Annotated in this window: 57 protein-coding genes and 1 riboswitch (1 of these 58 running past the window's edge); of the genes, 34 read left to right on the forward strand and 23 right to left on the reverse strand. The window is 63.1% G+C overall.

From position 1 onward, the window contains the following. The 6 genes from ABWI03_RS29565 to hisG all read left to right on the forward strand — a co-directional run. Window positions 1-758 (forward strand): vitamin B12 dependent-methionine synthase activation domain-containing protein (locus ABWI03_RS29565; RefSeq protein WP_353799017.1); only part of this gene is annotated, 758 nt, incomplete at its 5' end. Beyond that, window positions 751-1449 (forward strand): HAD family hydrolase, encoded by a 699-nt coding sequence (locus ABWI03_RS29570; RefSeq protein ID WP_298781980.1) that lies wholly within the window; start codon window positions 751-753, stop codon window positions 1447-1449. The genes ABWI03_RS29565 and ABWI03_RS29570, both read left to right, overlap by 8 nt. 12 nt (window positions 1450-1461) lie before the next feature. Then, window positions 1462-2322 carry an oxygen-dependent tRNA uridine(34) hydroxylase TrhO gene (gene trhO / locus ABWI03_RS29575; RefSeq protein WP_298781977.1) on the forward strand — a complete coding sequence of 287 codons (861 nt, stop codon included), beginning with the start codon at window positions 1462-1464 and terminating at the stop codon, window positions 2320-2322. A 3-nt stretch (window positions 2323-2325) separates the two neighbouring features. Further along, a complete protein-coding gene (locus ABWI03_RS29580) occupies window positions 2326-3240 on the forward strand; it encodes a pseudouridine synthase (protein ID WP_298781974.1) in 915 nt (304 codons plus the stop codon). A gap of 59 nt (window positions 3241-3299) precedes the next feature. Then, entirely contained in the window at window positions 3300-3563 is a 264-nt protein-coding gene (locus ABWI03_RS29585; protein WP_003944933.1) for a phosphoribosyl-ATP diphosphatase, read from the forward strand. A 97-nt stretch (window positions 3564-3660) separates the two neighbouring features. Next, the gene (gene hisG / locus ABWI03_RS29590; RefSeq protein ID WP_095970083.1) at window positions 3661-4512 is read left to right on the forward strand and encodes an ATP phosphoribosyltransferase; all 852 of its coding nucleotides are present in this window, start codon (window positions 3661-3663) and stop codon (window positions 4510-4512) included. A gap of 46 nt (window positions 4513-4558) precedes the next feature. Here the strand turns inward: hisG and ABWI03_RS29595 are convergent, their stop codons facing one another. Beyond that, window positions 4559-5368, reverse strand: coding sequence for a thioesterase family protein (locus tag ABWI03_RS29595; protein WP_095970084.1), 810 nt, complete (start codon window positions 5366-5368; stop codon window positions 4559-4561). Between the two features lies 1 nt (window position 5369). Then, window positions 5370-6260 (reverse strand): RecB family exonuclease, encoded by an 891-nt coding sequence (locus tag ABWI03_RS29600; RefSeq protein ID WP_298781969.1) that lies wholly within the window; start codon window positions 6258-6260, stop codon window positions 5370-5372. Between the two features lie 138 nt (window positions 6261-6398). Between ABWI03_RS29600 and ABWI03_RS29605 the strand changes: the two genes are divergently transcribed. Further along, the gene (locus ABWI03_RS29605; protein WP_095970258.1) at window positions 6399-7322 is read left to right on the forward strand and encodes a tRNA (adenine-N1)-methyltransferase; all 924 of its coding nucleotides are present in this window, start codon (window positions 6399-6401) and stop codon (window positions 7320-7322) included. 64 nt (window positions 7323-7386) lie between these two features. Here the strand turns inward: ABWI03_RS29605 and ABWI03_RS29610 are convergent, their stop codons facing one another. Continuing rightward, a complete protein-coding gene (locus tag ABWI03_RS29610) occupies window positions 7387-7911 on the reverse strand; it encodes a WKL family lipoprotein (RefSeq protein ID WP_003944789.1) in 525 nt (174 codons plus the stop codon). A 195-nt stretch (window positions 7912-8106) separates the two neighbouring features. On the opposite strand from ABWI03_RS29610, the gene arc reads away from it, so the two are divergent. Further along, the gene (arc, locus tag ABWI03_RS29615; RefSeq protein ID WP_003944870.1) at window positions 8107-9882 is read left to right on the forward strand and encodes a proteasome ATPase; all 1776 of its coding nucleotides are present in this window, start codon (window positions 8107-8109) and stop codon (window positions 9880-9882) included. Between the two features lie 118 nt (window positions 9883-10000). Continuing rightward, the gene (locus ABWI03_RS29620; protein WP_290283974.1) at window positions 10001-10678 is read left to right on the forward strand and encodes a TIGR00266 family protein; all 678 of its coding nucleotides are present in this window, start codon (window positions 10001-10003) and stop codon (window positions 10676-10678) included. A gap of 52 nt (window positions 10679-10730) precedes the next feature. On the opposite strand, the gene ABWI03_RS29625 is transcribed toward ABWI03_RS29620, so the two are convergent. Continuing rightward, entirely contained in the window at window positions 10731-11288 is a 558-nt protein-coding gene (locus ABWI03_RS29625) for an NUDIX hydrolase (RefSeq protein WP_166810150.1), read from the reverse strand. A 58-nt stretch (window positions 11289-11346) separates the two neighbouring features. Between ABWI03_RS29625 and dop the strand changes: the two genes are divergently transcribed. From dop to prcA, 4 genes are all read left to right on the forward strand, one after another. Next, complete coding sequence (dop, locus tag ABWI03_RS29630; protein ID WP_095970087.1) at window positions 11347-12846, forward strand: depupylase/deamidase Dop; 1500 nt, start codon at window positions 11347-11349, stop codon at window positions 12844-12846. 148 nt (window positions 12847-12994) lie between these two features. Continuing rightward, window positions 12995-13189, forward strand: a complete 195-nt coding sequence (locus ABWI03_RS29635; RefSeq protein ID WP_003944925.1) for a ubiquitin-like protein Pup — start codon at window positions 12995-12997, stop codon at window positions 13187-13189. Next, window positions 13186-14064, forward strand: coding sequence for a proteasome subunit beta (prcB, locus tag ABWI03_RS29640; RefSeq protein WP_095970088.1), 879 nt, complete (start codon window positions 13186-13188; stop codon window positions 14062-14064). Before ABWI03_RS29635 ends, prcB begins: the two co-directional genes overlap by 4 nt. Continuing rightward, entirely contained in the window at window positions 14061-14828 is a 768-nt protein-coding gene (prcA, locus tag ABWI03_RS29645) for a proteasome subunit alpha (RefSeq protein WP_095970089.1), read from the forward strand. Before prcB ends, prcA begins: the two co-directional genes overlap by 4 nt. Window positions 14829-14866: 38 nt before the next feature. Here the strand turns inward: prcA and ABWI03_RS29650 are convergent, their stop codons facing one another. Continuing rightward, entirely contained in the window at window positions 14867-16285 is a 1419-nt protein-coding gene (locus tag ABWI03_RS29650; protein ID WP_298782036.1) for a bifunctional phosphatase PAP2/diacylglycerol kinase family protein, read from the reverse strand. Window positions 16286-16429: 144 nt separating this feature from the next. Between ABWI03_RS29650 and pafA the strand changes: the two genes are divergently transcribed. The 7 genes from pafA (at window position 16430) to ABWI03_RS29685 (ending at window position 25044) form a co-directional block, all read left to right on the forward strand. Then, a complete protein-coding gene (gene pafA, locus ABWI03_RS29655) occupies window positions 16430-17788 on the forward strand; it encodes a Pup--protein ligase (RefSeq protein ID WP_185564761.1) in 1359 nt (452 codons plus the stop codon). Window positions 17789-17898: 110 nt separating this feature from the next. Continuing rightward, window positions 17899-18909 (forward strand): helix-turn-helix transcriptional regulator, encoded by a 1011-nt coding sequence (locus tag ABWI03_RS29660; RefSeq protein WP_200314060.1) that lies wholly within the window; start codon window positions 17899-17901, stop codon window positions 18907-18909. Beyond that, a complete protein-coding gene (locus ABWI03_RS29665; protein ID WP_200314058.1) occupies window positions 18909-19886 on the forward strand; it encodes a helix-turn-helix transcriptional regulator in 978 nt (325 codons plus the stop codon). Before ABWI03_RS29660 ends, ABWI03_RS29665 begins: the two co-directional genes overlap by 1 nt. 134 nt (window positions 19887-20020) lie before the next feature. Then, entirely contained in the window at window positions 20021-20296 is a 276-nt protein-coding gene (tatA, locus tag ABWI03_RS29670) for a Sec-independent protein translocase subunit TatA (RefSeq protein ID WP_003944836.1), read from the forward strand. Between the two features lie 73 nt (window positions 20297-20369). Continuing rightward, window positions 20370-21398, forward strand: coding sequence for a twin-arginine translocase subunit TatC (gene tatC, locus ABWI03_RS29675; protein ID WP_353799018.1), 1029 nt, complete (start codon window positions 20370-20372; stop codon window positions 21396-21398). Between the two features lie 48 nt (window positions 21399-21446). Then, window positions 21447-24158, forward strand: a complete 2712-nt coding sequence (locus tag ABWI03_RS29680; protein ID WP_298781941.1) for a DEAD/DEAH box helicase — start codon at window positions 21447-21449, stop codon at window positions 24156-24158. Between the two features lie 52 nt (window positions 24159-24210). Continuing rightward, window positions 24211-25044: a DUF4333 domain-containing protein gene (locus ABWI03_RS29685; protein ID WP_298781939.1), complete on the forward strand. Its 834-nt coding sequence runs from the start codon at window positions 24211-24213 to the stop codon at window positions 25042-25044. A 4-nt stretch (window positions 25045-25048) separates the two neighbouring features. On the opposite strand, the gene ABWI03_RS29690 is transcribed toward ABWI03_RS29685, so the two are convergent. Next, complete coding sequence (locus ABWI03_RS29690) at window positions 25049-26014, reverse strand: 5'-3' exonuclease (protein ID WP_095970259.1); 966 nt, start codon at window positions 26012-26014, stop codon at window positions 25049-25051. Window positions 26015-26051: 37 nt separating this feature from the next. Here ABWI03_RS29690 and ABWI03_RS29695 point away from each other — a divergent pair, with 37 nt between their 5' ends. Beyond that, a complete protein-coding gene (locus tag ABWI03_RS29695) occupies window positions 26052-27188 on the forward strand; it encodes a M24 family metallopeptidase (RefSeq protein WP_166810156.1) in 1137 nt (378 codons plus the stop codon). Here ABWI03_RS29695 and ABWI03_RS29700 read toward each other — a convergent pair whose 3' ends face one another. Continuing rightward, window positions 27189-27614 carry a PPOX class F420-dependent oxidoreductase gene (locus ABWI03_RS29700; RefSeq protein WP_298781933.1) on the reverse strand — a complete coding sequence of 142 codons (426 nt, stop codon included), beginning with the start codon at window positions 27612-27614 and terminating at the stop codon, window positions 27189-27191. It lies immediately after the preceding gene. 3 nt (window positions 27615-27617) lie between these two features. On the opposite strand from ABWI03_RS29700, the gene dprE2 reads away from it, so the two are divergent. The 8 genes from dprE2 to ABWI03_RS29740 all read left to right on the forward strand — a co-directional run bounded on the left by dprE2 (window position 27618) and on the right by ABWI03_RS29740 (window position 33954). After that, window positions 27618-28406: a decaprenylphospho-beta-D-erythro-pentofuranosid-2-ulose 2-reductase gene (gene dprE2, locus ABWI03_RS29705; protein ID WP_435054168.1), complete on the forward strand. Its 789-nt coding sequence runs from the start codon at window positions 27618-27620 to the stop codon at window positions 28404-28406. Further along, the gene (cbiE, locus tag ABWI03_RS29710; RefSeq protein WP_298781930.1) at window positions 28403-29686 is read left to right on the forward strand and encodes a precorrin-6y C5,15-methyltransferase (decarboxylating) subunit CbiE; all 1284 of its coding nucleotides are present in this window, start codon (window positions 28403-28405) and stop codon (window positions 29684-29686) included. The genes dprE2 and cbiE overlap by 4 nt, the downstream gene beginning before the upstream one ends. Beyond that, a complete protein-coding gene (cobM, locus tag ABWI03_RS29715; protein ID WP_095970100.1) occupies window positions 29683-30432 on the forward strand; it encodes a precorrin-4 C(11)-methyltransferase in 750 nt (249 codons plus the stop codon). The genes cbiE and cobM overlap by 4 nt, the downstream gene beginning before the upstream one ends. Next, entirely contained in the window at window positions 30429-31202 is a 774-nt protein-coding gene (locus ABWI03_RS29720) for a cobalt-precorrin-6A reductase (RefSeq protein ID WP_298782030.1), read from the forward strand. The genes cobM and ABWI03_RS29720 overlap by 4 nt, the downstream gene beginning before the upstream one ends. A 166-nt stretch (window positions 31203-31368) precedes the next feature. After that, window positions 31369-32268 (forward strand): HAMP domain-containing protein, encoded by a 900-nt coding sequence (locus tag ABWI03_RS29725; protein ID WP_234036699.1) that lies wholly within the window; start codon window positions 31369-31371, stop codon window positions 32266-32268. 159 nt (window positions 32269-32427) lie between these two features. Then, on the forward strand, window positions 32428-33069 hold the full coding sequence (locus ABWI03_RS29730) for a ScbR family autoregulator-binding transcription factor (RefSeq protein ID WP_095970103.1): 642 nt from the start codon (window positions 32428-32430) through the stop codon (window positions 33067-33069). Window positions 33070-33079: 10 nt separating this feature from the next. Beyond that, window positions 33080-33439, forward strand: coding sequence for a VOC family protein (locus ABWI03_RS29735; protein ID WP_124568559.1), 360 nt, complete (start codon window positions 33080-33082; stop codon window positions 33437-33439). Beyond that, complete coding sequence (locus tag ABWI03_RS29740) at window positions 33439-33954, forward strand: DUF1990 domain-containing protein (protein ID WP_235169433.1); 516 nt, start codon at window positions 33439-33441, stop codon at window positions 33952-33954. The genes ABWI03_RS29735 and ABWI03_RS29740 overlap by 1 nt, the downstream gene beginning before the upstream one ends. A gap of 13 nt (window positions 33955-33967) precedes the next feature. Here ABWI03_RS29740 and ccsB read toward each other — a convergent pair whose 3' ends face one another. Then, window positions 33968-34927, reverse strand: coding sequence for a c-type cytochrome biogenesis protein CcsB (ccsB, locus tag ABWI03_RS29745; protein ID WP_298781916.1), 960 nt, complete (start codon window positions 34925-34927; stop codon window positions 33968-33970). A 274-nt stretch (window positions 34928-35201) separates the two neighbouring features. On the opposite strand from ccsB, the gene ABWI03_RS29750 reads away from it, so the two are divergent. Continuing rightward, window positions 35202-35984 (forward strand): alpha/beta hydrolase family protein, encoded by a 783-nt coding sequence (locus ABWI03_RS29750; protein WP_298781913.1) that lies wholly within the window; start codon window positions 35202-35204, stop codon window positions 35982-35984. Window positions 35985-36406: 422 nt separating this feature from the next. Beyond that, a complete protein-coding gene (locus ABWI03_RS29755; RefSeq protein ID WP_298781910.1) occupies window positions 36407-37102 on the forward strand; it encodes a hypothetical protein in 696 nt (231 codons plus the stop codon). Window positions 37103-37336: 234 nt separating this feature from the next. Here the strand turns inward: ABWI03_RS29755 and ABWI03_RS29760 are convergent, their stop codons facing one another. The 10 genes from ABWI03_RS29760 to cobG form a co-directional block, all read right to left on the reverse strand. Further along, window positions 37337-40138, reverse strand: a complete 2802-nt coding sequence (locus ABWI03_RS29760; protein WP_298773676.1) for a P-loop NTPase family protein — start codon at window positions 40136-40138, stop codon at window positions 37337-37339. An 827-nt stretch (window positions 40139-40965) separates the two neighbouring features. Further along, window positions 40966-41535, reverse strand: a complete 570-nt coding sequence (locus ABWI03_RS29765) for a dihydrofolate reductase family protein (protein ID WP_351648571.1) — start codon at window positions 41533-41535, stop codon at window positions 40966-40968. A gap of 77 nt (window positions 41536-41612) precedes the next feature. After that, the gene (locus ABWI03_RS29770; protein ID WP_020907792.1) at window positions 41613-41852 is read right to left on the reverse strand and encodes a PLDc N-terminal domain-containing protein; all 240 of its coding nucleotides are present in this window, start codon (window positions 41850-41852) and stop codon (window positions 41613-41615) included. A 98-nt stretch (window positions 41853-41950) separates the two neighbouring features. Beyond that, window positions 41951-42283 (reverse strand): type II toxin-antitoxin system HicB family antitoxin, encoded by a 333-nt coding sequence (locus ABWI03_RS29775; RefSeq protein WP_298773680.1) that lies wholly within the window; start codon window positions 42281-42283, stop codon window positions 41951-41953. Next, window positions 42280-42531, reverse strand: coding sequence for a hypothetical protein (locus ABWI03_RS29780; RefSeq protein WP_298773682.1), 252 nt, complete (start codon window positions 42529-42531; stop codon window positions 42280-42282). Before ABWI03_RS29780 ends, ABWI03_RS29775 begins: the two co-directional genes overlap by 4 nt. A 105-nt stretch (window positions 42532-42636) precedes the next feature. Beyond that, the gene (locus tag ABWI03_RS29785) at window positions 42637-43041 is read right to left on the reverse strand and encodes a nuclear transport factor 2 family protein (protein ID WP_298773684.1); all 405 of its coding nucleotides are present in this window, start codon (window positions 43039-43041) and stop codon (window positions 42637-42639) included. Next, complete coding sequence (locus ABWI03_RS29790; RefSeq protein WP_095970111.1) at window positions 43038-43397, reverse strand: HNH endonuclease; 360 nt, start codon at window positions 43395-43397, stop codon at window positions 43038-43040. Before ABWI03_RS29790 ends, ABWI03_RS29785 begins: the two co-directional genes overlap by 4 nt. A 26-nt stretch (window positions 43398-43423) precedes the next feature. After that, window positions 43424-44911 (reverse strand): precorrin-3B C(17)-methyltransferase, encoded by a 1488-nt coding sequence (cobJ, locus tag ABWI03_RS29795; RefSeq protein WP_298773686.1) that lies wholly within the window; start codon window positions 44909-44911, stop codon window positions 43424-43426. Next, entirely contained in the window at window positions 44908-45534 is a 627-nt protein-coding gene (locus ABWI03_RS29800) for a precorrin-8X methylmutase (RefSeq protein WP_007729839.1), read from the reverse strand. The genes cobJ and ABWI03_RS29800 overlap by 4 nt, the downstream gene beginning before the upstream one ends. A 19-nt stretch (window positions 45535-45553) precedes the next feature. Next, window positions 45554-46696 carry a precorrin-3B synthase gene (gene cobG, locus ABWI03_RS29805; protein ID WP_298773689.1) on the reverse strand — a complete coding sequence of 381 codons (1143 nt, stop codon included), beginning with the start codon at window positions 46694-46696 and terminating at the stop codon, window positions 45554-45556. A 51-nt stretch (window positions 46697-46747) separates the two neighbouring features. Further along, window positions 46748-46880, forward strand: a riboswitch (cobalamin riboswitch). A 39-nt stretch (window positions 46881-46919) separates the two neighbouring features. Between cobG and cobN the strand changes: the two genes are divergently transcribed. Then, window positions 46920-50540, forward strand: coding sequence for a cobaltochelatase subunit CobN (gene cobN / locus ABWI03_RS29810; RefSeq protein ID WP_298773691.1), 3621 nt, complete (start codon window positions 46920-46922; stop codon window positions 50538-50540). A gap of 39 nt (window positions 50541-50579) precedes the next feature. On the opposite strand, the gene ABWI03_RS29815 is transcribed toward cobN, so the two are convergent. Further along, on the reverse strand, window positions 50580-52220 hold the full coding sequence (locus tag ABWI03_RS29815; protein WP_298773693.1) for a GMC oxidoreductase: 1641 nt from the start codon (window positions 52218-52220) through the stop codon (window positions 50580-50582). Between the two features lie 203 nt (window positions 52221-52423). Between ABWI03_RS29815 and ABWI03_RS29820 the strand changes: the two genes are divergently transcribed. Then, on the forward strand, window positions 52424-52804 hold the full coding sequence (locus tag ABWI03_RS29820; protein WP_054188250.1) for a PPOX class F420-dependent oxidoreductase: 381 nt from the start codon (window positions 52424-52426) through the stop codon (window positions 52802-52804). 7 nt (window positions 52805-52811) lie between these two features. Here the strand turns inward: ABWI03_RS29820 and ABWI03_RS29825 are convergent, their stop codons facing one another. Genes ABWI03_RS29825 through ABWI03_RS29840 form a run of 4 tightly spaced genes read right to left on the reverse strand, consistent with a single transcriptional unit; the run spans window position 52812 to window position 57393 of the window. Continuing rightward, a complete protein-coding gene (locus ABWI03_RS29825; RefSeq protein ID WP_200314034.1) occupies window positions 52812-53717 on the reverse strand; it encodes a TIGR01777 family oxidoreductase in 906 nt (301 codons plus the stop codon). Further along, window positions 53717-55078: a metallopeptidase TldD-related protein gene (locus ABWI03_RS29830; protein ID WP_298773699.1), complete on the reverse strand. Its 1362-nt coding sequence runs from the start codon at window positions 55076-55078 to the stop codon at window positions 53717-53719. Before ABWI03_RS29830 ends, ABWI03_RS29825 begins: the two co-directional genes overlap by 1 nt. Further along, window positions 55075-56595: a TldD/PmbA family protein gene (locus ABWI03_RS29835; RefSeq protein WP_298773703.1), complete on the reverse strand. Its 1521-nt coding sequence runs from the start codon at window positions 56593-56595 to the stop codon at window positions 55075-55077. Before ABWI03_RS29835 ends, ABWI03_RS29830 begins: the two co-directional genes overlap by 4 nt. 30 nt (window positions 56596-56625) lie before the next feature. Then, window positions 56626-57393 carry a TSUP family transporter gene (locus ABWI03_RS29840; protein WP_298773705.1) on the reverse strand — a complete coding sequence of 256 codons (768 nt, stop codon included), beginning with the start codon at window positions 57391-57393 and terminating at the stop codon, window positions 56626-56628. A 38-nt stretch (window positions 57394-57431) separates the two neighbouring features. On the opposite strand from ABWI03_RS29840, the gene ABWI03_RS29845 reads away from it, so the two are divergent. Further along, a protein-coding gene (locus tag ABWI03_RS29845; RefSeq protein ID WP_235169418.1) for a sensor histidine kinase crosses the window boundary here: on the forward strand, window positions 57432-57671 show its start. 924 nt of this gene lie beyond the right edge of the window; only the first 240 of its 1164 coding nucleotides appear in the window; the start codon lies at window positions 57432-57434; its stop codon lies off the right edge, out of view.

Raw genomic sequence — 57671 nt, forward strand, 5'->3', positions numbered from 1 at the left:
AGCGCGCTCTTTTCCTCGGCCAGTGGGGCCTTCGCGGTCAGCGCAAGGGCGACGGTCCGACGTACGAGGAACTGGTCGAGTCGGAAGGCCGTCCGAGGCTTCGGTACTGGCTCGATCGGTTGACGTCCGAGGGCATCCTCGCGCACGCCGCCGTTGTGTACGGGTACTTCCCGGCGATCTCGGAGGGCGACGACGTCATCGTGCTCACCGAGCCGAAACCGGATGCACCCGAACGATTCCGCTTCACCTACCCGCGTCAGCACCGCGACCGCTTCCTGTGCATCGCGGACTTCGTCCGCTCGCGCAAGGACGCCGAGGCAACCGGTCAGGTCGACGTTCTCCCGTTCCAGTTGGTGACGATGGGTCAGCCGATCGCGGACTTCGCCAATGAATTGTTCGCGTCGAACTCGTACCGTGACTACCTCGAGGTTCACGGAATCGGCGTCCAGCTCACGGAATCTCTGGCCGAGTACTGGCATCGGCGCGTTCGTGAAGAGCTTGTGCTTCCCGAGGGTCACACCGTCGCGGAGCAGGATCCCACCGAGGTCGCCGGTTACTTCGACCTCGAGTACCGCGGCGCTCGTTACTCGTTCGGATACGGCGCGTGCCCGGATCTCGAGGATCGTGCCAAGTTGGTTGCGTTGCTCGAACCCGAGCGAATCGGCGTCGAACTGTCCGAGGAACTGCAGCTGCATCCCGAGCAGTCCACGGACGCCTTTGTCCTGCACCACCCGGAAGCAAAGTATTTCAATGTCTGAGTTGTTGACCGAAGTATCCGAATCGACCCTCGGTGGTGTGCTGTGGGACATGGACGGCACCCTGCTCGATTCGGAGAAGCTGTGGGACATCGCGCTTCGTGAGCTGTCCCTACGCCTGGGCGGACCGATGACGGAAGCGACACGCGTCGCCGTCATCGGCGCGTCGAGCCCCTTCGCCTTGGCGACGGTGTTCGACGCGCTCGGCTTGGAGAAGCATCCCGATGCCATCGCCGAGGCGAAGGACTGGATGTACACCCGCGTCGGCGATCTGTTCGAGGACGGCGTGACCTGGCGGCCGGGTGCTCGCGATGCACTGTCGACCGTGCGTGACGGTGGTTTGCGTTCCGCACTGGTCACCAACACCGAGCGAGTACTGGTCGATCGGGCACTCGGGATGCTCGGCCGTGAGTTCTTCGACCACTCGGTGTGCGGCGACGAGGTCCCCAACGGGAAACCGGCGGCGGATCCGTACCTGCGCGGCGCGCACCTACTCGGGCTCGAGCCGTCGCAGTGCCTCGCGATCGAGGACTCGCCGACCGGCACGGCGTCGGCCGACGCTGCGGGTTGCGCGGTGCTCGTCGTTCCGTGTGAGGTCGATGTCCCGGCCGGCCCTGGACGCGTGTTTCGAGAGTCTCTGGTGGACTTGTCCATTCACGATCTTCACGACGTTCACTCGAGCGCGGCACGTTAGGCTGGATTTGCTGTGGCTATTCCGAAAATTGTTCTCTTCTACCAGTTCACGCCGTTGGCGGACCCGGAAGCGATCAAGCTGTGGCAGCACAGCCTGGCCGAGTCCAACAACCTCACCGGCCGAATCATCGTCTCGCCTCACGGGATCAATGCGACGGTCGGTGGAGACATCGAAGACGTCAAGCGATATGTCCGCGGTACGCGTGGCTACGAGCCCTTCCGTACCGCGGACATCAAGTGGTCGGACGGACTCGGGAACGACTTCCCCCGTCTCAGCGTCAAGGCCCGCTCGGAGATAGTGACGTTCGGAGCCCCCGACGAGCTGCAAGTCGACGAGAACGGTGTTGTCGGCGGCGGAGTTCACCTGGCACCCAAGGAACTACACGAACTCGTCGACAGCCGCGGTGACGACGTCGTGTTCTTCGACGGGCGCAATGCCTTCGAAGCCGAGATCGGTCGTTTCCGAGATGCGATAGTTCCGGACGTCGCCACCACTCGCGATTTCGTCGACGAACTCGACAGCGGCAAATACGACCATCTCAAGGGCAAAGCCGTAGTCACGTACTGCACCGGCGGCGTGCGATGCGAGGTGTTGTCTTCGCTGATGCGCTCACGTGGCTTCGACGAGGTCTACCAGTTGGACGGCGGAATCGTCCGTTACGGCGAAACTTTCGGCGACCGCGGTCTCTGGGACGGTTCCCTGTACGTGTTCGACAAGCGGATGAACATCGAGTTCTCATCCGAAGCCAAGACACTCGGCGTGTGCGTCGATTGTGGTACTCCGACACCGCGGTACCGCAATCGGATCGACGGCGACGGCCGAACGCTCGAATTGCTCTGCGAGAGTTGTTCACCAGACCTCGAGCAGGACTGAGCAGTGTCCAAGGCTCCGTTGCCGATCCGAAACGGTCTCGGACCTGACCGGCTACGGATGCCGGCGGAGTCGTCGGCGCGTACCGTCCTCGAACACCTGATCGGCGAGCACCCGGGGGAGCGGGACCTGTGGACGGGCCTCGTCGACGCCGGGGACGTCGTCGACGAGCACGGGCGGAAGATCACGAGCCGAACGCCCTATCAGCCGACCCGTTTCGTGTACTTCTACCGCGAGCCGGCGCCCGAGATTCCGGTACCGCACGAGATCGAGATCTTGTACCGCGACGACTCGATTCTCGTGATCGACAAGCCGCACTTCCTGGCGACCATTCCGCGGGGAGCGCACATCGTCGAAAGCGCCGTCGTGCGACTGCGTCGTGACTTGGATCTTCCTGATCTTGCGCCCGTTCACCGCCTCGACCGAATGACGGCGGGTGTCATCGTCTTCACGGTGACACCGGACCTACGACGGCCGTACCAGGAACTTTTTGCCGAGCAGCGGATCGTCAAGGAATACGAGGCGATCGCAGGCTTCGATCCGGAACTGACTTTCCCACGCACGGTGCTTAGCCGCATCAATAAAGTTCACGGCGAGATGACGGCTACCGAGATCGACGGCGAGCCGAACAGTGAGACCTCGATCGACCTGATCGAGGTGATCACCGACTCGGCCGGCCGGACTCTCGGGCGATACAGGTTGCTCCCACGGACCGGCCGGACCCATCAGCTTCGCCTGCATCTCAACTCGCTGGGCGTCCCGATCGTCGGTGACAATTACTACCCCGAGTATCTGCCTGCGGTGCCCGGCGACTTCTCCACGCCATTGCGATTGTTGGCGAGGGCACTCGAGTACCCGGATCCGATCACCGGGCAGACCCGCAGATTCGTGAGTTCGCGCACCCTCGACGCAGGCCTGTGAACACCGCTGTTCGTGGGGGTGTGAAAACCGCTTCCGTCCTCGTGAAAGAATGTCTACCCGTGAAGACCTTCGAATCCTTGTTCGCCGAATTGACCGAGCGTGCTGCTACTCGCCCCGAGGGGTCCGGCACTGTCGCCGCCCTCGACGCCGGTGTGCATGCTCAGGGCAAAAAGGTCATCGAGGAAGCCGGTGAAGTGTGGATCGCTGCGGAATACCAGAGCGATGAGCAGCTAGCCGAGGAAATTTCCCAGCTGCTGTACTGGACGCAGGTGTTGATGGTCGGTCGCGGACTGACCCTCGAGGACGTGTACCGACATCTGTGATCGGAGCTGACCAGCGAGATGTTCGCCATCTCGCTCGTCCAGGGCTTCCGATTCACGTCGTCTCACGTCACCCACACCTTCCGAAAGGACATCCACCATGCTGCGCGTAGCAGTTCCCAACAAAGGCTCACTGTCCGAGTCCGCCGCCGAGATTCTCAGCGAGGCCGGCTACCGTCGACGCACCGATTCCCGTGATCTGACGGTCCTGGATCCTGCCAACCAGGTCGAGTTCTTTTTCTTGCGCCCCAAGGACATTGCGATCTACGTCGGCTCCGGTGAGCTCGATCTCGGCATCACCGGTCGCGACCTCGCCGGCGACTCGGGAGCTCCCGTGTCCGAGCGTCTGTCGCTGGGGTTCGGCCGTTCGTCGTTCCGCTACGCAGCTCCGGCCGGCAAGGATTGGACGGTCGAGGATCTGTCCGGCCTGCGCATTGCGACGTCGTACCCGAACCTCGTCCGCAAGGACCTCACCGATCGTGGACTCGACGCCACCGTCATCCGTCTCGACGGCGCCGTGGAGATCTCGATTCAGCTCGGTGTCGCCGACGCAATCGCCGACGTGGTCGGGTCGGGTCGCACTCTCCGTCAACACAACCTCGTTGCTTTCGGTGAATCGCTCTGCGATTCCGAAGGTGTCCTGATCGAGCGCACCGGCGCTCCGCAGGACGATCCCGCACGCAACCAGCTCATCGAACGCGTACGCGGAATCGTCTTCGCTCAGCAGAATCTGATGATCGACTACGACTGCCCGCGCACCATCCTCGACGACGCCATCAAGATGACCCCGGGTATGGAGTCGCCGACCCTCTCGCCGTTGGCCGATCCCGACTGGGTCGCGGTTCGCGCAATGGTCCCGATCAAGGGGCACAACCAGGTGATGGATGCCTTGGCGGAACTCGGCGCCAAGGCCATCCTCGCGTCGAACATCCGCTCGGTACGCGCTTTCTGATCACTGCCCGAATAGATTTACGCGCATTCGCGCCCGTTCCCGGAAATCAGGAACGGGCGCGAATCTGCAGAGTCTGGGCGATACGGCCGACGGCACCCTGCTCGTCGTAGAGCACTCCCGCACACATACCGACGCCGTCCGGACCGGTGGTGGTTTCGGCGGCGACACCGACCCACTCGCCCTCGGGCACACGGAAGACATGCACCGTGAGATCGGTGTTGAGGAACGTCCAGTGCTCCGGGTCGAGCTTGGCGCCGACGCCGTTGGAGATGTCCGCCACCGCGAACAAACGCTCGAGAGCAGACATCTTCTCGCCCTCGACCAGCTCGGGCTTGGGGCGCGCCCATACCTTCCCGGTTCCGACACACCCGATCGGAGCAATCCAGGACCAGTCGAGAGTCTTGAGATAGCCGACGCTCCAGAGGCCCTCGAGAACGCCCGGGGTGCCGCTGTCGCGGGGTTCGAGTGGAGGATCGACAACGTGGACGACGTCGCCGGTATCGACTGTCTCCATCCGCCAGGCCGTTCCGCGCGCTACGGCGCGTGCAGATCCGTCGGCAGTCGTTGCCCACAGCTCGGCAACGATCAATTCGATTCGGCGACCGGGTCGTTCGATCCAGGACCGTACTTCGAGGTCGGCGATCGGAATCGGTCCGAGAATCTCGACGACAACGCGCGTCAGACGGGTTTCGTCGCGCGCACCGCACCGCTCGAGGGCTCGAACCAACAGCGCCGACGGGGGAGCGCCGTGCTGCAGCGTCGGGCCCCAGATGCTGACAGTTGCCTGCGTGCTCGCGAACCGCTCGTGCCCTTCCTCCGTCGTTCCGAGGTAGCGGTAGTACGAACTGTCCGTCATGTTATGAATTCTCCTTTGCGACAACAGGTTCGGTGCTCAACAGATCAGGCCAGCCTGGATACGGCGGAGGTGTTCCGCCGAACGAGGGGCACAGTGACTTGTGATCGCACCAGTCGCACAGTTTGCCAGGCTTGGGTCTGAAGTCTCCGGTCGCACCTGCTTCGAGGATCGCTTTCCAAATGGCGGAGAGGGTCCGTTCGAATCTGATCAGCTCGTCGTGGTCCGGGGCGTACGTGAGAATCGAGCCGGAGGCCAGATAGATCAGCCGCAGTTGCGCGGGAACGATTCCGCGAGTGCGCAACAGTACGAGCGCGTAGAACTTCATCTGGAAGAGCGCCTTGGATTCGGTGAACTCGCGGGGCGCCTTCCCGGTCTTGTAGTCGACCACCCGCACCTCACCCGTCGGCGCTACGTCGATCCGGTCGACGAAGCCGCGGAGTCGAACGCCGTTGTCCAATTCGGTCTCGACGTACACCTCGCACGCCTCGGCATCGAATCGAGTGGGATCTTCGAGTGTGTAGTACGTCGCGACCAGCTTGGCGACTTCGCCGAGAAACGCGTCCAGTTCGTCCTCCGGAATCAGATCAGCAGCCTCGGGGCTCTCGGCACTGACACGTTCCCACGCGGGACGGACGAGCTCGGCCGCGCGGTCCGGCACCCGATGGCCGGTCGGAAGTGCAAACAGAGCTTCCAGCGCAGCGTGCACGACGGTGCCTCTGACCTGGGCCCTGGTAGGTGTTTCCGGAATTCTGTCGACCGCTCGAAACCGGTAGAGCAGGGGACACTGCTTGTAGTCACCTGCTCGGGACGGAGAGAGCGCCGGCCGACTACGCGGGCGCTCCTGTGATGTTGCACCCGTTGGAGTGGGGGCTGGCAATTCGACAGAGCTCACACCTGGCAGGCTATGCGGTTGGTCCGACAACTCCGTCGGAGCCGGTGGCGAGGACACCGGAAACAAACGAACAGGGATCATCTGCGCATGGCGAACGAGCTACAACCAGAAGAAGGCACGACCGAAGTGGATGAGGTTGTGCAGTCCGCTGTCGCCGAGATTCCCGAACAAGAGCTTCCAGAAGCTGACATCACTGCGCCGGGAAAGCGTCCTTCCGGGCCCTTCCGAGTCGGTGACCGAGTCCAGCTGACCGACGGCAAGGGACGCCACTACACGATCGTCCTCGAGGCGAACCGTGAGTACCACACCCACAAGGGCGGAATCGTTCACAACGATCTGATCGGCGCCGACGAGGGCAGCGTCGTCAAGTCCGTCAACGGCACGCCCTACCTCGCCCTGCGTCCGCTACTGGTGGACTACGTGCTCTCCATGCCGCGCGGTGCCCAGGTCATCTACCCGAAGGACGCGGCTCAGATCGTCCACGAGGGCGACGTCTTCCCCGGAGCGCGCGTGCTCGAAGCCGGAGCCGGCTCCGGCGCATTGACGTGTTCACTACTGCGTGCCGTCGGACCCGAAGGCAAGGTCATCTCCTACGAGGTCCGCGACGATCATGCCGAACATGCGGTTCGCAACGTCGAGACCTTCTTCGGTGAACGTCCGCCGAACTGGGAACTGACCATCGCCGATCTCGCGGAGTTCGATCCGGAAGCGCACGGCGGCAAGGTCGATCGCGTCGTACTCGACATGTTGGCTCCGTGGGACGTTCTACCCGCCGTTTCGAAGGCCCTCGTCCCGGGCGGCGTTCTGATCGTCTACGTCGCGACCGTTACTCAGCTCTCGAAGGTCGTCGAAGCGATGCGCGAGCAGGAATGCTGGACCGAGCCCCGCTCGTGGGAATCGATCGTTCGCGGCTGGCACGTCGTCGGTTTGGCGGTGCGCCCCGAGCATCGGATGCAAGGCCACACCGCGTTCCTCGTGAGCGCTCGTCGTCTGGCCGAAGGAACGGTCACCCCGAAGCCTCAGCGGCGTGCGGGCAAGGGCTCGAACACCGCGGCCAAGTAACCAGACGAAAACAACAAGAGCGGCGATCCGGATACTGGATCGCCGCTCTTGTTGTAGCTGGAAGTTATGCGGTGCAGGAAGCGCGGCCCATTTCCAGGAGCACGCAAGCCGAGGTGTCGGACAGCTTCCAGGAGCCGTCTTCGAGCTCCCAGGTCCACGGGGTGGCCGGTGCGGCGCCGTGCGGGCTGACGACGGCGACGTCTGCGGTTGCAGTCTGACCGTCAACCTTGACGTTGTCCACGTTGAACGTGATCGCGTAGGCCGGGTTACCGCCCAGCGCAGCACTCATCGTCTCGATGTTGGCCTGACGCTTGGTTCCGTCGACCACCAGAGCGGTCTTCTCCTCGATCGGCTTGGCCGGATCGATCAGAGCGACGAGCGAAGCGTTGAGCTCCTCGGCCGTCGGAGCCGCTGCGGCAGCGGCAGCTGACGTCGTGGCGGAAGCCGAGGCCTTGGCCGTGGTGCTCGAGGCGGCGGCGGAAGTCGAGCTGGCAGCCGTCGAGTCCTTGTTGTCGTCCGAGCTGCATGCACCCATGGTCAGGACGGCAGCGACGGCACAAGCGCTGATGAGAGTCTTGCGGATGATCACAGCGTTACCTTTCGTTGTAAAGAGAGACAGGCGCTGTCTCCATCTTGTAGGCAAGGCTAACATGACCAAATTCTGGCTCGAGACCAGTCGGCACGGTCCGCGCGCAGGTGTGAATTCGCACTCGCGCACCGTGTCTGGCGACAGTTGGGCCCTTATGCCGGTAGCGTTGATGGATCGCACTGGGAGGAGACGCACATGAGCTCGACAGAGAACCCGGATTCGGTTGCGGCAGCAGAAGAACTCCACGCGCTACGAGTGGAAGCACAAGTTCTGCGCCGACAACTTGCACAATCGCCGGAGCAGGTGCGTGAGCTGGAGTCGAAGGTGGACTCGTTGTCCATCCGAAACAGCAAGCTGATGGACACCCTCAAGGAGGCCCGTCAGCAGCTCATCGCACTTCGTGAAGAAGTCGACAGACTCGGTCAACCGCCGAGCGGTTACGGAGTCCTCCTCTCGGTACACGAGGACAAGACCGTCGACGTGTTCACGTCAGGTCGCAAGATGCGATTGACGTGCTCACCGAATATCGACACGGACACTCTCGCGCTCGGGCAGACGGTTCGTCTCAACGAGGCACTCACCATCGTCGAAGCCGGGACTTACGAGCAGGTCGGCGAGATCAGTACGCTCCGTGAGGTACTCGACGACGGCTTGCGCGCACTGGTTGTCGGTCATGCCGACGAAGAGCGCATCGTCTGGCTCGCAGCGCCGTTGGCAGCCGTCTTCGCCGACCCCGAGGCCGACATCATCGCGTACGACGCCGATTCTCCGACCAGGAAACTGCGTCCGGGCGACTCGTTGCTCGTCGACACCAAGGCCGGATACGCCTTCGAGCGCATCCCGAAGGCCGAGGTCGAGGATCTGGTTCTGGAGGAAGTTCCGGACGTTCACTACGACGACATCGGTGGTCTCGGTCGTCAGATCGAGCAGATCCGTGACGCCGTCGAGCTTCCGTTCCTGCACAAGGATCTGTTCCACGAGTATTCGCTTCGACCGCCGAAGGGCGTACTGCTCTACGGCCCGCCCGGTTGCGGTAAGACGCTCATCGCCAAGGCCGTCGCCAATTCGTTGGCCAAGAAGATCGCCGAAGCCCGCGGCCAGGACAGCAAGGACGCCAAGTCCTACTTCCTGAACATCAAAGGCCCGGAACTCCTGAACAAGTTCGTCGGCGAAACCGAGCGTCACATTCGGATGATCTTCCAGCGTGCTCGTGAGAAGGCGTCCGAGGGCACGCCCGTGATCGTCTTCTTCGACGAGATGGACTCGATCTTCCGTACCCGGGGTTCGGGAGTTTCCTCCGATGTGGAGACAACGGTCGTTCCGCAGCTGCTCAGCGAGATCGACGGCGTGGAAGGGCTCGAGAACGTCATCGTGATCGGTGCTTCCAACCGTGAGGACATGATCGACCCTGCCATCCTGCGTCCGGGCCGACTGGACGTGAAGATCAAGATCGAGCGTCCCGACGCGGAATCCGCTCAGGACATCTTCTCGAAGTACCTGGTGGACGGTCTGCCGATCAACGCGGACGACCTCGCCGAGTTCGGTGGAGATCGCACTGCATGCTTGAAGGCGATGATCGTTCGCGTCGTCGATCGCATGTACGCGGAGAGCGAAGAGAATCGTTTCCTCGAGGTCACCTACGCCAACGGTGACAAGGAAGTCCTGTTCTTCAAGGACTTCAACTCGGGTGCGATGATCCAGAACATCGTCGACCGCGCAAAGAAGTACGCGATCAAGTCGGTACTCGACACCGGTGCTCCTGGCTTGCGTGTGCAGCACCTCTTCGATTCCATCGTCGACGAGTTCGCCGAGAACGAGGATCTGCCCAACACCACCAATCCTGACGACTGGGCACGTATTTCGGGCAAGAAGGGAGAGCGGATCGTCTACATCCGCACTCTCGTCACGGGCAAGAACGCCAGTGCCAGCCGCGCGATCGACACGGAGTCGAACACGGGCCAGTATCTGTAGAAATACGAACATCGATCGGGCCGGCTACTCCTCGAGAGTTGCCGGCCCGATCGATGCGTCGCTGCTGTTCCCTCCGCTGCGATTGGACCGGTCGGTCGCGCTGGTTTAGAGTCCCGCCGTGCAGATACATCTTCGACACAATCCGTCGTCCACTGTGGCTCGCTGCTACCTCGCGCCCGGCGAACCGCTGCGCGTGGAGAGCGGAGCAATGCTCGCGCATTCCGCCGGGGTGGTTCTCGAAGCGAAGGCGCAGGGCGGCGTCCTGCAGGGACTCAAGCGGTCGATGCTGAGCGGCGAATCATTTTTCGTCACGACGTATACCGCTCCGCCGCAAGGTGGTTGGGTCGACGTGACCGGTGTGCTTCCCGGTGATCTGATCCCGCTGACCATCACGTCCGATCGCCCGTTCTTCCTCAACCGTGGAACCTGGTTGGCCAACTCCTACGGTGTGACGGTCGAGTCCAAGTGGGGAGGCATGTCCAACCTCTTCGGCGGTGAGGGCGGCTTCGGCCTGCGGGCAAGTGGCGACGGTGAAGTAGTGCTGGCCGTCTACGGCGCGATCGACGTCATCGACTTGCAGCCAGGCGAGATGGTCACGATCGATACCGGTCACGTGGTCGCCTACGACCTCGGGATGAACTTCAACATGCGGCGCGCCGTTCAGGGACGCACCATTCAGTCGATGAAGTCCGGCGAAGGATTTGTCTTCGACTTCACCGGACCTGGTCGCGTGCTCGCACAGACCCGCAACCCCAGCGCGTTCGCTGCGTGGCTCTCGGCGATCACCCCGGGCTGATCGCAGTCCCGGTGGTATTCAAGCCCCAGTGGTGTTCAAGCTCCAGTGGTGTTCAGCTCCAGCAATAGTCGGCCAGCAGCGCGCGTGAGTCCGGAACGAACGGCCACGACGGATCCTGCAGGTGGGCGCCGAGTTCCTTCGGCGTCCACCACCAACCTTCGGCGATCTCGCTGGGTTGATGTGCCATCGGCCCGTCGTATCTGAGTTCGAACGCGAACAGGTGACAGCGCAACGGAGAGTTCTCCCACTCACCGTCCCAGGATTTTCGAGCGATTTCGGTCAGTTGGAGTGGCTGATCTGCTGTTCCGAAGATTCCGAGTTCTTCGCCGACTTCACGGATCGCAGTTTCCTGCGGCGTCTCACCTGGATCCACGACACCTCCGGCAAGACAGTCGTGATAGCCCCCGAACACCGCTTTCGTGTCGGTTCGGCGATGAACGTAGATGCGAGAGCCGTCCCCGTTGCGAACCAGGACGCCCGCGCTCGCGTGCCAGAGCCCCCCCGAGTAGACGACGGAACGCGTTGCTCGGCCGATCGGATTACCCGTCCGGTCGTACACGGCGACTACCTCGTCCGCGGGATTCAGGTCTGCGGTGAGAGGTTGGTGCATTCCTCCAACTGTGCCACGCCTGTAGGCGCCGCGCCGCAATCACATAGGCTCTTGTGTCATGCAGCGGATCATCGGTGTCGAGGTCGAATACGGAATATCTTCACCCAGTGAGCCGTCGGCGAATCCGATTCTCACTTCAACGCAGGCGGTGCTTGCCTACGCCGCCGCAGCGGGCGTGCCACGGGCCAAGCGCACACGCTGGGATTACGAAGTGGAATCTCCGCTGCGAGATGCCCGAGGCTTCGATCTGGGGCGAATGAGCGGTCCCGCACCGGTGATCGACGCGGACGAGATCGGCGCCGCGAACATGATTCTCACCAACGGGGCACGGTTGTACGTCGACCACGCCCATCCGGAGTACTCGGCCCCCGAGGTCGCCGACCCGCTCGATGCCGTGATCTGGGACAAGGCCGGCGAACGAGTGATGGAAGCGGCTGCACGGCACGCCTCCAGCGTGCCGGGTGCCCCACGGTTGCAGTTGTACAAGAACAACGTCGACGGCAAGGGTGCGTCGTACGGCACACACGAGAACTATCTCTGCTCGCGTGACACCCCGTTCGCCTCGATTGTCACCGGCTTGACGCCGTTCTTCGCGTCTCGGCAGGTGATCTGCGGTTCCGGTCGTGTGGGTCTCGGTCAGTCCGGCGACGACGCCGGATTCCAGCTTTCGCAGCGATCCGACTACATCGAGGTCGAAGTAGGCCTCGAGACCACGCTCAAGCGCGGAATCATCAACACCCGCGACGAACCGCACGCGGATGCGGACAAGTACCGCCGTCTGCACGTCATCATCGGTGATGCGAACCTCGCGGAGATGTCGACGTATCTCAAGGTGGGAACAACCGCGCTGGTACTCGACCTGATCGAGGCGGGTGTCGACCTCACCGATCTGCAACTGGCACGTCCGGTCACCGCCGTCCACCACATCAGCCACGACCCCACGCTGCGCAAGACCGTTGCACTGGCCGACGGTCGCGAACTGACTGGGCTTGCGCTGCAACGTATTTACCTAGAACGAGTCTCGAAGTTCCTCGATCGCGAGGCCGATCGTGACCCGCGAGCGGACGATATCGTCGCCAAGTGGGCGATGGTTCTCGATCTCCTCGAGCGCGATCCCATGGAGTGCGCGAACATCCTCGACTGGCCGGCCAAACTGCGTCTGCTCGAAGGCTTCCGCAATCGTGAGGGACTCGCGTGGTCGGCGCCGCGATTGCATCTGGTGGATCTGCAGTACTCCGACGTGCGACTCGACAAGGGCCTGTACAACCGCCTGGTTGCTCGCGGCTCCATGGAGCGGCTTGTCACCGAACAGCAGGTTCTCGACGCGGTCACGAACCCTCCCACCGACACTCGCGCGTACTTCCGCGGCGAGTGCTTACGCCGATTCGGTGCCGATATCGCGGCCGCGAGCTGGGATTCGGTGATCTTCGATCTCGGCGGCGAATCGTTGATCCGCATCCCTACCCTCGAGCCGCTTCGAGGTACCAAAGCGCACGTCGGAGCATTGCTCGACTCCGTGGACAGCGCCGCGGAATTGGTCGATCAGCTCACTCACTGAAATCAGCCGATGCGGCTCGCCGTCGCGTCTCTCCACACCTGACGGTGCCGCTCGGTAGGGTGAAGGTCCGAGCGGGATCAGTTACCGACTCTGCTGGGCCGAACAGGATGCTCGCGAGAGCTCCCTTCACACAAGGAGGTCGACGGCGATGGCTCAAGAACAGACGCAGCGTGCCGGTGGCGGCGAAGACGACGAAACCACTGGTGGCGACGGCAGTGCCGGCCAGGAACGTCGCGAGAAGCTCGCTGCAGAAACCGACGACCTGCTCGACGAGATCGACGACGTGTTGGAAGAGAACGCCGAGGACTTCGTCCGTGCCTACGTCCAGAAGGGCGGCCAGTGACGGTGGATCGCGCGCCCCGGATCACAGACGGGGACACACGGTTGAGCTTCGGCTCGAATCTGTCGTCATTCTCGGAATACCTTCGGGTGCACGCACCGGAACATCTTCCGCAGAACCGCTTCGCCGACACAGGAGGTGTTGTCATGGGCGGGGGAGACGTAGCTCCGCACGGCACCACCATCGTCGCGATCAGCTACGCGGGTGGAGTTCTGCTCGCTGGTGATCGCCGGGCGACGATGGGCAACCTCATCGCCAGCCGTGACGTGCAGAAGGTGTACGTCACCGACGACTACTCGGCTGCGGGTATCGCCGGAACGGCCGGGATCGCAATCGAACTGGTCCGACTCTTCGCGGTCGAGCTCGAACATTACGAGAAGATCGAAGGCGTCCCCCTCACGTTCGACGGCAAGGCCAATCGACTCTCGTCGATGGTTCGAGGAAATCTCGGAGCAGCGATGCAGGGTTTGGCGGTCGTGCCACTGCTCGTGGGTTACGACCTCGACGCGGTCGATCCGTCGACCGCCGGTCGCATCGTCTCCTACGACGTCGTCGGTGGACGATACGAGGAGCGCGCGGGCTATCACGCAGTCGGATCAGGTTCCCTGTTCGCGAAATCGGCGCTCAAGAAGCTGTATTCACCGGGAATCGACGAGGACACCGCGCTTCGGTTCGCTGTCGAGGCGCTGTACGACGCGGCAGACGACGATTCGGCTACCGGTGGTCCTGACCTGACACGCGGGATCTATCCGACAGCGGTCACCATCACCTCGGCCGGCGCCGTGGAGTTGTCGCCCACCAAGGCTGCCGAGATCGCCAGGGAGATCGTCGCGGCTCGCACGGCGACCGCGAGTCCGGAAGGGGAGTCTGCGCTATGACGATGCCGTATTACGCATCAGCCGAACAGATCATGCGCGATCGTTCGGAATTGGCGCGCAAGGGAATTGCCCGCGGACGCAGCGTCGTCGTTCTCACCTATCGCGACGGAGTGCTCTTTGTCGCGGAGAATCCGTCGCGTGCTCTGCACAAGGTCAGTGAACTGTACGACCGTCTCGGATTTGCGGCGGTGGGCAAGTACAACGAGTTCGAGAATCTGCGTCGCGCGGGCATCGTCCACGCGGACATGCGCGGGTATTCGTACGACCGTCGGGATGTCACGGGGCGTTCGCTCGCCAATGCGTACGCACAGACATTGGGAACGATCTTCACCGAGCAGCCCAAGCCGTACGAGGTCGAGATCTGCGTTGCCGAGATCGGCCGTTTCGGGAGTAGTACGCCGGCCCAGCTCTACCGGATCACGTACGACGGTTCCATCGCGGACGAGCAGGAATTCGTGGTCATGGGCGGCACGACCGAACCGATCGTGACGGCGATGCGCGAGTCCTATCAGCGAGACCTCGACCTCGAATCCGCGGTGCGGCTCGCGGTCGGGGCGCTCCAAAAGGGCGGCCCGGCGCCGGCCGGAACCGCCGAGGCCGAACCGCGGACTCTCGACGTGAGTGCACTCGAGGTTGCTGTCCTCGACAGCAACCGTCCACGCCGTGCGTTCAAACGGATCGCGGGGACGGCGTTGGAAGAAATGCTTCCAGCTCCGGCAGCAACCGAGGATGCGCCGCCGGCAAATGGCGACGCACCCTCGTAGTCACTGTGTAGGTTTGGGAGTCACTGCAGGTCTGGGGATCACTGCGTGATTCTGTAGACGGCTACCGCGCCCGGTTCGGTGTCGAAATCGAACCGGCGCGCGTCTGCCACCACTTCACCGTCGGTGGCGATGGCTACCGGTGAATCGGCCACTCGAACCGACATCGACGAGACGAGTTCGCGAACGTAGACCCGCGAGCTGCCCAATGTTCCTGTGGCAGCCGCAAACAGCAGACGTGAGCGCGAGAATTTCTTGTCCGCGCGCAGATAGCGGACGTCGAGTAGTCCCCGGTTCATCTCCGGACGCGACATCGGCACCTGATCAGCGGGGGAATACCTCCCGTTTCCGACGAACAGCATCCAGATGGTGGTCCGCTTCCCGTCGATGGTGACCGTCATCGGCTCTGCCGCTGCGAGAACACGCATCATCGCGGCTCCCGCGGCCGGCCACTTACCGAATCGCGGTTCCCACTTTTCCCTCAGACGCACAGCGTCGGGGTATCCGCCGAGGCTTGCGGTGTTGAGAAACCGTGCAGTCACTCCGGAATCCGTGCGCACCACCGCATGGTCGACAAATGCCGCCTGCCCCGACTCGACTGCCTGTGCGGTCTCCTCGACATTCACCGCCCCGACGTCGCGGGCGAAGTGGTTAAGCGTTCCGCCGGGAAAAACCGCAAGTGGTAGCTCGTGCTTTGTCGCCGCGGTCGCGACCGTCACCACTGTTCCGTCGCCCCCGCATACTCCCAATGCCTTCGGTGAGAGTTCGGGGATCTTGGCATCGATCTGCATGTCGAAGTCGATGTCCGCGTCGAACTCGTAGACGATCGCCTCCGGTAGTAGTTCTCGAATCGATTCCACGATCCCGTCGTCCTCGGAGCCCGAACCAGGATTGGTGAAGACCAACAAGCCTTCTCCGCGCAGGAGCGCGGGGACGACGCACTCGGGTCCGAGTTCGGCGGGTTCTTCGTCGCGCACCGCCCACCAACGGCGGGTGCCGGCAGCGATTGCGCCGCCGACCGCGAGGCCCGCGAAGACGTCGGACGGCCAGTGGACTCCGTTGTGAACGCGTGAATAGGCCACTGCTGCAGCGAGTGGTGCCAGCGCAGCTCCCGCAACCGGGGATTCCATGGCCACTGCGGCAGTGAATGCCGCTGCTGATGAGGAATGGCCGGAGGGGAACGAGGACGAGGTCGGGATGTCGACTCCTCGCTTGGGGCTCAGCCAGACGCGTGCCGGTGGGCGTCGGCGGGGAAAGAGGGGCTTGAGAATGCCGTTGGCCAGCGCGCTCGAACCGGCCAGTGCGAGCAGCCCGCGTGCTGCTGCCCTACGGGGCCGCCCGCCGATCATCGCGAGCAAGGCGGCGACAACCATCCACAAAACGCCGTGATCGGCGGCTCTGGAGAGAAACCGCATGGTCGGGTCGAGCACGGAAGGGCGCAGTGCTCCAGTACTTTCCATGACTTTGACGTCGCTTCGGACAACTTTTCGGCGAATAAGGCTCACACCGTCACACTATGCCGCTGCCCGACGTTGTCGAGTCGTGACTTACGACGCGATCGAAGTACACGGGTGAACCTCCCATTCTGGTTGTAGTGTCGAAGTGTGCAGAGACGAATCATGGGTATCGAGACGGAATTCGGCGTTACCTGCACCTTTCACGGGCACAGGCGACTGAGCCCCGACGAGGTTGCTCGTTACCTCTTCCGTCGTGTCGTGTCGTGGGGCCGCAGCTCCAACGTCTTCCTCCGCAACGGGGCCCGCTTGTACCTGGACGTGGGTTCGCACCCGGAGTACGCGACGGCCGAGTGCGACAGTCTCATCCAGTTGGTCAATCACGACCGCGCCGGTGAGCGTGTGCTCGAAGAACTGCTGATCGACGCCGAGGCGAGACTTGCCGAGGAGGGGATCGGTGGCGACATCTACCTCTTCAAGAACAACACCGACTCGGCCGGAAACTCGTACGGCTGCCACGAGAACTTTCTCGTCGCGCGCGCCGGTGAGTTCTCCCGCATTTCGGACGTATTGTTGCCGTTCCTCGTCACGCGCCAGTTGATCTGCGGTGCCGGCAAGGTACTGCAGACACCGAAGGCCGCGACGTTCTGTCTCTCGCAGCGCGCGGAACACATCTGGGAGGGCGTCTCGTCGGCCACCACTCGCTCGCGTCCGATCATCAACACCCGCGACGAACCGCACGCGGACGCCGAGAAGTACCGTCGACTGCACGTGATCGTCGGCGATTCGAACATGGCCGAAACGACGACGATGCTCAAGGTCGGTTCTGCAGCACTGGTGCTCGAGATGATCGAAGCCGGGGTTTCGTTCCGCGATTTCGCCCTGGACAATCCGATTCGTGCCATCCGCGAGGTCAGTCACGACGTGACCGGCAAGAAGCCTGTCCGCCTCGCTGGTGGTCGTCAGGCCAGTGCCCTCGACATTCAACGCGAGTATCACGCCAAGGCAGTCGAACATCTGCGTAACCGCGAACCGGACGCGCAGGTGGAGCAGGTTGTCGACCTGTGGGGTCGCACCCTCGACGCCGTCGAAGCTCAGGATTTCGCGAAGGTCGATACGGAGATCGACTGGGTCATCAAGCGCAAGCTTTTCCAGCGATACCAGGACCGTCACGGTTTCGACCTGTCCGATCCCAAGATCGCGCAGCTCGACTTGGCTTACCACGACATCAAACGCGGCCGGGGCGTCTTCGACGTGCTGCAGCGCAAGGGCTTGGTCAAGCGGGTCACCGAGGACGAGACGATCGACGACGCCGTCGAGAATCCGCCGCAGACCACGCGCGCGAAATTGCGAGGCGACTTCATCACCGCAGCCCAGGCAGCAGGCCGGGACTTCACGGTCGACTGGGTTCACCTCAAGCTCAACGATCAGGCACAGAGAACGGTGCTCTGCAAGGACCCGTTCCGTTCCGTCGACGAGCGTGTCGAGCGTTTGATCGCTTCGATGTAGGTCACCCAATTTCGCGATTTACAACACGGCAGGTCTGTTTTGCGGCGACGCGCCGGGCACGAAAGTGTCCGGCGCGCGTTCGGTTATCGGATAGCCACTAGGATTTCGGCGTGGCGACATCAAAAATCGAGCGGTTGATGAACCTGGTGATCGCATTGCTGTCCACCAGACAGTTCCTCACGGCGGAGAAAATCCGTGACAGTGTGGCCGGGTACAACGAATCCGCGAACTACGAAGCGTTCAGTCGCATGTTCGAGCGCGACAAGAACGAACTTCGTGACCTGGGTGTCCCGTTGGAAACCGGTCTGGCAGGACGGTTCTCGACGGTCGAGGGTTATCGGATCAATCGCAACGCTTATGAGCTTCCGGACGTGGACCTCACCAGCGAGGAATCTGCTGCGGTCGCCGTCGCGGTGCAGTTGTGGGAGTCGCCGGAACTGATTTCGGCAGCCCAGAGTGCACTACTCAAACTCCGAGCGGCCGGCGTCCAGGTCGACTCAGAAGTCAGTGCCGCGCCGGTCACGGCGATTCCCGCGCGCACCCGCGGTTCGGAGCCCGCGCTCGGCAAGCTGCTTGCAGCCGTCGACGCCGGCCGAGCAGTTCATTTTCAGCACCGCGGGGCATTGAACGAACCGTTCACCGAGCGCACCGTCGAACCGTGGGGCGTCGTCACGCACAACGGCAAGTGGTATCTGGTCGGGCACGACGTCGACCGGGATGCGGTGAGGACCTTCCGGCTCTCCCGAATCGGTGACGACGTCAGGGAGTTCGGCCCGGCCGGTTCGGTTCACAAACCCGAAGGTGTCGATCTTCGCGAGGTCGTCGATCGCGTGACCGGTTCGGGCGTCGTTACCGGGACCGCCACCGTGTGGGTCGCAGACGGCCGCGCGCATGAGCTTCGCCGGCTTGCGACGTCGTCTTCCGATCGGCGGTTGACCGATCGTGACGGCAGCGTGCTGGCCATTCCCGTCCGATCCTGGGAATGGACCGCTCGGTTGATCGCCGGCCACGGGTTGGATGCGCTGGTGTTGGACCCACCGGATTTGCGTGCGGAGGTCGTCGCGAAGCTGCGCGCCGCCGCAGCGAGCCCGATCACCAGCAATGGACAGGGGGACAACTGATGAGCAATCGACTGTCGTCGCGGTTGGCGCGGCTTCTCAACCTCGTGCCGTACTTCATCGCGAATCCTGGTATCAGTCCCGCCGAGGCCGCCGAGGAACTCGGCGTCAGCACCACCCAACTGATGACCGACCTCAATCAACTGTGGGTCTGCGGATTGCCCGGTTACGGCCCCGGTGATCTCATCGACCTGTCCTTCTCCGAGGAAAGTATCGAGGTCACGTTCTCGGCCGGGATCGATCGCCCGTTGCGCCTCACCTCCACGGAAGCGACGGCATTGCTGATCGCCCTTCGGTCGTTGGTGGAAATGCCGGGGATGGTCGATCCGTCTTCGGCTCAGCGCGCTATCGCGAAGATCGAGGACGCCGCCGGATCGGCCGCGGCACGAGCCATCGGTCAAGATCGAGACACGTCGCCGACGCCGGACATCGCCGAAGACCCGATCGCCGCGACGGTCAGAGCCGCGCTCGCGGACAAGACCGCCCTCAGATTGACGTATTACTCGGCCTCGCGTGACGCGGTCTCCGAGCGCATCGTCGACCCCGTTCGCATCGTGTTGGTCGACAACTACAGCTACCTCCAGGCGTGGTGCCGTCAGGCCGAGGGCGTGCGGTTGTTCCGATTCGATCGGATCGACGCTGCCGTCCAACTCGACGAGCCGGCCGACCCGCCGCCGCAGGCCCTCGAGGAGGATTCGAATCTCGAGTTGTTCAGCGGCGACGGCTCCCTTCCGGAAGCACGGTTGTTCATCACCAAAGAGTGGGTGTGGATGCTCGACTACTACCCGATGGACGTCGAGCACGTGAACGACGACGGGTCGGTCGAGGCGACGATGAGTTTCGGAACACTGGAATGGATGGCGAGGCTGGTGTTGGGATTCGGTGAAGGAGTTCGGGTCCTTCATCCGCCGGAACTGGTCTCCGAAGTACATGATCGGGCCGTTGCGGCGCTCGACGCCTATGACGTAATCGGTTCGTAAAACTTCGGGAAACGTCACGTTCAGTGAGTTCGCAGGAAACAAACAGGTAAAAGGTAGCTGAAGTAAGTGCTTTGACACCTCCGAGCGCCGGTTGTGTCCGGTAGCATCGAGGAATCTGATCATGGGAGGTCGTTATGGGTGCAATGCAGCCGATGCATTGGCTGATTGTCGCTGTTGTCGTCGTAATTCTGTTCGGGTCGAAGAAGCTTCCCGATGCAGCACGCGGTCTGGGTCGTTCCCTCCGCATCTTCAAGAGCGAAGTCAAGGAAATGCAGAACGACGATGCGGCGCCCGCAAGCGCGCCGGTCGCACAGCCTGCTCCGGCACAGTTGCCGACGGCCAACACCGCGGTGGTCGCAAACGGTGCAGCAGCACCTGTTGCGCAGCCGACCGAAGTCAAGCCGCTCTAGTACACACTGCGTTCTAGCCGGGGTGAAATATTCGTTCACCCCGGTTGTCTGCTGACCAAGACCAGGATGCACAGTGCGTATTCCGTTAGACCCGCGTAACCGCAAGCGGAAGGTCAACCCAGACGGCACCATGTCGTTGGTCGACCACCTGTACGAATTGCGGACTCGTTTGTTGTTCGCATTCCTCGGCGTGATCATCACCACGGCGTTCGGCTTCTTCTGGTACTCACACTCGATACTCGGTCTCGAAAGTCTGGGCGATCTGCTTCGTGGACCGTACTGTGAGCTTCCGTCCGAGAGTCGCGCCAACCTCAGCACCGACGACGCGTGCCGATTGCTGGCGACCGGTCCGTTCGAGCAGTTCATGCTGCGATTCAAAGTGGCGTTCACCGCCGGCATCGTTCTTGCCTGCCCGGTGTGGCTTTACCAACTGTGGGCATTCATCACCCCGGGCCTCTATGCAAAGGAACGTCGATACGCGGTCGGATTCGTCACCGCCGGTGCCGCTCTCTTCATTCTCGGCGCAATCCTGGCGTACCTCGTCGTGGCGAAGGCTTTGCACTTCCTCCTGACCATCGGCGACAACGTCCAGATCACCGCGCTCAGTGGTTCGGAGTACTTCGGCTTCATCATCAATCTGCTGCTCATCTTCGGTGTCAGCTTCGAAATTCCACTGCTCGTGGTCGTGCTGAACTTTGCGGGCATTCTGACGTACGAGCGTCTGAAGGCCTGGCGTCGAGGATTGATCTTCGGGCTCTTCGTATTCGCTGCAGTTGCCACGCCGGGTTCGGATCCGTTCTCGATGCTGGCGCTCGCTCTGGCTCTCACGCTTCTCTTCGAGGTCGCGGTCCAGATCGCTCGTCTCAACGACAAGCGCAAGGCCAAGCGAGCCGGCGAAGACTGGGGCGCACTGTCCGACGAGGAAGCTTCCTCCATCTCGGCTCCGTCCGATCTGAACGAGGCTTTCGACAATCCGACCAAACCCAAGGCCGAATCCAGTGGATTGTTCGGACGTAAGTCCAAGTCCAAGGCTTCGGTCGCGGAGAAATCCGACACTGCCGGCGACAACGCGCCCGGCCAGGATTTCACCGACACTCTCTGAGCGCCGTGCCACCACGTCGGCGGCGTGTGAAACCCTGACGAGGTGGTTATGAACAAGAGTGAACTGAGCACGTTCGCGTCCAGCCTGAAGTTCGAACTCGATCCGTTCCAGGTGAAGGCATGCGTTGCGCTCGAAGCGGGCCACGGAGTCCTTGTCTGCGCACCGACCGGCGCAGGCAAGACCGTGGTCGGCGAGTTCGCTGTCCACCTGGCTCTGGCAGCGGGACGCAAGTGCTTCTACACGACGCCGATCAAGGCGTTGAGCAATCAGAAGTACGCCGAACTCGTCGAGCGCTACGGCGCCAGCGAAGTCGGCCTGCTGACGGGTGATTCGAGTATCAACTCCGACGCACCGGTGGTCGTCATGACCACCGAAGTTCTGCGGAACATGCTTTACGCCAACTCGGAGGCGCTGCGCGGGCTTTCGCACGTCGTCATGGACGAGGTGCACTACCTGGCCGACCGATTCCGCGGGGCGGTGTGGGAGGAAGTGATCCTGCACCTGTCCGAGGATGTTCGCCTGGTGAGCTTGTCGGCCACTGTGAGCAATGCCGAAGAGTTCGGCGCCTGGATGGAGACCGTTCGCGGAGATACCACTGTGGTCGTGGACGAAACGCGGCCGATTCCGCTGTGGCAGCACATCATGGTCGGTCGACGAATTTTCGATCTCTTCGACAGCCGCAGTCACCCTGCCGCTGGGCCGAAGACCGTGCTCGTCGACCAGGATCTGGTTCGCCACGTCAAACAGCGTCAGGCTCTCGAACGCGTCGAGAGCTGGCAGCCGCGTGGCCGCGGACGCCGTGGCAGCTACCAGAGTTCCAATGATTTCCGGCCCCTGCCGCGACCTGACGTCATCGCTCAGCTCGATCAGTCCGGACTGCTACCGGCCATCACCTTCATCTTCAGCCGTGCCGGTTGTGATGCGGCTCTTTCACAGTGCCTACGGTCCCGGCTGGACCTGACTTCCCCGGAGCAGGTTCGCGAGATAGACACCATCATCGAAAAGCACACCGGCGAACTCCCCGAGGAAGATCTCGAAGTTCTCGGATATCGGGACTGGTGCAAGGCGTTGCGTCGCGGACTGGCCTCTCACCATGCCGGCATGCTGCCGGCATTCCGCCAGACAGTCGAAGAACTGTTCGTCAAAGGTCTCGTGCGGGCGGTTTTCGCGACCGAGACGTTGGCCCTCGGGATCAACATGCCGGCCCGAACGGTGGTGCTCGAACGGCTGGTCAAGTACAACGGCGAATCGCATGCCGAACTGACGCCGGGGGAATACACGCAGCTGACAGGTCGAGCCGGCCGACGCGGTATCGACGTCGAAGGGCACGCTGTGGTCCTGTGGCAGCCCGGTGTCGAGCCGACGGACGTCGCCGGACTGGCGTCGACTCGGACGTTCCCGCTCCGCAGCTCGTTCCGGCCTTCTTACAACATGTCGATCAATCTGGTCGAGCGCATGGGTGCGGCCGATTCACGCAAGCTGCTCGAGCGTTCGTTCGCGCAGTTCCAGGCCGATCGCTCCGTCGTCGGTCTCGTGCGTGGCATCGAGCGGAACGAAGAAGCACTGAAGGGTTTGCAGGAGAAACTCGGCGGTGCAGACGGCGAGTACTTCGAATACGCGTCGTTGCGTGAGCGGCTCGGTGCGCGCGAGCGTGCGCTCGAACGTAAGGGCCGCGAGGACCGCCGCGGAGATGCGGTGGAGTCCCTCCGCGCACTCGCCCGCGGCGACGTCATCGCAGTTCCCATCGGTCGTCATTCCGGAGTGGCTGTGGTCCTCGTCCCGGACAACGATCCGAAGGACCCACGACCGCTCGTTCTGACTGCCGATCAGTGGGCCGGCCGTCTTTCGTCGGGAGATTTCCCCGAAGCCGCCGAGGTCCTGGGGAAGATGCGCCTGCCCAAGCACGTCGATCACCACACCGCCCGGATCCGGCGCGATCTGGCTTCGGCGTTGCGAAGTACCGGGATCAGTGCGCCCAGGCGGAAGAAGCGCCACAAAGCGGGCGCGTCCGAGGACGCCGAGGTCGCTACTTTGCGTCGCGCGATTCGGTCGCATCCGTGCCACAGCTGGCCCGATCGCGAACATCTGAGCCGGATCGGTGAGCGCTACAACCGCCTGGCCCGCGAAACACAGGCGATGCGGGAAAAGGCTGCGGCCACCACCAACTCGCTGGCGCGGACGTTCGACCGAATCATCGCGCTACTCAAAGAGCGTGAGTACATGACTGCCGAAGCAGCCCCCGAAGTCACCGAATCCGGACGACGACTCAGCCGCATCTACTCGGAAAGCGACCTTCTGGTCGCCGAGTGCCTGCGAACCGGCGCGTGGACGGGTCTCAGCCCGGCCGAACTTGCGGCCGTCGTGTCCTCGGTGGTCTACGAATCGCGTCGGGACGGCGACACCGTTGACCGGGTGCCGACGGCGGCACTTCGTCACGCGCTCAACGACACTCAACGACTCTGGAGCGAACTGCGGTCGGACGAGATTCGCCACAAGCTACCGCCGACGCGGGAACCGGATCTCGGATTCGTCACTGCCGTTTATCACTGGGCGAGTGAGAACTCGCTTGTCGACGCGCTGATCGCGGCCGGAGTGCAGGGCCGTGCACTGTCTGCGGGTGATTTTGTTCGCTGGTGTCGTCAGGTGATCGACCTCCTCGATCAGGTCCGCCTGACTTCGACGGATGCCGACGTAGCGAAGACTGCGGCGCGGGCGGTAGCTGCAATTCGTCGCGGGGTAGTTGCTGTCGACGCAGCATGACCTCAACTATGTGGTTTGATTCGCAGACTGGTATTTCGAGTGGGAGGCGAACATGAGCGGGCCTTACGGACCGAACGATCCGAATCGGCAATGGGGTCCTGGTGATCAGCAGCAGCCGAACGAGCAGCAGTGGGGGCAGAATCCTCAGCAGCCGGGCGGTCAACAGCAGCCTGGTCAGCAGCCCGGCCAGCAACAGCCGTGGGGTCAGCCTGGTCAGACACCGCAGCCCGGTCAACAACCCGGCCAGCAACAGCCGTGGGGACAGCCTGCATACGGGCAGCCCGGGCAACCGGGTGGTCAGCCTGCGTACGGTCAGCCGCAGCAGCCTGGACAAGGACAACCCGGCCAGCCACAGCCGTGGGGACAGCCCCAGCAGCAGCCTCCCGGTCAGCCGTGGGGACAGCCCGGGCAACAGCAGGCACCTGACGCAACCCAGGCGTGGGGTCAGCCTCCTGCCGCCGCACCGCAGCAGGCGTGGGGCGCCGCGACTCCCGGCCAAACTCCGGGGCAGCAGAACCAGTGGAACCAGGCTCAGCCGTTCCCGAGTCCCGGTGCGCCCGGAAACCAGTCGGGTAAGTCGAAGAAGCCCCTGATCTTCGGTGCGATCGGTGTTCTCGTCGTTCTGGCGGCGGTCGTGGTAGCCCTGGTGTTCGGTGTCTTCGGCAAGAACACGCTCGATCAGAGCGCGGCTCAGGCCGGCGTCGAGAAGATCGTCACCGAGTCCTACGGGGCAAAGAACGTAAGCAACGTTCAGTGCCCCGCGGATCAGGAAGTCAAGTCAGGCAACAAGTTCACCTGCACGCTCTCGATCGCGGGCGTGAAGTCGAACGTGACCGTGACGTTTGTCGACGACAACGGCACATACGAGGTAAGCCGCCCGAGCTGACGCTCTACTGATCGGAACGGCTTGCCGCCGCAGCCTTCAGCGCGGCGGCAAGCCGGCCGGCCGAGCGTTCGATGTTCAGCGAGGCCGCCACTTCCTCGAATCGTGCGGGATCGACGGGGGTCGCCGGGAGTTGGTCGTCCTTCGAGAACTGCACGTCCGCGTCGCGAACCACCCGAACGACGGGTAACGCAGCGTCGAGGTAAGCCATTGCTTCCGGTGAAGTGAGTTTTGCGCGAATTCCCTTGGCCATGTCGGATTCCGGATCAGCCGCGGCCGCCCGAAGTCCGGCCAACGAGCCGTAGCGGAGCATCAGCGTCGACGCAGTCTTCTCACCGACACCTTTGATGCCGGGTAGACCGTCGGAGGCGTCTCCTCGCAGTACCGCGAGTTCGGCGTAGGCCTCACCCGCGCGGTCTCCGGGCACTCCGTACTTCTCGGCAACCTCGACCGGTCCGAACAGTTCTGCCTTGGACAGGCCACGGCCCACGTAGAGGACACGAACGGGCACGTACTCGTCGGTGACAACCTGCAGTAGATCGCGGTCACCACTGACGACGACGGTGAGATCTTCGCGCTCGGTGGCGGCAAGCGTGCCCAGCACGTCGTCGGCTTCGAGTCCGACAGCACCCGCCGTCGCGATACCCGCTGCTGCGAGTACGTCCATGATCATGTCGACTTGAGGTGTCAACGTGTCCGGAACTTCTTCGGAGGAACCGTCAGATCCTTCTTCGACGCGATGCGCTTTGTACGTCGGGACGGCGTCGACGCGGAACTGCGGTCGCCAATCCAAGTCGAGGCATACGGCGAGACGACTCGGCTGGTGTTTGGTGATCAGGGACGCCACCATGTCGGTGAAACCGCGCACCGCGTTGACAGGTCTTCCGTCGGGGTCGACGAATGACTCGGGCAGCGCGTAGAACGCACGAAACCACAGGCTGGCACCGTCGAGGAGAAGCAATGGCCCACTCATGGTCACCATCCTGCCAGTCGGCACTAACCTGTAAGCCATGACGTCTCCAGCCGAACAGGATTCCCGATTCTCCAGCGCCGTGTACGGCGCACGTATCGCTCGCGCCGCCGAGTTGGCTCGATCAGCAGGACTCGACGGTCTGGTGGTGACTCCCGGTCCGGATCTGCGGTACCTGACGGGTTCTCGGGCTGACTCGTTCGAGCGCTTGACCGCGTTGGTCATCGCTGCGGAGACCGCGAAGGCCTCCGTCGTACTTCCTCGGTTGGAGTTGGCGTCGTTGAAGGAATCGGCAGTGGGCGATCTCGGGTTGACCGTCCTCGACTGGGTCGACGGTGTTGATCCGTATGCCATTGTGGCGGCTCAACTCCCGGCCGGCGCCAAGGTTGCAGTGACGGACGCGATGCCCGCGCTGCATTTGATCCCCCTGGCAGACACGTTGGGTGCGTTGCCGATTCTCGCCACCGGCGTCTTGCGCGAATTGCGGATGGTCAAGGACGACGCCGAGATCGAGGCGCTGCGACGGGCCGGTGCGGCGATCGACCGTGTTCACGCCCGCATGGCCGAGTTCTTGATCGTCGGTCGTACGGAAGCCGAAGTGGGCGAAGCGATTTCGGCGGCGATTCTCGAAGAAGGGCACACCGAGGCTGCGTTTGTGATCGTCGGATCGGGCCCACACGGAGCCGACCCGCACCACGAGGTCTCGGACCGGGTGATCGAGAGCGGCGATGTCGTGGTGATCGACATCGGCGGACCGGTCGAGCCCGGATACAACTCGGACTCCACCCGCACGTACAGCATGGGACAGCCGTCGGCGGAGGTTGCAGCACAGTTCGCGGTACTCGAGGCGGCGCAACAGGCTGCTGTCGATTCGGTGCGGCCAGGTGTATCCGCAGAATCGGTGGACGTTGCCGCCCGTGAAGTTCTTGCCGCACAGGGCCTTGCGGAGGTGTTCGTTCACCGCACCGGCCACGGTATCGGGCTGTCCGTGCACGAGGAGCCGTACATCGTCGAGGGCAACACCATCGAACTCGTCGAAGGTATGGCCTTCAGTATCGAACCGGGAATCTACTTCCGCGGAAATTGGGGCGCCCGTATCGAGGACATCGTCGTCGTGACCGCGGACGGTTGCGAGTCGTTCAACAACCGTCCGCACGGACTGACTGTCCTCGACTGATCAGCTTTCCTTGAACGCCGCGGACCCGAGTATGCGTGTGACGTCGATTTCGATGACCACGCGCGCGGGGTTGACCCGTGGCTGGCGGTACCGCTCGGCATAGCGCCGGACGGCGTCGGCCACGGAGTCCGCGTCGGTGAGCACGCGTGCCGGCCCCTCGAGCGTGAGCCAGCGGCCGCCGTCGACCGAACTGACTGCGGCGTATCCACCGCGCGCTGCGTTGATCGCCTTCTGCGAACCACCGCTGGTGATCACGCGCGCCTTTCCGGCTTCCTGGTCCCAGGTGAATCCGACGGCCACGACGTGTGGGGTGCCGTTCGGACGCAAAGTCGTGAGTGTCGCGAGGTGGTACTCACCGACGAACTTCAGCCCGTCTTCGGTGAGAGTCTGCCGTGACGATGGTGTGGTGGAGGGGGTGAGCGTCATGCCATGACGGTAATCCAGGACACTGGAGCGGTGACTGCGGGTGCGAACGTGAATGACGTCGAGACGGTACTGCTCCTCGGCGGACGAAGTGAGATCGGCCTCGAGATCGCGGTCAGGCTCGCGCCGGGCCGCAACATCGTTCTGGCTGCCAGGCGCAGCGGCGAGCTGTCGGAGCAGGAGCAGATACTCAGGAACGCCGGAGCGGTCGGCGTCTCCACCGTCGAGTTCGATGCCGACGCCGTGGACACGCACGGAGACCTCCTCGACACCGTGGTCGCCAAGCACGGTCGGATTTCGGTTGCAGTGCTGGCCTTCGGAATTCTCGGCGATCAGGCGCGTGCCGAAACCGACGCGGCGCACGCGGTCGCGGTGGTGCACACCGACTACGTGGCTCAGATCAGTATCCTCACGCACCTCGCGGAGATCATGCGCCGACAGGGAACCGGCAAGATCGTGGTGTTCTCGTCAGTCGCCGGCGTTCGGGTTCGCCGCGCCAACTACGTCTACGGAAGCGCAAAGGCCGGCTTGGATGGATTTGCCAGCGGTCTGGGCGACGCACTGCACGGTTCGGGCGTCCAATTGATGCTGGTACGGCCGGGATTCGTCGTCGGCACGATGACGGAAGGGATGTCGCCCGCCCCGATGTCGAGCACCCCGTCGCAGGTCGCCGACGCCGTCGTACGGGGACTGAACTCCGGGGCGACGCGTGTGTGGGTACCGCGAATCCTGCAGCCGGTGTTCTTCGTCATGCGGCTTCTGCCTCAGACGATCTGGCGCCGGATGCCGCGATGACCGCACACCCGGTGGTGATCGTCGGCATCGGTGCCGACGGCTGGGACGGGCTGTCCGAAAGTGCAAAGGGCGCAATCCTCGGCGCGGAGGTCCTGATGGGGTCGTCGCGACAGTTGGACTTGGTCCCGGCGACACACCTCGGGGCGCGACGTGCGCCCACCCGGCTGACCTGGCCGACTCCGATGATCCCGGCGTTGCCGTCGATGTTCGCCGAGAGCGCCGATCGGCGAGTATGTGTACTCGCGAGCGGTGACCCGATGTTCCACGGCCTCGGCGTCACGTTGGTTCGGCTGCTCGGCGTGGACAACGTGCGAGTGATCTCCCACCCGTCGTCGGTGGCATTGGCGAGCGCGCGAATGGGATGGGCGTCGGCCGACATCGAAGTCGTGAGCCTGGTGAACCGAGACTCGGCGACCGTGTTGGCGGCAGTGGCCGACGGTGCGCGCCTGCTGGTTTTGAGCAACGGCCGCGCGACACCGGGGGAGGTGGCTCGTCTCTTGTCCGGCGCGGGATTCGGTCGATCGATCCTGACTGTGCTGGCCCAGCTGGGTGGGGCCGAGGAATCGCGGACCGTCACGGTTGCGGACGAGTGGGATCACGCGGACGAGGACGTGGACGCGTTGAACGTTCTGGCCGTCGAGTGCATCGCGGCCGATGATCCGTTGAGGCTGACTCGAATCCCGGGACTACCCGATGCAGCGTTTGTCGGAGACGGTCAGATGACCAAACAGGAGATTCGTGCGCTGACGTTGTGCGCACTCGCGCCGGCGCCGGGAGAACACCTCTGGGACGTCGGCGGCGGGTCGGGAACTGTGGCCATCGAGTGGATGAGAACCCACCCGCGTTGCACCGCAACAGCATTCGAAAAGGTTGCGAGCCGTGTTTCACAGATCGGCACCAATGCGCGCAATCTCGGCGTGCCTGCGTTGGCGGTGAAAGGAACCGCACCCGAGGCGTTCGCGAACGAGGCTCGTCGTCCTGACGCGGTGTTCGTCGGCGGCGGCGTCACGCAACCGGGAATGCTCGATGCGTGCTGGGAGCAGCTGAGCGTGGGTGGACGTCTTGTCGCCAACGCCGTGACCGCCGAATCCGAATCGTTGCTGCTCGGCTGGATGGGCCGACATGGAGGGACGCTGCGACGCTTCCAGGTTCAGCGCGCCGAGCCACTGGGCACGTTCAACGTTTGGCGCCCGCAACTTCCGGTGGTCCAATGGTCCGTCACAAAAAGTCAGCCGTCTGCAGACGCGGACACCGATACGCCGGAGGAATCCTCACAATGACCGTTCATTTCATCGGTGCGGGTCCCGGTGCGGCCGATCTGATCACTGTCCGCGCGCAGCGCATCATCGCCGCGAGCCCCGTGTGCCTGTACGCCGGCAGCCTTGTTCCGGCGGAATTGCTCGAGTGGTGCCCGGTCGGCGCACAGGTCGTGGATACCGCTCGCCTGAGCCTGGACGAGATCACCGCGATCCTTGTCGAAGCGCACTCGGCCGGGCTGGACGTCGCGCGCCTGCATTCCGGTGATCCGTCGATCTTCAGCGCTGTGGCCGAGCAGGCCCGCCGTCTGGACGCCGCGGGCGTCGATTTCGACATGGTTCCCGGAGTTCCTGCATTTACCGCGGCAGCAGCCGCGCTGGGGCGCGAGCTGACCGTTCCAGGCGTCTCCCAGACCATTGTTCTCACCCGTGTCTCCACCTTGTCGACGGCAATGCCGGAGGGTGAGGATCTGCGGTCCCTGGGCCGCAGCGGCGCCACGATGGTGGTTCATCTCGGCGCTCATCGCATCGAACAGATCGCATCCGAGTTGGCCGAAAATTACGGCGAAGACTGCCCCGTGGCGGTGGTCGCCTTTGCCTCACGGCCCGAGGAGATCGTTGTTCGAGGCACTTTGAACACGATCGTCGAACTTGTCCATGCAGCCGGCATCACGAAGACGGCCGTTGTGATCGTCGGCCGAGTGTTGACTGCGGAGGGATTTCCGGACAGCTACCTCTACTCGGCAGCGCGTGAGAGAAGCACACACTGACCTCGTCAGTTGTCCGTCGTCGCGTACTCCTACTCGGAGGCACGGGCGAAGGCCGAGTGATCGCGTCTCGGTTGGCAGGTTCAGCAGACCTCGAAGTTGTCACCTCACTGGCCGGCCGGGTTCGCGATCCTCGGTGGCCCGAGGGGGAAGTGCGCATCGGCGGGTTCGGGGGGGCGGAAGGGCTCTCGGAGTGGTTGTCGGACAACGACATTCGTGCAGTGCTCGACGCCACGCATCCGTTCGCCGCTCGCATCACCAAGAATGCATTCGAGGCGTGCGTCGCGAATTCCGTGCCGTATGCCATGTACCGACGCCCGCCGTGGCGTGAGCAACCCGGCGACACCTGGCTTCCGGTACGCGATCTCGATCACGCCGCAGACTTGGTGCCGAGGGTCGGCTCCCACGCATTCTTGACGATCGGGAGGCAAGGAGTTGCGGCGTTCGACCGTGTGAAGGACGTCTCGTTTCTCGTGCGCTCGATCGATCCGCCGTCCGGGACGTTGCCGCCTCACTCGCAATTGCTACTCGCACGTGGCCCATTCGACGTCGAAGCAGAAGTCGATCTGATGCGGGCTCACGGCATCGACGTCGTGATCACCAAGAACAGTGGCGGCGAACAGACGTACGCAAAGATCGCTGCGGCCAGGCAGCTGTCGATCCCGGTGATCGTCGTCGAGCGACCACCGGCCCCCGAGGCGGTCGAGGCATTCGACACCGAAGCCGGGGCCGTGGACTGGCTCACGGCTTTCGGTCGTGGAACGGCGCCGTGAGGCCGACAGGGCGTTCGCTTCAGGTTCGTCTAAGGTTCCGTGACCATACTGGAGGGATGTTGGGATCTTTCGACGCCGCACTGCGGGACCGCGCATGAGAGTGTCGGTTCCCGGAATGAGCCGTCGAAAACCAACGGGAATTCACGTTCGGACGCTCCATGCACGCGTGAAGTTGCTGACTGCAGGCCTGGTGGCTATCGCAGTGATCGTGTCGGCGTCGGCGGTGTACATCGTGTTCAACGCCTATTTGCAAGGCAACGTCGATCGGCAACTCGAGCGCACGAGTGACGCGATCACCGACACCGTCAATTTCGGCGGTGTCACACCGGTTCTGGGATTGACGGCCGGCGCGGATACCGCGGTCATCCAGGCGGTGGGGCTTCTCACTGCCGACGGCGCCTTGGTGACGGCGACACCCGGTCTGCCGCCGTTCAGCACCAGTGCAGACGCCATCAGGTCGATCGCAGACGGCAATTCGTCGCAGACGATCGCAACCGTCGATGCGTATCGAATTCTTGTCGAACCCTCGGTTGCGGGCCAAACTTTGGTTGTCGCCCAGTCCCTGGGGCCGACGCGTTCGGTCCTCAAGCGACTCGCAGTGGTGTTGGCGGCTCTCGGGGCGGCCGGTATCGCCCTTGCCTACGCGGCCGGAGATGCTGTGGCACGCACAGGATTACGGCCGATTTCGCGACTCACTGCGGCGACGCGGCGAGTTGCCGAAACGGATGATCTCGCGCCGATCCCTGTGACCGGTGACGACGAGTTGGCGTCGTTGACAGTCAGTTTCAATCGGATGCTCGGGACGTTGTCGGAATCGCGAGCGCGCCAGCGAAGTCTCATCACCGAAGCGGGCCAGGACCTTCTGGCTCCGCTCACTGCACTGCGTACCAATATCGAGTTGTTGATGTCCTTCGATACCAAGTCCGGGGCGATTTCCGAGGCAGATGCCGCGCAGTTGCGTGAGGAAATCACGGACCAGATGATGGAATTGACGCTCCTCGTCGGAGAGTTGGTAGATCGTGCGCGGGTTGACGAAAGCACGTTGGGGAGAGGAGATTCCCTCTAAATCGGACGTCTGACCAGCGACTTTGTTGCATTCGTAATTGAAGCAATGGAAGGAGCGCTGGTAATGTGGGGCAATTGTGAAGTTTTTGGGTATAGCTGAAGTGTGGCGCGAACCGTGGGGTTTGCTGGGCGGGGGCCTTGGGAGGACGAGAGGGATTCAGTGGTCAAGCAAGCACGCGCCGAGCTGACTCGGCAGCAAATCGTTGCCGGCGCGGCCGCGCAGTTCGAGAAGACTGGTTACGGCAGCACCAGCATGGCCGACATAGTCTCGGGGGCCGGTACTACCAAGGGCGCGTTGTACTTCCATTTCGCGTCGAAGGACGAGCTCGCCCAATTCATCATTGCCGAACAGCATCGGCTCTCGATCGAATCGGTGCAGGCGATTTCCGCGACGGGTAAGGACCCGTTGGAACAGATGATCATGCTCACGCACGAAATGGCACGCCAGATTGTCGACGAGCCGATCGTTCGCGCGGGCATTCGCCTCACGTTGGAATTGAGCACGTACGAGGGGCCGGTGGAACCGTACGCCGAATGGATCTCGGCAATCACCGATCTCACCGCCAGAGCTCAGGCGAAAGGTGAAATCCGAAAATCGGTCAGCGCAGAATCGTTCGGCAGGTTCATGCCCTCGGCATTCACCGGGGTACAGCTGGTTTCGAACGTTCTCACCCGACGCTCGGATCTTCCGGATCGTGTCGACGAGATGTGGCAGATCCTGCTTCCAGGAATCGTCAGCGACGAACTTTCCGGTGACATCGAACGGCTCGTCAAGTCGCGGTGGACTCCGGCGGCGGCGTAACCTGCGGGACATGGCCGTCACGCGGATAGTTTCGGATCTGTCGAGTAGTTCGCTCGAGGCCGCGCAGCGCTTCTACACCGAAGTGCTGGGCCTCGAAGTTGTCATGGATCACGGGTGGATCGTGACGTTGGCTTCGCCGACGGATCCGTCCTTGCAGATCAGCGTCATGACGCACGACGCTCATGCGCCCGTGGTTCCCGACGTCTCCGTCGAGGTGGACGATCTCGACGCAGCGTACGAGGCCGCGGTGCAGCGCGGCGACACCATCGTTTATCCCGTCACGGAGGAGCCGTGGGGTGTGCGCAGGTTCTTCGCTGCCGACCCCGACGGTCACGTGATCAACATCCTCAGCCACCGACGCGAGCCGTGATGGCGTCCGGCCCGGGCGGGCTGACGTACCTCGAGGTGGGCGCAACGTCCGGCGTTCTCCCCGCCGGCTATCACCACGTTCACGAGAGCGCGACTGTCGGATCCGGACGTGAGGATTTCGAGGTTGCCGCTCGTACCGTCCTGAATTGGGGAATGCACCGCGGAGCCGGTCTGACCGTCCGTACGGCGGACCCGACCGCCATGGCGGGTCACGATGCGACCTTCGGACTCGGTCCGGTGACTATCCCAGTTCGGATCGTCTACGTCGTCGACGAACCCAATCGCAAGGGCTTCGCATACGGAACCCGCGCCGGCCACCCCGAATGTGGGGAGGAGCTGTTTGTCGTCCAGTTCGACGAGACCAGTACAGCGGTTCGCATCGAGATCATCGCGTTCTCCAAGCCGGGAACGTGGTGGGTGCGTCTCGGCGCTCCGATCGGACATCGAGTGCAAGCGTTTGTCACGCGCCGCTACATCCGCGCCGTCCGCGAGAGCGTCGACCGATCGCGGGTATGACCCGTTGTCGGTGTCAATTCAACCCAGCGTACGAATGCAATCCCGACACGACGTAGTTGATTGCAAACATATTGAAGAGCATTGTTGCGAGTGCAGCGACATTGATCCATGCTGCACGCATGTTCTTGAACCCGGCGGTGGCGCGCGCATGGAGGTACGCGGCATAGAGGACCCAGGAGATGAACGAGACCGTCTCCTTGGGATCCCAGCCCCAGAAACGTCCCCACGCGGCTTCCGCCCAGATTGCCCCGCAGATCACGCCGATGCTGAACAGCGGGAACCCGACGATCGTTGTTCGGTAAGCCACGCGGTCAAGCAATTCGGATGACGGCAGCCTGGCCGCAATCCAACGCAACGCGGGATTCTTCGCCTGCGGACCTACTTCGGCAATAATGAAAAGCGCGCTGACCGCACTTGCGAACGTAAGGATGCCGGAGGCGGCAACGATGATCGTGACATGTACGCCGATCCAGTACGAACGAAGAGCGGGAACGACAGGCGCTGCCTCCGCGTACATGCTTGCAGCAGCGACGAACAGAAGCACGACGGTGGGGGCCAGAACGAAGATGGTCAACGAGCGAATCGGGTACCGCCGCAGGATGACCAGCCAGCATGCCACCAATGCCGCGCTGAGAAAGAGCGCGTACTCATAGAGATTTCCGAGAGGCCATCGGTGCGTCGAGATGCCGCGAAGTGCAAGCGCGGTGACGTTGAGAACCAGGGCGACGACGGTGAGAGACACGGCAGCGCGACCCGCACGATGCGCACGGGTTCGATTCGGCGGCAAAGCGATCCGACCGGGCAATGCTGGATTCGATGCGCTTCCGACACATACGAGTGCCGGTCGCACTGCGGTCGAGAGGGGTGTGTTGGAGAAGTCGACAACGGAAAGAACCAGGGCGAGAACGTAAATCGCGAAAGACGACGCGAAAGCGTAGTCGCTGTACTGCGCGAGAACTGGATCGACCGACATTCGACTCCCCATAACGACCGGTTGGTTGTCATTTGGAATCTACTACACATGATCGTAGAAGTGGCTGAGCCGTCTGTCGGATCAGCGGGCGAGAAATTGATTGGACGAGGTCCGGTTCGGATTGATAGCTTGTGCGAGACCGTGACAACACGCCAGGAGGTGAGACCCATGAACGCAGTAACCATGTGGGTGCTCCCACTCGTGTTCACGGATCGGCGATTGACGTAGGTGTCGCCGGGAGCGCCTCGACTAGGCAATCCCGAAAGGTAGCACCATGCAATCTCATTCTCAGACCATCGAATTCACTTCCGAGACAACATCGAACGGTGTCGTCGAACGGCATTTCGTTGTAGACGACATCACCGGTGTCCTCTGGTCACCCGCATCCGGATCCGTCGGATCACCACTTCTGCTGTCCGGGCACTCCGGCGGCATGCACAAGAAAGCACCGGGACTGGTTGCGAGCGCGCTCCACAGCGTGAGCTCCCACGGGTTCACGGTCGCTGCGATCGATGCGCCCGGACATGGCGACCGGCCGCGGAACGCCCAGAACGACCAGTGGGTCGAGGCGATCCACCAGGCCCGGGCGGCCCACGAGCCGATCGCCCCGATCGTCGTCGAGTACAACCGATCGTTGGCGGAGCGTGCAGTGCCGGAATGGCAGGCGACCATCGACGCGCTGCAAACGCTGCCCGACGTCGACGCCGACGCTCCGATCGGCTTCGGCGGCGTGTCGCTAGGAGTCGTGACCGGGCTGATGTTGGCCCCGGTCGAGTCCAGGATCGCTGCCGTGAGCTTCGGGGGAGTCTTTGTGGACGACTCCCTCGTCGAGGCGGCACGAAAGCTCGCCGTCCCGGTCGAGTACCGGATCCCTTGGGACGACAAGGATTACGACCGCACGGCAGGAGTGGTGTTGTTCGATGCCTTCGGTTCGAAGGAGAAGACGCTGCACGCTTATTCAGGCAGGCACTATCCGGTGCCCGACTACGAGCGCGACAGTTCGGCTCGGTTCTTCGCTCGCCACCTCGGCGGGAGCGGTGGCGCTCCTGTGAGCTGACGTGAACACGTATCGGCGTCCGGCCTGGGTCGGACGTCGATACGTTGTCGACCAATGGTGCGCGCCAGTTCGGACCCCACGACGCGCTGACCAACTGGGAGAGAACTGGCCAAATCAGCGAGGCCGCAGCAGATCACCGCCGCGGTCAGTTATCGATGAACTTACGCAACTTCGCATTCCCGCAGCCCACAAACGACTCGACAGAGGCAGTGATTTGAACGGATCCACGAGCGGTGAAGATATGGAAGCAATCAAAACCTGAGTTACCTCGGATCCGGTTCGAAGACCGGCGCTTTGAACGGCTGATGTGCGGCTTCGGAAGTTCCAGCGACCGCTTAGCTCGACGGACGGTATCGTAGCGTGCAGATAGTCCAGAGACGGGACCGATCTGGAGCGGATCCGGGGTACCGAGAGGATTACGAATGTCGGAACGCATCAATTTCGCCTACTTACGGTCCACTCCGCGGTGGGATGCGCATTTACTGCGCAGCGGACAGGTTCTTCGGCTCGCCGGCGACGACATCCCGGATCCGAGACTGGCAACGCAACTTGACGCCCTGAACCGTCCTCAACGATCCCGCACCGAACAACTGATTCGTAGCCGCGATCTCCCCGACTACCGAAGGATCCCTCAGGGCGATTCCGAACTCCGCGTGTCATTCGACATAGCTCTGCCGTTCAAGACCAACTCAGCCGTCGATCTCCGATTGAAAAGCCTGCGATTGTTTCGCACCGGGCTGGCTTTTCATGTCGTGGCCCATGAAGCAACAGTCGAACAGATGCCATCCCTGAACCAGCCGAGCAATGAACAGATGAATTTCGGATCCCGGATCAAACCCGGTGAACCGCACAGAATTCGACTCATTGTCGACACCATCACCGGGCCGATTCTCGCGAACTCGACCCACCCCGGTGACTACCCCGACGACCCGAACGAGCCTTGGTTGCACGGCGGCCGTTCATGGCGCGGCATCGCCGAGAACCTGTACGGCATCGCAACTGGCGGCGAATACATCCTCAGCCCACCCCCGCTAGGGCCATTGTGGATCACAGTGGCATATCCCGAATTCGATCTGACTTCAACGACTATCGAACTCCAGCAACCTCAGTTGTCCTGAGAGACGGTCACCAATGCGAGGTCATTCGCAGCCCGCAGATATTCCGACGCAACGAGCCTTCGCCCACACTCGGGCCCAACTCCCGCACTGCCGTCCGTTCCAATGAGCTGAAACATCCTCACAAGAGTGCGGCAGTGGACCGGATCGCCCCTGGTCGGCGCTGCATTCGAGAAGACCCTGTCGGCCCTATGGTTTGCGGGACTAGCTCATTTCCTGTGGCGATTGCGGCGTGACTTACTCGATCAGTTCGATTTCGTCGGTGGCGAATCCGAGGAGACCTGCGATGCCTGATTGGGCTGTGTCGCCGTAAATTGTTTCTTCGCTTTCCTCTCCGAACATCTGGGAATGCAACTCGTCCACGTCCGTGGGGTGGGTGGGGCGCGGGGCGAACCGCACTTGTACGTCGGTGGGGTTGCCGATGGGTTGTGTGTATGCGACGAGGGGTGGAACGCTCGCGTTTCCGGGATGGACGGCAACTCGCAACGCGTGTTGTGGTCTGTGCCCTCGTGCGCCGCCGATGGTCAATTGCTCCGACAGTGTTCGTGCGAGTGATGTGTCTCGGATGTGAGCGTCACGCACAAGTTGGGTCAGGGACCCCTTGTGCATTTTGATGCGGCGGCGGGGCTGATGCTTGTTGAACTCCCTTGCGGCCTCCCAGAAGTCGTTCAACATTTTGACTACGGGATCGTCGATCAGACCGACGGATTGTGTTCGTCCGGTGATGTGGTGGGTTCGCTCTCCGGGGCGAAGCATGAGCTGGTGTTCGAGTCGCGCGAATCGGAAGGGGAGCTGGTCTTGGAGTAGCGCAATTTGTGCAGGTGTCATTTCGATGACGCGCGTGCTTCCGCGTAGTTCCACGAAGAAGTAGGTGTCGTCTGGTGCTTGTCCGACGGCGGCGCCGCGTGGTTCTCGTAGTGCGTAGATTTCGTGCTCGAGGTTGTCGAGGCGCGTCCGCAGTATGTCGGTGAAGGTGATTTGGCGGTGGGCGTACTCGCGGATCGGCAGGGGTGGTCCGTCGTTGGCCATCTGCCAGTTTCTCGTTCCTTCGCGGTCGCCTTCCACCGGGCGTCCCGTGGCCAAGTACACGGCTTTGAACAGTCGCATCGACGGAATGGTCGTCATCTGGTCCTCGAAGGTGCGAACAGTTTTCACGCGGCGGCCGTAGGACACTTCGTCCACGGCGAGCGCGGCCCTTTTCGCGATTTTCCGGTTGGAGTCTCGATTGAAGATCGCACCCATGCTGATGGGCTGGCCGCCGTAGTCGACCCACACAGCCATCATCGGACAAACGGTTCTGCGTAGCGGATCGAACCGGTGGAGAGGGTAATTTTCTGTCCTACGAATGACCTCGATTGCATCTGATCGGTCGGGATCGGTGAGCACGAGCGTCGATTCCAATCGGAGTGCCTCGAAGTGCTCGTACACGATGCGCCCGGTGATCTGTGGGATGATGGTTTTCCCGAGAACGTCCTGGAACTGTCCGTGCAGCACGATGTGGCATTCGTCGGTCGGGTCGGCGCTGACCGTGGCAGCGACTTCGGGGTCGGCGCTACCCTGTTCCGCTTGGTTCACGGTTTGAACGAATTCTCGTTCGAGTAGGACCGGAAGTGCTTCGAGTGCTTCCCCGCGATCCGCGCCGAAGGTGTTGTGCGCGTATATGAGTGCTGTCTCCGGTGGTGTCCACCGACGATCATCGTCTGTCGGATGAGTGATCTCGAGCTCGATTATCGACGCCAGGACAGCCAACTGCGCCGATGTCAGCTCGAGGATCCGCGCGAGTTGTGGGTTGGAGGACTGGCTGTCGCGGGCAAACCGAGCAGTGTGAGCGAGCGGCACCATCAAACCGGTCGAGGAGGTCATTTCGTCGCGGTACTGAGCCAGAAGGGCCGAGTAGGCCGGTTGGCCAATTTCGAACCGCTCGCCCTCGCTGAGCATGCGGGTCCACAGATGTGATCTGCGGCTTTCGTGAAACCAGAGTTGTCCGTTGCGATTTATGCTGAGGATGTTCTCTCGCTCGAGTGACTGCCTCAACACGCCCCACTGGGTCGAAGTGAGATCAAGGTAGGAAATGATCGTCGATTCCGATGGCGGCAGTTCGAAGACCGACAGTTGGCGTGCGGCGATGTTCGTCTCGGTGGGGAGTCGGGTCAGCGCGTCTTCGAGGGACCGGATGAAGGCGGTGGGGGGTGTGTATTCATCCAATGTGCCGCCGCTGCGGAGCTGACCGATCAAACCTTCGACGATGATCGGGAATCCGTTACTCAGGAAGTGGACCCGGTCCGTGTGAGCGTTTGTGATGCCGGCTCGGCTGAGCATGGTTTCGACATCGGCTCGGCTGAGTCCGCCGACGACAAGTTCCCCGCACCCGGTGTCGCGAAGTCTGGTGAGCCCGGTACGAGTCTCGTGTGCTGCAGACGACCAGGCGATCACGAATCGTGCGCGTTTCGGCGGCGCTAGAGAAAGGCTGGCCAACGCTCGTTGGTCGTCCTCGGTTAGCCGTTGGCACTCGTCGATGGCCAGAATCACGTCGCGTTTGAGGACAGCAGCGACTTCGTCGCACAGGCGTACAAGGAGTTTGACGACATTGGTGTCGCTTCGTGACTGGAGATCCCGGCGTAGATCAGCAGTCGTATCTTGGCGTAGGCCTTTGAAGAACGCCGCGATCCCTTCCCCAGCATGTTCGCCGAGTCGGGCCTTTACCTGGGCCATGACTTCCTGGGTTACAGCTGTGGCCAGACTCTTACCGACCTTGGCGACCATTTCTTTGCCGGCTGTGTCGAGCCGGTTCTGGATTGAGCGCCACGCTGTTCGATCCGCCATCGAGATGACCAGAGCTGAGACGAGGCCATCCAGGATGGCGACCTGCAACGCTCCGCTGTCGAACGCGCATGTGACCGGTGGTGGCGCGATGGTCGCGCCACGCGAGAGTTCGATCTGATGGTCGACGAGGAGCGATGACTTTCCAGTTCCGGAGTCACCGGTGACCACTACAACAGGATGGGACATCGACAGAAGGTCGGTGAGCTCAGGCCGCATGAGCACAGTATGAGGTCGACCTACGACACCGCGAGAGGCAGGTTCTTTCGCGAGTCGATCAACAGAAGCTCGAGCCAGAAGCCGACGGAGTTACTCATTCACCGGCTAGCGACAAATACAGCATGTCAGGACGGTCTGCAGCCTTGGCGCGGAAGATGCTCGGCCCTTGGGTTTGTTGTGGCTCGCGACCTGTTCAGGAGTGCGCGAAAGGTGGGGTATGAACCAGTGATCGGGTGGCATTCGGTGAGCCTGCTCTGGCGTTGTGTGTCTCGGTGATGTTGGGACAGCCCTGTCGGCGATCTTGGGGGATCGGTTGTCAGGACTGTTGAGGGACGTAGCATTTGTCTAGTTCAGATGAGCGAATTAAGCCCTGGTCTTTAGGTTCGGCAGGAAAGGCAGCCGAGCGTAGGACACGGTGCAACGTGGTGACCTGTCGTCGAGCCTTTTCCGGAGAACTCGGTGGCTAATGTTCTTGCGTTGCCGAGTGTTCGGTCAATACCGAACACCGAACAAGCCCGCTAGTAACTCTTCTCGCGATCGAACTGAGGCGATGACGTGTCCGGAGGCATAACCACCGAGGTCCCGTGCGAGGCGTTCGGAAGGCAGGGATACGCCATCGGGGACGTCACGTTGCTGATTAGATCTTGGCTCGTCGAGCAGTCAGGTGCGCGGACCGGTTCGATGCTGGACCCTGCACCAACGCAGTCGCGGTGACTGCGTTGGTCTTTCTCCACCACAAACCTCCCAACACGACCAAGGTCGACGCCGCGATGCCTCACCACTTGATTCCGGTGGTGGGAGCAGAATGTTCGCATTAGTCGGTCACATCAAGTCGGTATTTGAGTGGGCCGATATCGCACGGCGACTGCACCCGACTGGAACTCGTGGCGGTCGACGAGCTCAAGCTGGATGCGCTCGTGCAGACCGGCGAGCAACGTCGGTCCGTGTCCGGCAAGGACCGGTTGCACAACGAACTCGTACTCGTCGATCAGCCCCAGGTCTACCAATGCCAGGGGGAGTGTCACGCCGCCAACCCACAGACCTTCGCCGGGCTGCTCCTTGAGCCGTTGAATCGCTGACCCCAAGTCGCCTTGCACGAGTTCGGCATTCCAATCGACCCCGCTCAGCGTGCTCGACACGACGTACTTCTTAGCCCGGTCCATTGCCTCGGCGAACGGGATCTCCCACTCGTCCATCCAGTCAGGCCACGCCCCCGTTGCGGGCCGCCGCCACGCCGACTCCATCATCTCGTAGGTCACCCGGCCGAACAGCAAAGCATCGGCTCGTTCCATCTGAGCGGTCCAGTAGCGCATCGACTCCTCGTCGGGTGGAAGCCCCGCCTCGTGATGGCAGCAGCCGTCGAGGGTGACGTTGATCGAGTATCGAAGTGGTCTCATCTCGTTGTTCTCCCCTGATACGCGCAGAGTGACAGCACCGGACCGTACTCAGACTAATGCCGGGCCGTCGGTGTAGATCAGGTTCGGGACCTGGAGTCACGCGGGGGTCGACCGAACAGTAACCAGACGAGCGCACCGAGTACAGGCACCGCGATCACCAGTGCCGACCACCAGAATTTGCCGCCCGAGCGGTCGAAGTCGGTGCGCACGATCGCCACGAGCGCGCTAATCGTGATGAAGATCCAGGCAAGAACGAAGACGGTGAAGGTGATGTCCACCCAAAGTGGAATGGTGGGGTTGTGGATCGATTCGTTCACGCTTACAAATCCCTTTCAACCGCTGTGACTTGATTGGAACAACGCGCTCCAGCGCTTGGGCTTACTGCGAGATCGACGTTCCCTCGGTGCCCCGTTGATTACGCGGACGCGAGACGTTCGGAGACCAACGCGTTGAGGGAAACCCCTTCCTCGGCGGCTGCTCGTGCCAGCTTGCGGTGCAAAGTCGGGGTGATTCGGACCTGGAACTTGCCCGAATATCCGCGCTCGCTCAGCGGTTCGGGGATCCGCTCACCTGTCTCTGCCATGTCCGCGAGCGTCTCGGCCACCGCTGTACGGATGCCGTCGAGGGCGGCTGCTTGAGTATCCGCGAGCCACGACAGGCCACGGAACTCCGTGCAGGTTCCCAGGAACTCTCCGTCGGGTTCGTACCACTCGACTCGGTATGTGTAGTGCTCCACTGCGGGGATCACGGCGATTCTCCTTCCATGCGTTCGATTGCTGCCAGAACTTGCCCTACCTGGTACTGCTTGGCCTTACCGCCCGAACCCTTTTGAATGTTGATGCGTGGTCCCGGCCACGGCGTCTGGAACTTGGCGAGAGACCCGGCGTTCTGCCTGGCCTGACCGAAGACATCGATGCAGAGTGCGAACAGTTCGTCGTAGGTGACGTTCTGCGGCGCGGTCCGCATTTGCGCGAGCAGCTTGTCTCTCTTCCCCATGCAATATTGATACTGCATCTAGTATCACTGTGGGTCAGCGGAGGGCGCAAGGTGTAAGTGCCCACACCGTGCAATTCTCTCTCCCGAGGCGGAGTCGGGAGCTGTTCACGCTTCCAGACCACTTTCTACGACTGTGCCTTGATGAAACAACACGCTCCATCGATTCTCGGCGAACCGCCAGATGGATGATCGCTCGGTGACACGATGCGCCTGCGCCAGCCGGTACGTCACCAGATACGTGTCAGGCGCGATCCTGCTCAGTGCTGGCCGGTCAACCCTCCACCCGAGTTCGGCGGCGTCGTTCACCTCGCCGCGGAGGCGTCGGCGCTCAACTACCGACTGCACGTAGTCGCGGGTGTATCGAGCGCCGGAGGCTCCGATCTCCCGGAACTCCGGGTCGACGACCGCATCGAACTCGTCTCGTGACATCGCTACTTGAGTTCGGTGAAACAGAGGTTCGAACTCCATCAACTCGTCGAGGATCGGGCGCAACTCGTGCGGGGTCGTCACGACTGCTCCGAGAACTGAGCCCTCATCTCGATGCCGATCTCCGCGTGGCGCAGGAGGAAGGCCTTCTCGTCATACCCCTTGCGCCGCAACCAGAGAGTGACCTCGCTGTTGCATTTGCTCGCATTGCACGAGCGGCATGCCGGTGCGATGTTGTCGAGGGTGTAGCGCCCACCGCGGGAGATCGCCAGCACGCAGTCACGTTGCGGCGACTCGTCCGGCTCACCGCAGTACGCGCATCCACCCCAGGCGGCTTTGAGCGCGGACCATTGCTCGGCGGACAGGTCGTGCTCCACCAGATCCATTCGGCGTTTGCGCTTGCGCGCGTATCTGGCTTTCCGGGTCCGGTTGACGGGCATGACGCCATGCTATCGCTGCGTGGACGTCACTCCGGGTAGCGCCGCGGGGTGAACACCTGACGGCCCGAACCGGTTTCGACGACCGTCGTCATCGAGGAGCCGACGATCAGCAGAGTCCGCATGTCGATCTCGGAAGGCTCGAGCTCACCGAGGGGCACGACGCGAACAGATTCCTCGGCGCCGGCAACATCGCGCCCGATGACAACAGGAGTCTCGGGGGAGCGGTGCTCGAGCACGAGGTCCTTCATGGCCTGGACCTGCCACGTCCGGGACTTCGATGCCGGGTTGTAGACCGCAAACGCCATGTCTGCGGCTGCAACTGCCGAGATACGGCGCGCGACGACATCCCACGGCTTGAGGCGATCGGAGAGGGAGAGCACCGCGTAGTCGTGCCCGAGGGGAGCGCCGACGCGACTGGCGACAGCGTTTGCCGCCGTCATGCCGGGAAGGATGCGGACCGGCACGCCGCGCCACTGGTCTTCGGCGGCAACTTCGAGAACTGCTGCAGCCATGGCGAATACGCCGGGATCTCCCGACGAGACCACAGCTACACGGGCGCCGTTCTTCGCCAGGTCCAACGCCATTGCGGCGCGTTCGGCTTCGACGCGGTTGTCGCTGGAATGGCGCCGCTGGCCTGGACGCGTCGGCACTCGATCGACGTAGGGGCCGTAGCCGACGAGGTCGGTGGCCAACGAAAGCTCATGCGCCACTTCGGGTGTGGTCCACGCGGTGTCGCCCGGTCCGAGTCCGACCACGACCACTTCGCCGCGCGACTCGGTTGCAGGTCGAGGGTTGTTCGACGGGCTCGGAACGATGGCGATCGAGAAGTACGGAACTCCGTCGGGGTCGACCTCGGCAGCGGATTCGACGCGTTGACGTGTGGTGCTCGCGCGTTCGACGTAGTGCGCTTCGCCCAGGCGGCCGGAATCCTCGAGCGATTGCAGGACCGGCGGGAACGTGCGTCCGAGCTTGAGAATGGCTGCGGCGTCGGTTTCCTTGAGCCGCCTGGTCAGCTCAGCCTGCGGCAATGTTCCGGGCAGGATCGTGAGGATTTCTTCACCCTCGACCAGCGGTTTTCCAAGGGCAGCAGAGGCCGCGCTGACGGAGGTGACACCGGGAATCACTTCGGCGTCGAAGCGATCGGCCAGCCTCTTGTGCATGTGCATGTAGGAGCTGTAGAAGAGCGGATCGCCGGCGGCGAGCAACGCGACGGTTCGACCGGCCGCGAGGTGAACTGCCAGCCGTTCGGCAGCCGCTTCGTAGAATTCGTCCATCGCGCCCTGATATCCGCCGGGATGATCAACGGTCTCGGTGGTCACGGGGTAGACGAGGTGTTCTTCGATCTGTCCTTCGCGCATGTACGGCGCTGCAACTGCTCGGGAGATGCTCTTGCCGTGCCTCGCGGAGTGGAATGCGATCACATCGGCCTCGCCGATGACGCGGGCTGCCTTGACGGTCACCAATTCGGGATCGCCGGGGCCGATGCCGACACCCCAGAGCTTGCCTGCGCTCATTCGACTTCGCTCGCAATCGCGTTGACGACGGCCGCAGTGATCGCGCTGCCACCGCGTCGGCCGCGGAGCACGAGATGATCGATCCCGCTGGCGTGTTCGATGAGGGCTTCCTTCGACTCGGCAGCGCCGATGAAGCCGACCGGGCCTCCGACGATGGCGGCCGGACGGGGCGCGCCGGCTTCGATGAGGTTCAGGAGATGGAACAGTGCGGTGGGTGCGTTTCCGATCGCGACAACAGCGCCCTCGAGCTTGGCTCCCCACAGTTCGAGAGCAGCCGCCGAACGAGTGTTGTCGATGGTCGACGCCAGCACGGGAACCCGCGGATCGCCGAGGGTGCAGATGACGTCGTTACCGGCGGGCAGACGCTTGCGCGTGATCCCGGCAGCCACCATCTGGGCGTCGCAGAAAATCGGCGCGCCGTCGCGCAGAGCGGCACGCGCAGCCGAGACGACACCGGGAGTGAAGGCGACGTCGTCGACGAGATCGACCTGGCCACTTGCATGAATCATGCGCACTACAGCTTGCGAGACATCCGCCGGGAAACGGCTCAGGTCGGCTTCGGCCCGAATGGTGGCAAAGGACTGGCGATAGATTTCCGCGCCGTCACGGATGTACTCGATCATGTGCCACACGATAGAGGCATCACCGATCGGCCGGATTCACCCGGTAACCGTCACCCGTCGCAATCACATCCGCTACGTCCCCGCGGGGACGTCCGCAGCTGCGGTGGCACCCGGCCCAGTGCTGGCGCCCGACGACGGGCAGTTCTGCCTGCTCGACGGCGGTGATCGCGTCGGTGCGCACATCGGCGAGCGACTTCTCGCATCCCGGGCTTCCGGTGCAGGCGGTGACGTCGAGCCACGGTGAGTTCTCGTCGAAGATCAACCCCATCGGCGCCAACACCCGGACTACCTGCTCGGCAGCCCATTCGTCGAGGTCGAAGATATGCACCGATCGCCACGGCGTCACGACAACGGGTTTGTCGACGGCGGCGAGGAACTCGGTCAGCCGAGCGTCGAGCAGCCCGAATCGCAGGCCGCCGCCCAGGGCGACCGTTCCGTCTCGCTGCTCGAGCCAACCGATGGTGGGCCGTGCATCCGCCGTGAGATCTGCCGCACCGGTGGACTCGGCGCTCAGACCCAACTGCTCGAGGGTGCGCTCGATTCCGTCCGGAACTTCAGCCAGGCGCCAATGCTTGTCGCGGACGTCGAGGAACGATCGAGCCGCCTCGAGGAGCAATTCGACGGCGTCGTCCGCCTGTACGAGGTGAGTGGTGTGGTGACCCGCGAGCACCAGTGAATGTTCGGTGGCACTGCGCGCGTGGAGTCCGAAATCGCCCCGTAGCCCGGTGATGTCTCCGCGCCCGTCGTCAAGGGTGAACAGGGTTCGCCCGGGCAGGCCCGCCAATGCCTGATCCGCTTGGATGGCGGAATCGAGCCGGTGGACCAGTTCACGAATATCGGCGACGCCCCCGATACGGCCGGACAGTGGGGACGCGAGGATGTTGCGCACTCGCTCGTGCGTCGCGGACGGCAGCAGACCGGCCGACGCGATTCGCGCTGCGAAGGCTTCGGGGTCCGAGACCGAACGCAGTTGGACGTTGCCCCTCGAGGTGAGTTCCATCTGGCCGTTGCCCAGATCGCGCGCTGCGTCGGCGAGCGTCTGCAATTGGGCGGGGGTGAGGAGTCCGCCGGGTAGGCGCACGCGTGCCAGTGCGCCGTCGGCGGCGTGGTGAACTTGCAGTGCACCCGGGCACGCGTCTGGCTGTGAACGGTCCGTGGGCATGGCTCCAGGGTACGACCTGTCATGAGTGCCTTCTGCGGACCGGTAGCATCACCACCACCAGTGACGGCAGTTGAGGAAACCGGTGAAAGTCCGGTGCGGTCGCGCCACTGTGAGTGTTGCTCGAGCGGGACGCGTTTCCGCTCGGAAACACGAGTCAGACCCTCAACCGCCGTCGATGACAGATCTGTGCCACGGGGCGCGAAACCCCAGGAAGGCTTCACCCGTGATTCTTCTGCTCTCCACGTCCGACACCGATCTGCTGAGCGCCCGCGCCAGCCGGGAAGCCGGCGACGGAGTTTCCTACCGCTGGGCCAACCCCTCACGCTTGCTGGTCTCGGAAGACTTGCCGCCTTTGCTCGACGGCGTCGACCTCGTGATCGTTCGCATCCTCGGCAGCCGTCGCAGCTGGGAAGACGGCTTGGACATGGTCCTCGCCTCCGGACTCCCCGTAGTCGTCCTCGGTGGTGAGCATGCGCCGGACGCCGACCTCATGGAGTGCTCGACGGTCTCCGCCGGCGTTGCTGCCGAGGCCCACAATTACCTGGCCGAGGGTGGCGCGCAGAATCTGGCACAACTGCACCACTTCCTTTCCGACACCGTTCTGCTCACCGGCCACGGTTTCGAGCCGCCGGCTCACCTGCCTTCCTGGGGAATCGCTGATTTCGCGCCCGACCTCGACTCGGCGACCGGTCCCGTCATCGCAGTTCTGTACTACCGCGCCCAGCATCTGGCCGGAAACACCCGGTACATCCAGGCGTTGTGTGACGCCGTCGCCGAGGCCGGTGGCACCGCGCTCCCGATCTACTGCGCATCTCTGCGAACCGCAGAAGCCGAACTTCTGAGCACACTCCGCCGCGCCGACGCCATGGTCGTCACAGTTCTTGCTGCCGGCGGCACCAAGCCCGCGACCGCCTCCGCCGGTGGCGACGACGAAGCCTGGGACGTCGCTGCACTCGCTGCACTCGACGTCCCGATCCTGCAGGGCCTGTGCCTGACCAGTAGCCGCGCCACCTGGGACGAGAACGACGACGGACTGTCGCCTCTCGACGTCGCGACGCAGGTGGCGGTGCCGGAGTTCGACGGTCGCATCATCACCGTCCCGTTCTCCTTCAAGGAAATCGACTCCGACGGATTGTCCACGTACGTCCCCGACGTCGAGCGCGCTGCCCGTGTCGCCGGTATCGCAGTCCGCCATGGCAAGCTGCGCCACATTCCCACCACCGAGCGTCGCGTTGCACTCATGCTCTCGGCCTACCCGACCAAGCACGCTCGTATCGGCAACGCCGTCGGCCTCGATACTCCGGCGAGCGCAATCGACCTTCTCACTGAAATGCGTTCTGCCGGTTACGACCTCGGACCCGTCGACGGCCCTGACGCAGTACCCGGCCTGGCGGCGAAGGACGGCGACGCGCTGATCCACGCCCTGATCGCGGCCGGTGGCCAGGATCCCGACTGGCTCACCGCCGAGCAGCTCGAGGGCAATCCGATCCGAATCTCCGCAGCAAAATACCGCGAATGGTTCGCCACGTTGCCCGAAGAACTGCGCAGTGGGGTCGAGGAACACTGGGGCGCAGCGCCCGGCGAGCTGTACGTCGACCGATCGCAGGATCCGGACGGCGAAATCGTCATCGCGGCACTGCGATTCAACAACATCGTCCTCATGGTCCAGCCGCCCCGCGGATTCGGTGAGAAGCCCGTCGCGATCTACCACGACCCGGATCTGCCGCCGAGCCATCATTACCTCGCGGCATACCGCTGGATCGCCGCGACACCGGACAACGGCGGATTCGGCGCCGACGCCGTCGTTCACCTCGGCAAGCACGGCAACCTCGAATGGTTGCCGGGCAAGACGCTCGGCATGTCCAGCAACTGCGGCACCGACGCAGCGCTCGGTGACCTGCCTCTGATTTACCCGTTCCTGGTCAACGACCCGGGCGAGGGAACACAGGCAAAGCGGCGTGCTCACGCGACGCTCGTCGATCACCTGATCCCGCCGATGGCCCGCGCCGAAAGTTACGGCGACATCTCCCGCCTCGAGCAGCTGCTCGACGAACACTCCAACATCTCCGCACTCGACCCGTCCAAGCTCCCGGCCATTCGCCAGCAGATCTGGACACTGATGCGTGCCGCCAAGATGGACCACGACCTCGGCCTCGCCGAGCGGCCCGAAGAAGACGTGTTCGACGACATGCTCCTGCACGTCGACGGTTGGCTGTGCGAGATCAAGGACGTCCAGATCCGCGACGGTCTGCACATTCTCGGCCGCGCACCCCAGGGCGACGCCGAAATCGAACTGGTCCTCGCCATGCTGCGTGCCCGTCAGATGTGGGGCGGTGAACAGAGCGTTCCCGGTTTGCGTGAAGCACTCGGGCTCAGCGAAGACGGCGACGAGTCGCGCACCCGTGTCGACGACGTCGAGGAAAAGGCGCACGCACTGGTTCGCGGCATGTACGACGCCGACTGGAACCCCGCTGCCGCCGAAGACCTCAGCGACGACGAGACCGTCGTGAAGATCCTGCAGTTCGCCGCAACCGAAGTGGTTCCGCGTCTGCGGCAGACGGACAACGAGATCAAGCAGGTCCTGCACGCGCTCGACGGCGGATTCATCGCCGCCGGCCCGAGCGGGTCACCGCTGCGCGGCCTCATCAACGTTCTTCCCACCGGTCGTAACTTCTACTCCGTCGACCCCAAGGCAGTTCCTTCACGCCTTGCGTGGGAGACCGGTCAGGCGATGGCCGAGTCGCTCGCCGCTCGCTATCTCGCCGATCACGGCGAGTACCCGCGCTCGGTGGGTCTGTCGGTGTGGGGAACCGCCGCCATGCGTACCTCCGGCGACGACATCGCCGAAGTGTTCGCGCTCCTCGGTGTTCGCCCCGTCTGGGACGAGGCAAGCCGACGCGTCGTCAACCTCGAAGTGATCGATCTCGAAGAACTCGGCCGCCCGCGCATCGACGTCACCGTCCGCATCTCCGGATTCTTCCGTGACGCATTCCCGCATGTGCTCGCACTGCTCGACGACGCCGTTCAGCTGGTCGCGGCACTGGACGAGACGGACGAGCAGAACTACGTGCGCGCCCACGCACAGGCCGACCTGGCCGAGCACGGCGACGCCAGGCGTGCGACCACCCGTATCTTCGGTTCGAAACCTGGAACCTACGGCGCCGGCCTGCTGCAACTCATCGACTCCAAGACCTGGCGCGGTGACGACGACCTCGCCGAGGTGTACACCAATTGGGGCGGCTTCGCGTACGGACGTGGGCTCGACGGAATCCCGGCAGCCGACGACATGCGCAGTGCATACCGTCGAATCAACGTGGCGGCCAAGAACACCGACACGCGTGAGCACGACATCGCCGATTCGGACGACTACTTCCAGTACCACGGCGGCATGGTTGCCACCGTGCGCGCGCTGACCGGAAAGTCGCCCGAGGCATATATCGGCGACAGCACTCGGCCGGAATCGGTTCGCACACGCACACTTTCGGAAGAGACCGCACGTGTCTTCCGGGCGCGCGTGGTCAATCCCCGCTGGCTCGACGCGATGCGCCGTCATGGGTACAAGGGTGCCTTCGAGATGGCAGCCACGGTCGACTACCTCTTCGGGTACGACGCCACCACCAACGTGGTCGCGGACTGGATGTACGAAAAGCTCGCCGAGACCTACGTTCTGGACGAGCAGAACCAGAAGTTCATGACGCAATCCAATCCGTGGGCCTTGCACGGAATCGCCGAGCGGCTCCTCGAAGCCGCCGAGCGCAACATGTGGGAGCACCCCGAGCAGAAGACACTCGACGGCTTGCGTCAGGTGTACCTCGAAACCGAAGGCGAACTCGAGGGGGAGTAAACCTCGAGCATTACCGGCAGGTCCGGGCGCTGAAGTGTTTCAGCGTCCGGACTTGATGATCTGAGCGATGTTCCGCTCCGCCAGAGCAGTGATGGTCAGTGACGGATTGACGGTGCCGGTGCTGCCCGGAATGGCAGCGCCGTCCATCACGTACAGGCCGTCGTAGCCCTTGACTCGCCCGTAGCCGTCAGTGGCCTTGCCCAGAACCGCACCGCCGAGGGGATGCGCGGTGAACGAGGAATTGACGTCTTTCGCGAACGGCAGGGCGGACGGCAGCGTGGTGCCGGCGAAGGCCATCTTGTTCTGGACGGCGCGCAGGGCCTCGACGGTGGCGTCGTTGCCGTTCTTCGGCCAGTTCAGCACAACCCGATCGGAGCCGCCGTCATATGCGAAGTCGGCGCGTTGCGAGTCGAGAGTCATACCCAGGGTTCCGAGCATGCCGATGTTGACGGGTAGGCCGGGGACGTACCAGTTTTCCAGGGAGAGTGGCATTCCCGACTCGTCGACGATGCGTGATGCCGACGGTGCGGCTTGCGCAGTGCCGTCACTGAAGCCGAACGAGCGCACCATCCCGGCGTCGCCGTTCGTTCCCCAGCCCTTACCGATGTGTTCGTTGAGGTTCGGCAGCGCGCCCGTCGCCTGGGCGCGTACCAGCAGCTCGGACGTGCCGATCGAGCCTGCTCCGAGGAACAGACGGTCACAGGTGAGTGTCTTCCGGGCCAGAACGGCACCCGTCGGATCCGTCGATTCGACATCGACGACGTAACGTCCATCACGTTCGCGACTGATCGCGAGCACCTGATGCCCGTAACAGACGGTGGCTCGTCCGGTGGCTTCGGCGGCGGGAATGTAGTTCTGCGTGAGGTCGAACTTCGCGCCGTTGGAGTTACCCATGTTGCTGTCCCCGACGGTGGCCGAGGCTCGGGTTCGGCCGTCGAGTTCTGAGCGCACCACGTCCCAGTTCCAGATCCCGTCGATGCGTTGCGGATCGAAGCCGGCACGACGAGCGTCCTGATCCCAACGACGGGAGTGGCCGAAGTTCGGGGTTTGGTAGATGTCTTCGGGCAACGGGCTCAGACGCAACATCTGGCGCACCTTGGGGTACCAGGTGGACGCCATCTCGTCGTAGTCGAGGGAATTGCCGAAGACTGCTTCGAAGAATCGGCGCTCGGGCGCAATCATCACGCCGGTGAAGATGATGGAACCACCGCCGACGGCAGCGCCGCGCCAGACCGAGATGTGTTCGTAGTCGGTGGCATCGAGGACGCCGCTGAAGTAGTCGCACACCACAGGAAGCCCAGTGAGGTTGGTGAACGATGTTCGCCGGAACACTCCGCGGCCGTCGGCCAGCATGTCGGAGGTGTGAATCTCCCGCTGCGGATCATGCGGCCAGCGAAGCCCGCGCTCGAGGATCGTGACCTGCGTGCCGCTCTGCGCCAACCGGAGAGCGGTGGCGCTGGCGCCGAAACCTGAACCGACGACTATGGCCTCGGAATGCTCCGGGGGAGTAGGCGAGGGTGCGAACAACTCGGGGACGAGTGCGCGGTAGTGATCGGCACCCATCGGTAGCTCACGCAGAGGCGCGGGGGCGGCGTGGCTGATCGAGGTCGACATGAGCGGTGTCGCGGCTGCAACGGCTGCGCCCATCCCGGCCGCTTTGAAAAAGTCACGACGCTGCATGTGTTTGTTCGACTCCCCAGTTCGACGATTTGCCTCAGAATAACTCGAGGTGGAGTTTGTGGACGAAACGACGTCTTCAATGCCTCAGGGAACCGGATAAAACGTGCATAAGTGGCATGTTTCAGCCGAGGTTGAGCGGTCGCCAGATAGTCGCGGAAGTCGGTCTGTGTTCAGCGGGAGGCGCTCACACCTATCCTCGAGGAGTGAACCCCGACTTCAAGCGTGTCTCCGAGGCCAAATACGTCCTACTCACGACCTTCCGCAAGGACGGAACGCCGGTGGCGACTCCGCTCTGGGCCGCACCGGACGGCGACAAGCTCCTGATGTGGACCGTCACAGATTCCTACAAGGTCAAGCGCATCAGGCGAAACCCGTCAGTCACCGTGGCTGCGTGTGACGCTCGGGGAAATCCGAAGGGTGAACCGGTTGCCGCCGTCGCCGAGATCCTCGACGGACCGGGCACCGATCATGCTCGCGACGCGATCGCGCGTCGCTACGGAATCCTGGGCTGGATCACCATGAAAGGCAGTCTCCTGCGCCGCGGCAAGACCGGAACGATCGGACTTGCCATCACTGCAGCCTGACCGCGCATCAGTTGCCGAGCAGATCGTCCAACGCTGAATCGAACCGCGGATAGGTGAACGAGAAGCCGTTGTCCGCCAACACTTTCGACACGGCATGACGACCCGTCAGGCCCAGGGCAGCGTCACTGCGCAAAAGGAACGCGCCGATTCTGACCATGAATGCGGGCGTCGGCGGCGCAGGTGGGCGATGAAGGTGCTTGCGCAGCCCGGCCATCAGTTCTGAGTTTCGGACGGGATCCGGAGCAGTCGCGATGACCACGCCCGAGGCAGCTGAATCGGGTTCCAGGGCCCACCGCACGATCGACAGCCAGTCGTCGATGTGAATCCAACTGGTCCATTGACTACCCGAGGCCACGCGTCCACCCAGCCCGAGACGCACGAGCAACAGGAGTCGCTCGAGCGCCGGTGTGCCCTTCTCCAACACGACGCTGGTTCGCAGGATCACTACTCGTGACGTGTTTGCGCCCTCGACCGCTGCCTCCCAGTCCTTTGCGACGTCGGTCATCTGAGGCGGCCCGTCAGCGAGAGGAGAAGCCTCGTCCAATCGGGTCTCACCCGCATCGCCGTAGATCGCGAGCGTGCTCGCCTGGATCCACACCGGAACCGGGTTCGCCAGTAGTTTCGACGCTTCGACCAGCGCGCGCGTCGGATCGACTCGGGAGCTGGTGAGCAGTGCGATGTTTGCCGGGGTGGGTCGGCGATCGACCAACTCGCCGGCAAGGTTGATCACCGCGGCGCCGTCGAGTTCTCCTGCCCAGTCGCCGACCGTGACACCGTCCCACTGAACCTGCCTGTGCCGACCGGGTTTCGGTGATCGAGTCAGGACCACGACGTCATACCCACGGTCGGCGAGATCGTCGCTGATCCGGCGGCCGAGAGCACCGGTGCCACCGGCGATCACGACCTTCGCCATCACTGCGCCTGACTGACCGAGGACATGTGGAAATCGGGAATGCGCATCGGCGGCATCGCTGTCCGAGTGAACCAGTCTTTCCACTCGCGCGGGAGTGTGATCTCGGTGCGTCCAGCCTCGGTGACCCGCCGCAGCAGATCGAGCGGGCTCTCGTTGAAACGGAAGTTGTTGACGGCGCCGACGATCTTGCCGTCCTCGATCAAATACACCCCGTCACGGGTAAGTCCGGTCAACAGCAGCGTCGTCGGATCCACCTCACGGATGTACCAGAGGGTTGTGAGCAGTAGACCCTTCTCGGTACCTGCGATCATGTCCTCGATCGAGGTGTCGTCACCACCGGTCAGGATGAGATTGTCGCCGGGAACTGCGACAGGTCGACCGAATTCTCGTGCAGCGTGGCGTGGGTACGCCAGCGCATTGACGACCCCGTCTCGGACCCAGTCGACGGGTTCGATCTCCATGCCGTTGTCGAACAGTGAGACGGATTCGCTCGACGACGTCGTGATCACGAACGGCGCGGACTGCAAGCCCTCGGCGCCGGGGTCGGAGGTCAGCGTGAGTGGCAAGGCACCCAGTTTCTCACCGATCCGCGTGGCGCCGGTGGAGGAAAGTGCGGTGTGCCCCTCTTCGGCGCCGCGGCCCTCCATGGTCCACATCAGATAGATCATCAGGTCCGCCACAGCCGACGGCGGAAGAATCGTCTCGTAGCGGCCGGCAGGCAGGCTGACGGTATTGCCCGCCCAGTCGAGTCGAGTGGTCAATTGCGACAACAGGTTCGGTATCGAGATATCGCTGAAATCGACGGTCCCCGATCCGACCCAAGCGCTGGCGTCGCCGCGCTTACCGTTGATCTCCACGGAGCCGGTCGCTTGAGCCGTTCTGCGTCGCACGCCAGTCGAAGATCCGAGCCAAGTGGTGTGCATCTGGTGGTGGGCGAACCCGAACAGCTGGTCACCGCCGTCGAAGGCCGTGGACAGGTCGGCAGCCAACTGCGCGAAGACACCGATGTCGGTCAGGGCGGGCGGCAGGTCCCAGTCGGTCTCGGCCGCCGACTGGGTGATCAGGTCGGACGCGTCGTCGGCGGGAGTTGCTGTGCGCGCAGCTTGTTCGCTTGCTTTCACGAGTGCAGAAATCTGCTCCGGATCGACACTGCTGGAACTGACAGTGCCCACCTTCGCGATGTCTCCCTCGCGCACGATCGAGATCACCGTCCACGTCCGGGACAGCGACACTCCGTTGGTGGTCATCGAATTGTTGGCCCACCGCAGCGACGCCTCACTCGCATCGGTCACGATCACCAACGATTCGTCTACCGTCCTCGCGGCCAATGCACGCTCGACGACTTGCTGCGGATCGATCACTGCTGAGCCTCCGAACGAGTGTTGAGGATGTTGACTCCGCGGAACAGAGCGGACGGGCAGCCGTGGCTGACCGCCGCAACCTGGCCGGGTTGCGCCTTGCCGCAGTTGAATGCGCCTTGCAGGCGCCAGGTCGACTCACCGCCGACGGCTTCCATCGAGCCCCAGAAGTCCGTCGTCGTCGCCTGATATGCCACGTCACGCACCTGGCCGTCGAGCTTTCCGTCGCGGATCTTGAAGAACCGCTGACCGGTGAACTGGAAGTTGTAGCGCTGCATGTCGATCGACCAGGACTTGTCTCCGACGACGTAGATGCCGTTCTCGACGCGCGAGATCAGGTCTGCGGTCGAGGTGTCCGTATGGGGATCGGGGGAGAGCGAGACGTTGGCCATACGCTGGATGGGAACGTGATGTGCGGAGTCGGCATACGAGCAGCCGTTGGAACGCGTCAGTCCCAGTCTCGGCGCGAACACACGATCGAGTTGATATCCGACCAGTGTTCCGTCGGCGACCAGATCCCACCGTTGTGAGGCGACTCCGTCGTCGTCGAATCCGACGCTGGCCAGGCCGTGCGCTTCGTTACGATCGGCGGTCACGTGCATGAGTGGCGTTCCGTATTTCAGCGTTCCCAGCTTGTCCGGCGTCGCGAACGACGTACCCGCGTAAGCCGCTTCGTAGCCGATTGCGCGGTCGTATTCGGTGGCGTGCCCGACGGATTCGTGGATCGTGAGCCACAGATTGGTCGGATCGATCACGAGATCGGTCGGACCTGCATCGACAGTGGGCGCCTTGGTCTTCTCGGCCAGCCACTCCGGGATCTGCGCGAGCTCGTCACCCCAGTTCCACGTGCTTTCCGCTCCGAGGTACTCCCATCCGCGCCCTACCGGCGGCGCCAAGGTACGCATCGATTCGAAGCTGCCGGCAGACTTGTCGACGGCAGTCGCCTCGAGTTCGGGGTGCAGACGCACCCGTTGCTGGGTGATCGACGAACCGGCCAGATCCGCGTAGTAAGTCTGCTCCTTGACCTGGAGGACACTCGCCGTGACGTGGTCCACGCCGTCAGCGGCTTGAAGCCGTCCGGAGTAGTCGACCAGCAGGGCTACCTTGTCGGCCGTCGGCACCGCGAAGGGATCTTCGAGATACGGGGACACCCACGTCGCGTCGGCGTAGACGGGCTCGTCGGCGAGGGTGACCGGATCCCGATTGAGCGAGCGCAATGCCTTCGCGACCTCGACCGCTTGGCGTGCCAGCGCAGCCGCGACGGCAGGGGACACCTCGGCGTGCGAGGCGAATCCCCACGTGCCGTCGACGATCACGCGGACGGCGACCCCGATCTCGTCTCCGTCCGACACGGCCTGAACTACGCCGTCGCGCAACCGGATCGACTGTGTGAGCACGCGGTGGACACGAACATCGGCGTGCTGGGCACCGGCTGTTTTCGCCGCCGACAGCGCCGCATCAGCGACAGCTCGCAACGGGAGGGCGAGGAAATCTGCATCGACATCTCGGGTGACGGTCACGCACACGACGCTAGTCGACGACCGCCGATCTCAGCCGAACTGCCGCCATCCGAGGCGAATCACCATGGCGATCACGACAACCAACAGCGTGATCCGGACGAACCCGGATCCCTTGCTCAACGCCATCCGCGAACCGATGACCGCGCCGAGAACGTTGCAGACTGCCATCGCCAAACCCAAACTCCACCAGACATGTCCGGTGACGGCGAAGTACGCGAGCGCGCCGAAATTGGAGCCGAGATTGATCACCTTCGCCATCGCTGCGCTCCGAACGAATTCGGTTCCGAGGAAGGTGGCGAAGCTGATGATGAGGAACGTGCCCGTACCGGGTCCGAGCAGACCGTCGTAGAGGCCGATGAGCCCGGCGGAGAGCAGCAGGACGAGGACGGTCTTGCGCTGCGTCGGACGATGAGTGGCGATCGTGGTCCCCAGCGTCGGACGCAGTGTCACGAAGACGGCGACAGCGACGAGGACCACCATCACGATCGGAATGAAGTACTTCTTGTCGATCAGTGAAACGGCAGCCGCTCCGCACGCGGCCGTCACCGCAGCCAACGCGGCTGCCGGCGCCATCTGCCGCCACTCCATCGGGATTCGACGCGAGAACGTGTACACCGCGGCACTTGTCCCGGTGAACGCCGTGAGTTTGTTGGTGGCCAGCGCCGCTTGCGGGGTCAATTGCGGGGCGACCAGAAAGAGTGCGGGCAACAGAATCAATCCGCCTCCGCCGACGACGGCGTCCACCCAACCCGCCGCCGTCGCTGCCGTCATCAGCAGTCCCCAATCAGCAATATCCACGGCGGTGACTCTTTCACAGCTGTGACACTCTTGAGCACATGCGGAGGTTCAGCCTGTGGCTGCGAGGAAAGCCGATGATCGCGGACAGCGCTCTGGCGCTCGTGTTCTTCGCGCTCGAAGTTGTCACGTTCGTCAGCTCGCCCCGCGAGGAGAGATGGCCTCAGCTCGTCGTCGGGTTTCTGATCTGTCTGCCGGTCGTGTGGCGCCGCAAATTTCCGCGTACCTCGGCAGCGTCCATCTTGTCCATGTCGTACTTCGCAACCCTGGTGATGTGGGCG

Origin of the sequence: Rhodococcus baikonurensis, from assembly GCF_040489275.1 — a bacterium.
Classification (GTDB): Bacteria; Actinomycetota; Actinomycetes; order Mycobacteriales; family Mycobacteriaceae; genus Rhodococcus_F; species Rhodococcus_F baikonurensis.

Excerpts from the sequence above, each read along its gene's own strand:
- dop (WP_095970087.1), top strand. The coding sequence starts at position 11,347 with ATGCAGCGGATCATCGGTGTCGAGGTCGAATACGGAATATCTTCACCC.
- ABWI03_RS29735 (WP_124568559.1), top strand. The coding sequence starts at position 33,080 with ATGGCCGTCACGCGGATAGTTTCGGATCTGTCGAGTAGTTCGCTCGAG.
- ABWI03_RS29595 (WP_095970084.1), bottom strand. The coding sequence starts at position 5,368 with ATGACGGACAGTTCGTACTACCGCTACCTCGGAACGACGGAGGAAGGG.
- ABWI03_RS29780 (WP_298773682.1), bottom strand. The coding sequence starts at position 42,531 with ATGGGGAAGAGAGACAAGCTGCTCGCGCAAATGCGGACCGCGCCGCAG.
- arc (WP_003944870.1), top strand. The coding sequence starts at position 8,107 with ATGAGCTCGACAGAGAACCCGGATTCGGTTGCGGCAGCAGAAGAACTC.
- ABWI03_RS29750 (WP_298781913.1), top strand. The coding sequence starts at position 35,202 with ATGCAATCTCATTCTCAGACCATCGAATTCACTTCCGAGACAACATCG.
- cobJ (WP_298773686.1), bottom strand. The coding sequence starts at position 44,911 with ATGAGCGCAGGCAAGCTCTGGGGTGTCGGCATCGGCCCCGGCGATCCC.
- ABWI03_RS29700 (WP_298781933.1), bottom strand. The coding sequence starts at position 27,614 with ATGACGCTCACCCCCTCCACCACACCATCGTCACGGCAGACTCTCACC.
- ABWI03_RS29800 (WP_007729839.1), bottom strand. The coding sequence starts at position 45,534 with ATGATCGAGTACATCCGTGACGGCGCGGAAATCTATCGCCAGTCCTTT.
- ABWI03_RS29695 (WP_166810156.1), top strand. The coding sequence starts at position 26,052 with ATGACGTCTCCAGCCGAACAGGATTCCCGATTCTCCAGCGCCGTGTAC.
- ABWI03_RS29765 (WP_351648571.1), bottom strand. The coding sequence starts at position 41,535 with ATGAGACCACTTCGATACTCGATCAACGTCACCCTCGACGGCTGCTGC.
- hisG (WP_095970083.1), top strand. The coding sequence starts at position 3,661 with ATGCTGCGCGTAGCAGTTCCCAACAAAGGCTCACTGTCCGAGTCCGCC.
- ABWI03_RS29815 (WP_298773693.1), bottom strand. The coding sequence starts at position 52,220 with ATGCAGCGTCGTGACTTTTTCAAAGCGGCCGGGATGGGCGCAGCCGTT.
- ccsB (WP_298781916.1), bottom strand. The coding sequence starts at position 34,927 with ATGTCGGTCGATCCAGTTCTCGCGCAGTACAGCGACTACGCTTTCGCG.
- ABWI03_RS29685 (WP_298781939.1), top strand. The coding sequence starts at position 24,211 with ATGAGCGGGCCTTACGGACCGAACGATCCGAATCGGCAATGGGGTCCT.
- ABWI03_RS29650 (WP_298782036.1), bottom strand. The coding sequence starts at position 16,285 with ATGGAAAGTACTGGAGCACTGCGCCCTTCCGTGCTCGACCCGACCATG.
- cobG (WP_298773689.1), bottom strand. The coding sequence starts at position 46,696 with ATGCCCACGGACCGTTCACAGCCAGACGCGTGCCCGGGTGCACTGCAA.
- dprE2 (WP_435054168.1), top strand. The coding sequence starts at position 27,618 with ATGACGGTAATCCAGGACACTGGAGCGGTGACTGCGGGTGCGAACGTG.
- ABWI03_RS29790 (WP_095970111.1), bottom strand. The coding sequence starts at position 43,397 with ATGCCCGTCAACCGGACCCGGAAAGCCAGATACGCGCGCAAGCGCAAA.
- ABWI03_RS29680 (WP_298781941.1), top strand. The coding sequence starts at position 21,447 with ATGAACAAGAGTGAACTGAGCACGTTCGCGTCCAGCCTGAAGTTCGAA.
- ABWI03_RS29665 (WP_200314058.1), top strand. The coding sequence starts at position 18,909 with ATGAGCAATCGACTGTCGTCGCGGTTGGCGCGGCTTCTCAACCTCGTG.
- tatA (WP_003944836.1), top strand. The coding sequence starts at position 20,021 with ATGGGTGCAATGCAGCCGATGCATTGGCTGATTGTCGCTGTTGTCGTC.
- ABWI03_RS29755 (WP_298781910.1), top strand. The coding sequence starts at position 36,407 with ATGTCGGAACGCATCAATTTCGCCTACTTACGGTCCACTCCGCGGTGG.
- ABWI03_RS29690 (WP_095970259.1), bottom strand. The coding sequence starts at position 26,014 with ATGAGTGGGCCATTGCTTCTCCTCGACGGTGCCAGCCTGTGGTTTCGT.
- prcA (WP_095970089.1), top strand. The coding sequence starts at position 14,061 with ATGACGATGCCGTATTACGCATCAGCCGAACAGATCATGCGCGATCGT.
- ABWI03_RS29635 (WP_003944925.1), top strand. The coding sequence starts at position 12,995 with ATGGCTCAAGAACAGACGCAGCGTGCCGGTGGCGGCGAAGACGACGAA.
- ABWI03_RS29625 (WP_166810150.1), bottom strand. The coding sequence starts at position 11,288 with ATGCACCAACCTCTCACCGCAGACCTGAATCCCGCGGACGAGGTAGTC.
- ABWI03_RS29760 (WP_298773676.1), bottom strand. The coding sequence starts at position 40,138 with ATGCGGCCTGAGCTCACCGACCTTCTGTCGATGTCCCATCCTGTTGTA.
- cbiE (WP_298781930.1), top strand. The coding sequence starts at position 28,403 with ATGACCGCACACCCGGTGGTGATCGTCGGCATCGGTGCCGACGGCTGG.
- ABWI03_RS29740 (WP_235169433.1), top strand. The coding sequence starts at position 33,439 with ATGGCGTCCGGCCCGGGCGGGCTGACGTACCTCGAGGTGGGCGCAACG.
- ABWI03_RS29570 (WP_298781980.1), top strand. The coding sequence starts at position 751 with ATGTCTGAGTTGTTGACCGAAGTATCCGAATCGACCCTCGGTGGTGTG.
- ABWI03_RS29825 (WP_200314034.1), bottom strand. The coding sequence starts at position 53,717 with ATGGCGAAGGTCGTGATCGCCGGTGGCACCGGTGCTCTCGGCCGCCGG.
- cobM (WP_095970100.1), top strand. The coding sequence starts at position 29,683 with ATGACCGTTCATTTCATCGGTGCGGGTCCCGGTGCGGCCGATCTGATC.